Source organism: Bacillus sp. FSL M8-0266 (assembly GCF_038613425.1).
Classification (GTDB): domain Bacteria; phylum Bacillota; class Bacilli; order Bacillales; family Bacillaceae; genus Bacillus; species Bacillus pumilus.
The window spans coordinates 3681258-3738928 of record NZ_CP152015.1 but is presented as its reverse complement, the minus strand read 5'-3'; the positions used below and the strand labels follow the sequence as shown (position 1 = coordinate 3738928).

The 57671-nt window shown below is 40.5% G+C and carries 55 protein-coding genes, 1 pseudogene and 1 riboswitch (2 of these 57 cut by a window edge); of the genes and pseudogenes, 31 read left to right on the top strand and 25 right to left on the bottom strand.

The window, feature by feature from the left end:
- Positions 1-317, top strand: the 3' portion of a protein-coding gene (locus tag MKY83_RS19255; RefSeq protein ID WP_342487605.1) for an LURP-one-related family protein. The gene continues 184 nt to the left of window position 1, outside the view; 317 of the gene's 501 nt are visible here — the last part of the coding sequence; its start codon lies off the left edge, out of view; the stop codon is at positions 315-317.
- Between the two features lie 57 nt (positions 318-374).
- Here MKY83_RS19255 and MKY83_RS19250 read toward each other — a convergent pair whose 3' ends face one another.
- A complete protein-coding gene (locus MKY83_RS19250) occupies positions 375-680 on the bottom strand; it encodes a nucleotide pyrophosphohydrolase (protein ID WP_342487604.1) in 306 nt (101 codons plus the stop codon).
- Positions 681-863: 183 nt separating this feature from the next.
- Here MKY83_RS19250 and MKY83_RS19245 point away from each other — a divergent pair, with 183 nt between their 5' ends.
- From MKY83_RS19245 to MKY83_RS19230, 4 genes are all read left to right on the top strand, one after another.
- Positions 864-1049, top strand: a complete 186-nt coding sequence (locus tag MKY83_RS19245; RefSeq protein ID WP_342487603.1) for a phosphoribosylamine--glycine ligase — start codon at positions 864-866, stop codon at positions 1047-1049.
- Positions 1050-1266: 217 nt separating this feature from the next.
- Positions 1267-1569, top strand: coding sequence for a metalloregulator ArsR/SmtB family transcription factor (locus tag MKY83_RS19240; protein ID WP_045034889.1), 303 nt, complete (start codon positions 1267-1269; stop codon positions 1567-1569).
- A 136-nt stretch (positions 1570-1705) separates the two neighbouring features.
- Positions 1706-2872: an MFS transporter gene (locus MKY83_RS19235; RefSeq protein WP_342487602.1), complete on the top strand. Its 1167-nt coding sequence runs from the start codon at positions 1706-1708 to the stop codon at positions 2870-2872.
- A 72-nt stretch (positions 2873-2944) separates the two neighbouring features.
- Positions 2945-3793, top strand: a complete 849-nt coding sequence (locus tag MKY83_RS19230) for an MBL fold metallo-hydrolase (protein ID WP_342487601.1) — start codon at positions 2945-2947, stop codon at positions 3791-3793.
- 63 nt (positions 3794-3856) lie between these two features.
- Here MKY83_RS19230 and MKY83_RS19225 read toward each other — a convergent pair whose 3' ends face one another.
- Together MKY83_RS19225 and MKY83_RS19220 are read right to left on the bottom strand one after the other, a co-directional pair.
- Positions 3857-4099 carry a hypothetical protein gene (locus tag MKY83_RS19225; protein WP_342487600.1) on the bottom strand — a complete coding sequence of 81 codons (243 nt, stop codon included), beginning with the start codon at positions 4097-4099 and terminating at the stop codon, positions 3857-3859.
- A 17-nt stretch (positions 4100-4116) separates the two neighbouring features.
- Positions 4117-4365 (bottom strand): hypothetical protein, encoded by a 249-nt coding sequence (locus MKY83_RS19220; RefSeq protein WP_044139086.1) that lies wholly within the window; start codon positions 4363-4365, stop codon positions 4117-4119.
- A 149-nt stretch (positions 4366-4514) separates the two neighbouring features.
- Here MKY83_RS19220 and MKY83_RS19215 point away from each other — a divergent pair, with 149 nt between their 5' ends.
- Together MKY83_RS19215 and MKY83_RS19210 are read left to right on the top strand one after the other, a co-directional pair.
- Positions 4515-5021 carry an LURP-one-related family protein gene (locus tag MKY83_RS19215; protein WP_044139087.1) on the top strand — a complete coding sequence of 169 codons (507 nt, stop codon included), beginning with the start codon at positions 4515-4517 and terminating at the stop codon, positions 5019-5021.
- A gap of 8 nt (positions 5022-5029) precedes the next feature.
- Complete coding sequence (locus MKY83_RS19210; protein ID WP_342487599.1) at positions 5030-5902, top strand: LysR family transcriptional regulator; 873 nt, start codon at positions 5030-5032, stop codon at positions 5900-5902.
- Between the two features lie 40 nt (positions 5903-5942).
- Here the strand turns inward: MKY83_RS19210 and MKY83_RS19205 are convergent, their stop codons facing one another.
- Positions 5943-6839, bottom strand: coding sequence for a PhzF family phenazine biosynthesis protein (locus tag MKY83_RS19205; protein WP_265208666.1), 897 nt, complete (start codon positions 6837-6839; stop codon positions 5943-5945).
- Between the two features lie 173 nt (positions 6840-7012).
- Here MKY83_RS19205 and MKY83_RS19200 point away from each other — a divergent pair, with 173 nt between their 5' ends.
- Positions 7013-7603 carry an Imm64 family immunity protein gene (locus tag MKY83_RS19200; RefSeq protein WP_106042848.1) on the top strand — a complete coding sequence of 197 codons (591 nt, stop codon included), beginning with the start codon at positions 7013-7015 and terminating at the stop codon, positions 7601-7603.
- A gap of 46 nt (positions 7604-7649) precedes the next feature.
- Here MKY83_RS19200 and MKY83_RS19195 read toward each other — a convergent pair whose 3' ends face one another.
- Positions 7650-8360 carry a GntR family transcriptional regulator gene (locus tag MKY83_RS19195; protein WP_113767949.1) on the bottom strand — a complete coding sequence of 237 codons (711 nt, stop codon included), beginning with the start codon at positions 8358-8360 and terminating at the stop codon, positions 7650-7652.
- Positions 8361-8513: 153 nt separating this feature from the next.
- Here MKY83_RS19195 and MKY83_RS19190 point away from each other — a divergent pair, with 153 nt between their 5' ends.
- From MKY83_RS19190 to MKY83_RS19180, 3 genes are all read left to right on the top strand, one after another.
- On the top strand, positions 8514-10406 hold the full coding sequence (locus MKY83_RS19190) for a beta-glucoside-specific PTS transporter subunit IIABC (protein ID WP_342487598.1): 1893 nt from the start codon (positions 8514-8516) through the stop codon (positions 10404-10406).
- Between the two features lie 9 nt (positions 10407-10415).
- Positions 10416-11855 carry a 6-phospho-beta-glucosidase BglA gene (bglA, locus tag MKY83_RS19185; RefSeq protein WP_342488698.1) on the top strand — a complete coding sequence of 480 codons (1440 nt, stop codon included), beginning with the start codon at positions 10416-10418 and terminating at the stop codon, positions 11853-11855.
- 154 nt (positions 11856-12009) lie between these two features.
- Positions 12010-12990 (top strand): restriction endonuclease, encoded by a 981-nt coding sequence (locus MKY83_RS19180; protein ID WP_113767947.1) that lies wholly within the window; start codon positions 12010-12012, stop codon positions 12988-12990.
- Between the two features lie 4 nt (positions 12991-12994).
- Here MKY83_RS19180 and MKY83_RS19175 read toward each other — a convergent pair whose 3' ends face one another.
- Positions 12995-13156, bottom strand: a complete 162-nt coding sequence (locus MKY83_RS19175) for a hypothetical protein (RefSeq protein WP_223250661.1) — start codon at positions 13154-13156, stop codon at positions 12995-12997.
- 161 nt (positions 13157-13317) lie between these two features.
- Here MKY83_RS19175 and MKY83_RS19170 point away from each other — a divergent pair, with 161 nt between their 5' ends.
- The 6 genes and pseudogenes from MKY83_RS19170 to MKY83_RS19145 all read left to right on the top strand — a co-directional run bounded on the left by MKY83_RS19170 (position 13318) and on the right by MKY83_RS19145 (position 19293).
- On the top strand, positions 13318-14553 hold the full coding sequence (locus MKY83_RS19170) for a TerD family protein (protein ID WP_065097623.1): 1236 nt from the start codon (positions 13318-13320) through the stop codon (positions 14551-14553).
- Positions 14554-14718: 165 nt separating this feature from the next.
- Complete coding sequence (locus tag MKY83_RS19165) at positions 14719-16440, top strand: T7SS effector LXG polymorphic toxin (protein WP_265208745.1); 1722 nt, start codon at positions 14719-14721, stop codon at positions 16438-16440.
- A gap of 19 nt (positions 16441-16459) precedes the next feature.
- Positions 16460-16786: a hypothetical protein gene (locus MKY83_RS19160; protein WP_003215251.1), complete on the top strand. Its 327-nt coding sequence runs from the start codon at positions 16460-16462 to the stop codon at positions 16784-16786.
- A gap of 51 nt (positions 16787-16837) precedes the next feature.
- Positions 16838-17174 (top strand): annotated as a pseudogene (locus MKY83_RS19155) (tRNA-Val4).
- Positions 17175-17531: 357 nt separating this feature from the next.
- Positions 17532-17783, top strand: coding sequence for a hypothetical protein (locus MKY83_RS19150; protein WP_278177277.1), 252 nt, complete (start codon positions 17532-17534; stop codon positions 17781-17783).
- 316 nt (positions 17784-18099) lie between these two features.
- The gene (locus MKY83_RS19145) at positions 18100-19293 is read left to right on the top strand and encodes an MFS transporter (RefSeq protein WP_113767946.1); all 1194 of its coding nucleotides are present in this window, start codon (positions 18100-18102) and stop codon (positions 19291-19293) included.
- 41 nt (positions 19294-19334) lie between these two features.
- Here MKY83_RS19145 and MKY83_RS19140 read toward each other — a convergent pair whose 3' ends face one another.
- From MKY83_RS19140 to MKY83_RS19130, 3 genes are all read right to left on the bottom strand, one after another.
- Positions 19335-20237, bottom strand: a complete 903-nt coding sequence (locus MKY83_RS19140) for a quinate/shikimate dehydrogenase (RefSeq protein ID WP_342487596.1) — start codon at positions 20235-20237, stop codon at positions 19335-19337.
- Positions 20238-20255: 18 nt separating this feature from the next.
- Positions 20256-21437: an MFS transporter gene (locus tag MKY83_RS19135; protein WP_003215105.1), complete on the bottom strand. Its 1182-nt coding sequence runs from the start codon at positions 21435-21437 to the stop codon at positions 20256-20258.
- A gap of 435 nt (positions 21438-21872) precedes the next feature.
- Positions 21873-22895, bottom strand: a complete 1023-nt coding sequence (locus MKY83_RS19130) for a LacI family DNA-binding transcriptional regulator (protein WP_126741027.1) — start codon at positions 22893-22895, stop codon at positions 21873-21875.
- 263 nt (positions 22896-23158) lie between these two features.
- Positions 23159-23238, top strand: a riboswitch (glycine riboswitch).
- Positions 23239-23400: 162 nt separating this feature from the next.
- Between MKY83_RS19130 and MKY83_RS19125 the strand changes: the two genes are divergently transcribed.
- The gene (locus tag MKY83_RS19125; protein ID WP_342487595.1) at positions 23401-24747 is read left to right on the top strand and encodes an amino acid permease; all 1347 of its coding nucleotides are present in this window, start codon (positions 23401-23403) and stop codon (positions 24745-24747) included.
- Positions 24748-24794: 47 nt separating this feature from the next.
- On the opposite strand, the gene MKY83_RS19120 is transcribed toward MKY83_RS19125, so the two are convergent.
- Positions 24795-25475, bottom strand: a complete 681-nt coding sequence (locus MKY83_RS19120; RefSeq protein WP_113767943.1) for a DUF3169 family protein — start codon at positions 25473-25475, stop codon at positions 24795-24797.
- Complete coding sequence (locus MKY83_RS19115; RefSeq protein ID WP_012011842.1) at positions 25472-25678, bottom strand: helix-turn-helix transcriptional regulator; 207 nt, start codon at positions 25676-25678, stop codon at positions 25472-25474. The genes MKY83_RS19120 and MKY83_RS19115 overlap by 4 nt, the downstream gene beginning before the upstream one ends.
- A gap of 170 nt (positions 25679-25848) precedes the next feature.
- Here MKY83_RS19115 and MKY83_RS19110 point away from each other — a divergent pair, with 170 nt between their 5' ends.
- Positions 25849-26472: a CoA pyrophosphatase gene (locus tag MKY83_RS19110; RefSeq protein WP_003214959.1), complete on the top strand. Its 624-nt coding sequence runs from the start codon at positions 25849-25851 to the stop codon at positions 26470-26472.
- An 11-nt stretch (positions 26473-26483) separates the two neighbouring features.
- On the opposite strand, the gene MKY83_RS19105 is transcribed toward MKY83_RS19110, so the two are convergent.
- Positions 26484-26966 (bottom strand): DUF4188 domain-containing protein, encoded by a 483-nt coding sequence (locus MKY83_RS19105; protein ID WP_106029400.1) that lies wholly within the window; start codon positions 26964-26966, stop codon positions 26484-26486.
- A gap of 4 nt (positions 26967-26970) precedes the next feature.
- Entirely contained in the window at positions 26971-27522 is a 552-nt protein-coding gene (locus MKY83_RS19100; protein WP_113767940.1) for a PadR family transcriptional regulator, read from the bottom strand.
- Positions 27523-27711: 189 nt separating this feature from the next.
- On the opposite strand from MKY83_RS19100, the gene MKY83_RS19095 reads away from it, so the two are divergent.
- The 4 genes from MKY83_RS19095 (at position 27712) to MKY83_RS19080 (ending at position 33126) form a co-directional block, all read left to right on the top strand.
- Positions 27712-28608 carry a hypothetical protein gene (locus tag MKY83_RS19095; RefSeq protein ID WP_065099189.1) on the top strand — a complete coding sequence of 299 codons (897 nt, stop codon included), beginning with the start codon at positions 27712-27714 and terminating at the stop codon, positions 28606-28608.
- Between the two features lie 308 nt (positions 28609-28916).
- Positions 28917-30776, top strand: coding sequence for a beta-glucoside-specific PTS transporter subunit IIABC (locus tag MKY83_RS19090; RefSeq protein WP_342487594.1), 1860 nt, complete (start codon positions 28917-28919; stop codon positions 30774-30776).
- A 4-nt stretch (positions 30777-30780) separates the two neighbouring features.
- Positions 30781-32247 (top strand): glycoside hydrolase family 1 protein, encoded by a 1467-nt coding sequence (locus tag MKY83_RS19085; RefSeq protein ID WP_065099191.1) that lies wholly within the window; start codon positions 30781-30783, stop codon positions 32245-32247.
- A gap of 30 nt (positions 32248-32277) precedes the next feature.
- On the top strand, positions 32278-33126 hold the full coding sequence (locus MKY83_RS19080; protein ID WP_044139114.1) for a PRD domain-containing protein: 849 nt from the start codon (positions 32278-32280) through the stop codon (positions 33124-33126).
- Between the two features lie 100 nt (positions 33127-33226).
- On the opposite strand, the gene MKY83_RS19075 is transcribed toward MKY83_RS19080, so the two are convergent.
- The 5 genes from MKY83_RS19075 to MKY83_RS19055 form a co-directional block, all read right to left on the bottom strand.
- Complete coding sequence (locus MKY83_RS19075; RefSeq protein WP_342487593.1) at positions 33227-34405, bottom strand: Rap family tetratricopeptide repeat protein; 1179 nt, start codon at positions 34403-34405, stop codon at positions 33227-33229.
- A 641-nt stretch (positions 34406-35046) separates the two neighbouring features.
- Positions 35047-35811: an ABC transporter ATP-binding protein gene (locus MKY83_RS19070; RefSeq protein ID WP_342487591.1), complete on the bottom strand. Its 765-nt coding sequence runs from the start codon at positions 35809-35811 to the stop codon at positions 35047-35049.
- A gap of 13 nt (positions 35812-35824) precedes the next feature.
- On the bottom strand, positions 35825-38152 hold the full coding sequence (locus tag MKY83_RS19065) for an FtsX-like permease family protein (protein WP_342487590.1): 2328 nt from the start codon (positions 38150-38152) through the stop codon (positions 35825-35827).
- Positions 38149-39402, bottom strand: coding sequence for an MFS transporter (locus MKY83_RS19060; protein ID WP_342487588.1), 1254 nt, complete (start codon positions 39400-39402; stop codon positions 38149-38151). Before MKY83_RS19060 ends, MKY83_RS19065 begins: the two co-directional genes overlap by 4 nt.
- 68 nt (positions 39403-39470) lie before the next feature.
- Complete coding sequence (locus MKY83_RS19055; protein WP_003215358.1) at positions 39471-40121, bottom strand: TetR/AcrR family transcriptional regulator; 651 nt, start codon at positions 40119-40121, stop codon at positions 39471-39473.
- A 161-nt stretch (positions 40122-40282) separates the two neighbouring features.
- Here MKY83_RS19055 and MKY83_RS19050 point away from each other — a divergent pair, with 161 nt between their 5' ends.
- The 7 genes from MKY83_RS19050 (at position 40283) to MKY83_RS19020 (ending at position 47047) form a co-directional block, all read left to right on the top strand.
- Positions 40283-41395 carry a sugar diacid recognition domain-containing protein gene (locus MKY83_RS19050; protein WP_065099196.1) on the top strand — a complete coding sequence of 371 codons (1113 nt, stop codon included), beginning with the start codon at positions 40283-40285 and terminating at the stop codon, positions 41393-41395.
- Positions 41396-41512: 117 nt separating this feature from the next.
- On the top strand, positions 41513-42784 hold the full coding sequence (locus MKY83_RS19045) for a GntP family permease (protein WP_065099197.1): 1272 nt from the start codon (positions 41513-41515) through the stop codon (positions 42782-42784).
- Positions 42785-42815: 31 nt separating this feature from the next.
- Positions 42816-43955 carry a glycerate kinase gene (locus MKY83_RS19040; RefSeq protein WP_065099198.1) on the top strand — a complete coding sequence of 380 codons (1140 nt, stop codon included), beginning with the start codon at positions 42816-42818 and terminating at the stop codon, positions 43953-43955.
- A 92-nt stretch (positions 43956-44047) separates the two neighbouring features.
- Positions 44048-44386, top strand: a complete 339-nt coding sequence (locus MKY83_RS19035) for a zinc ribbon domain-containing protein YjdM (RefSeq protein ID WP_106065925.1) — start codon at positions 44048-44050, stop codon at positions 44384-44386.
- Between the two features lie 327 nt (positions 44387-44713).
- On the top strand, positions 44714-45643 hold the full coding sequence (locus MKY83_RS19030) for an ABC transporter ATP-binding protein (RefSeq protein WP_080772921.1): 930 nt from the start codon (positions 44714-44716) through the stop codon (positions 45641-45643).
- Positions 45640-46590, top strand: a complete 951-nt coding sequence (locus MKY83_RS19025) for an ABC transporter permease subunit (protein ID WP_319610076.1) — start codon at positions 45640-45642, stop codon at positions 46588-46590. The genes MKY83_RS19030 and MKY83_RS19025 overlap by 4 nt, the downstream gene beginning before the upstream one ends.
- Positions 46591-46615: 25 nt before the next feature.
- Entirely contained in the window at positions 46616-47047 is a 432-nt protein-coding gene (locus MKY83_RS19020) for a DUF4064 domain-containing protein (protein WP_319610077.1), read from the top strand.
- Positions 47048-47092: 45 nt separating this feature from the next.
- Here the strand turns inward: MKY83_RS19020 and MKY83_RS19015 are convergent, their stop codons facing one another.
- The 7 genes from MKY83_RS19015 to MKY83_RS18985 form a co-directional block, all read right to left on the bottom strand.
- Positions 47093-48421, bottom strand: coding sequence for a citrate:proton symporter (locus MKY83_RS19015; protein ID WP_342487579.1), 1329 nt, complete (start codon positions 48419-48421; stop codon positions 47093-47095).
- Positions 48422-48714: 293 nt separating this feature from the next.
- Positions 48715-50781 carry a beta-galactosidase gene (locus MKY83_RS19010; RefSeq protein WP_126741016.1) on the bottom strand — a complete coding sequence of 689 codons (2067 nt, stop codon included), beginning with the start codon at positions 50779-50781 and terminating at the stop codon, positions 48715-48717.
- Between the two features lie 23 nt (positions 50782-50804).
- The gene (locus tag MKY83_RS19005) at positions 50805-52013 is read right to left on the bottom strand and encodes a glycosyl hydrolase 53 family protein (protein ID WP_126741015.1); all 1209 of its coding nucleotides are present in this window, start codon (positions 52011-52013) and stop codon (positions 50805-50807) included.
- Positions 52014-52024: 11 nt separating this feature from the next.
- Positions 52025-52867, bottom strand: coding sequence for a sugar ABC transporter permease (locus MKY83_RS19000; RefSeq protein ID WP_126741014.1), 843 nt, complete (start codon positions 52865-52867; stop codon positions 52025-52027).
- Between the two features lies 1 nt (position 52868).
- On the bottom strand, positions 52869-54107 hold the full coding sequence (locus MKY83_RS18995) for a sugar ABC transporter permease (RefSeq protein ID WP_003214698.1): 1239 nt from the start codon (positions 54105-54107) through the stop codon (positions 52869-52871).
- 137 nt (positions 54108-54244) lie between these two features.
- Positions 54245-55510 carry an extracellular solute-binding protein gene (locus MKY83_RS18990; RefSeq protein ID WP_065099211.1) on the bottom strand — a complete coding sequence of 422 codons (1266 nt, stop codon included), beginning with the start codon at positions 55508-55510 and terminating at the stop codon, positions 54245-54247.
- Positions 55511-55682: 172 nt separating this feature from the next.
- A complete protein-coding gene (locus MKY83_RS18985; RefSeq protein ID WP_342487575.1) occupies positions 55683-56678 on the bottom strand; it encodes a LacI family DNA-binding transcriptional regulator in 996 nt (331 codons plus the stop codon).
- Between the two features lie 172 nt (positions 56679-56850).
- Here MKY83_RS18985 and MKY83_RS18980 point away from each other — a divergent pair, with 172 nt between their 5' ends.
- Positions 56851-57671 carry the 5' portion of a LysR family transcriptional regulator gene (locus MKY83_RS18980; RefSeq protein ID WP_003214942.1) on the top strand. 79 nt of this gene lie beyond the right edge of the window, so only the first 821 of its 900 coding nucleotides appear in the window; it begins with the start codon at positions 56851-56853; its stop codon lies beyond the right edge, outside the window.

Below are 57671 nucleotides of genomic sequence, written 5' to 3'. Positions count from 1 at the left end.
TTTTAGTAGAAGTTGATGGTCAAGAGGTATTGACGATTAAAAAAGAGTTTACGCTTTTTAAAGCAAAATATTCAATTGATGCTGCTGGGGTCGAAGTACAAGGTAACTGGTGGGATATGAATTTCCAGGTGCTCCAGAACGGCGAAGTGATCGGTCAGGTGAAGAAGGGATGGTTTACTTGGGGTGACAGCTATAAGGTTGATATTTTGAAAAAAGAGATGGAGCCTGTGATGATTGCGCTCGTTGTTGCTATTGATTGTTTAGGTCTTCGTCGTCGGCAAATTAGACAAATATGTTCTCAAAGTATAATGAAATGAAGAAGAGTGGTAGGACAATACTCTTCTTCATTAATAAGTAGAACGAATCATGTTTGTTTACTTTTCAATGGGATACTTCTCTCCATTTTTCATTAATTTTGCTTCAATTATCTCTTTCACATTTAGATGAAGGTCTGAGCAAAGCATTAGTGAATATATTAAGATATCGGCTATTTCCTCTTGGATGTTTTCTTCGTTCGCCTCAAGAGCTTCTTCATTACTTTTCCATTGGAAGTCTTCAAGCAGTTTAGCGGCTTCTATCGAAATTGAAATGGCCAAGTCTTTTGGGTTATGATATTGTCTCCAGTTTCGATCATCTCTAAATTGGTTAATTGAATGTATTACATCTTTGATCTCAGTCATATTTACCTCCCTCTTTTATCTCTTGTAATTTCCTTCTCAATTTTTCATCTGCATAAATATAAAGCCAGTGAATGCCTCGCTTCATCAGAAGTGTCTTTTTGTTTTCCTATATTTACGGACAAGATATTTGTATTTGATAGTGAAATTTCGCTTTCTATTTATGATCAAGCATTCTATGAAGATATGAAAGAGTTTGATGAGGAAGCTTTAAATTTTGACACTGGAGAAACGATTGAATATTGGATTGAGCAGTACTGGAAAAGTATGATCCCACTCAAAGATTATTTGAGGAAAAGGCCTTATCCAAAGCCAGAAGTATTAATATTTGAACCTGTACCGAAGGAAATCATTAGTTTTTGTGAAGAGTAATAAGCAATTTCTAATTTAAGTGTAGTTCTAGAGACCTTCCAACATAAAATAATATTTTAAGAACCTTGGTAGAGGTTGGTATCCACCAAGGTTTTTTAATAAACTCATTTAAAGGCACCACGGTGAACTGTACCAGAGGAAGAAGGAAAATAGAAAGTTTTAAGGATCTTAAACAACACATGTTGACATATCGTTATTTATCGATATAATGGTTTGTATGGAGCCAATTGAAGTCTTCAAAGCCTTATCCAATGAATCCAGATTGCAAATTTTACAATGGTTAAAGGAACCTGATCGTCATTTTACCCCCCATGAAGGGATTGATATGAATACTACAGGGGTATGTGTTAGTCAAATAACAGATAAATTGAAAATGACGCAATCAACAGCATCTCAATACCTTTCAATTTTACTACGAGCTGGATTAATTACGACAGAGCGTATAGGTAAATACACGTATTATAAAAGAGATGAAAATGCCATAAAAAAAATTGCTAAGATTCTAGAAAAAAATATTTAATAAATGAACTGAATTCATACATCAGAATTCAGTTCATTTATTAAATACACATCGACTTATCGTAATATGTTTTTTTGTCCATACATATTAACAATTCTAGATATGTAAATGTATTATATATAAGGAGTGATCTACATTGTCAAACACTGTAAAGATTTACATTTTAGCTATTGTAAGTTTTTTAGTTGGTACATCAGAGTATATTATCTCTGGTATTTTGGATAATATTTCTGAATCATTAGGGATTACGATAGCTGCAGCTGGCCAGTTAATTACGATTTTTTCTCTTGTGTATGCCATCTTCACCCCAGTATTAATGGCTTTAACATCGGGAATGAATAAACGCAAGTTAATGTTATTTTCACTTAGCGTTTTTATTCTAGGTAATATTCTTGCATTCGTCCTCCCTGGGTATCAATTATTTATTGTGTCAAGAATAATTATGGCTCTTGGAGCGGGGATGGTCGTAGTTACTGCATTAACAATTGCTGAAAAAATTGCACCAAATGGTAAGCAAGGTACCGCTATTGCTACAGTAGTAATGGGATTTACAGCATCATTGATCATTGGAGTCCCACTGGGCAGAATGACTAGTGATTTCTTTGGTTGGAAAGCTGCATTTGGAGGAATAGCCTTACTCGGATTATTAGCTATGGCTATAATTACTCTTACGATTCCAAAAATCCAAGGGGATAAACCTGTACCTTTAATTCAACAACTCGCTCTTTTTAAAAAACCAAAAGTAGTGTTGGGATTAGCCATCACCTTTTTCTGGCTTGGTGGTTATTCAATTGCCTATACCTATCTATCCCCTTACCTTTTAAATATATCAGGTGTAAGCAGCAAATTGCTGAGTGGAGTTCTCCTTGTATTCGGGATTGCTAGTCTAGTTGGGTCAAAGTTTGGTGGATTTAGTACCGATCGATGGGGTGTGAACTTTACTCTGATTAGTGGAATGACATTACATGTCATCATGCTCATATTGCTCTCACTAGTTACGCATTCTTATGTTGGAGTATTGCTCATTTTAATATTATGGTCATTTGCTGCATGGTCTTCTGGCCCGACTCAACAATATCACTTAGCTAAAATGGAGCCAGAGTCATCAGGTATACTATTAGGTCTCAATCAGTCAATGATGCAATTGGCGATGGCTGCAGGTGCAGCTATTGGAGGTATCTTTGTAGAGAAAGTTTCTCTATCTTCCGTTACTTGGGTAGGGGCTTTAGGCGTTGCAATCGCGATCATTGTAACAATATTGGCTTCGCGTGCTACTTCGAGTAATGAAATTCGATATACTTAATCATAAACAGCAGAACGATGGGAAAAAACGTGATTCAATTTAAAATATAATGACAGAAAGTAGGAAGCACCTATGCACTCAATTAAAAAAATAGGTCAGAGTTTTTGGTACATCACACCAGTATCACTTACCGACCGCCCCATTCTAGGCATGGTCATAGGCAATAACAAAACATTAATGATCGATGCCGGCAACTCGGAAGATCATGCGAACTATTTTATCCAAAAAACTTTAAAACACGAGAATGCCACGCCCGATGTGGTTGTCCTCACACATTGGCATTGGGATCATATTTTTGGTCTGCCAGCGCTGCCTGATGCGGTTTCAATTGCTTCTGCAAAGACCAGAAAGGAAATGGAGAAGCTTGTTCCGTTTTCGTGGTCAGATGAGGCGATTGATGAGCGAGTGAGGGAAGGAACGGAGATTGAGTTCTGCGCGAAGGCCATTAAGGAAGAATATCAGGATCATCGAGATATTAAAGTAGTTTTACCGGATGTCACGTTTGACCATCGGATGGAGATTGATCTTGGCGGGGTCACTTGTGTTGTGCAACATGTTGGAGGCGATCATGCGGCAGATTCAGTGATCGTGTATGTGAAAGAAGAGAAAATCCTGTTTCTTGCTGATTGCATTTATCCGAAAATGTATGCCGAAAAAGTACATTATACGATGAAGGAAACATTGCGTCTTTTAGATGAGTTAGAAGCTTTTGATGCAGATACGTATATTCCTTCACACCAAAGACCGTGGACAAAAGAGGAGTTTCGTCAGGAAGCGGACAAGCTTCGGATGATTGCGAAATACACTGATCTTTATGGTGGAGATCGGCAGAGAATCGTGAGTGAATATCAAGCACATTTGAACAGAGAACTGAAAGAAGATGAAGTAGAAACCATTGTTTACTTTGTAAATGGTTATTAAATACTAACTAAATAAAAAAGTCTCTTTTGAGTGATTTCCCTCAAACGAGACTTTTTTTAATTTCTACGGTAAACCTACAACATCTTCTGCATCACGAACTGTGACAGACATATTTTTAGCATTAATAATAATGACACAATCCCATGTCGGCTTTATTTGCAGTTCATCATTCTCATCAATACGGATAATCCCTTTGAATTCAACCGTTTGTTCTGGAAAGACCATTTTCTTTTCTGTATCATCTTTGACTGCTGTTAAATGTTCAGGATAGTGAACTGTCCAATCATAAAAAGTAGTTTTCTTCATAGTTCCTCCTGCTTTTTTCATTCGTACACTTCTCCGAATACTTCTTCTGTTTGCCGGATTGTTAGAGTTTTGTTGGTTGGATCAATTGTAATGACACAATCCCAAGTAGGTTTGATTTGTAGCTCGTTGTTTTCATCTATCCAGATCACACCGTTTAATTCAATGGATGGCTCTAAAATGACCATCTTCTTTTCATGATGATCTGTTATTGCCGTTAAGTTTGCTTGTAATTGAATGGTCCAATCAAAAAACGTGATTTTTTTCATGAGTTCCCCTCTCAATTTTGTTTATATTTCTATTATAACTTGCATGAGTTCTGACATGTTATTTGATCATTCTATTTTTTGGTATAATTAGATGTAAATAAAGAATAGATAAAAGACTGATAAATTTTTGAACTTAATCGGAGGTACACATGAAGCAACTATATATGAAGCAGAAAGTATTTAGTCTGAGCGGCAGGTTTACGGTAAAGGATCAGCAGGAGAACGATGTGTATGTAGTCGAAGGCAGCTTTATGAAGGTGCCGAAGACGTTCACCATTCTGAATACAGAACGAGAAGAAATTGCTGTGATTACGAAGAAGATGTTTAGCTTTTTACCGAAGTTTTTAGTAGAAGTTGGTGGTCAAGAGGTATTGACGATCAAAAAAGAGTTTACGTTCTTTAAAGCAAAATATTCAATTGATGCTGCGGGTGTAGAAGTGCAGGGTAACTGGTGGGATATGAATTTCCAAGTGCTGCAAAGCGGCGAAGTGATCGGCCAGGTGAAGAAGGAATGGTTTACATGGGGAGATAGTTATAAGGTCGATATTTTGAAAGAAGAAATGGAGCCTGTGATGATTGCGCTCGTTGTTGCGATTGATTGTGTGAAGGCTGATGAAGCAGCGTCTAGGTCTTCGTCGTCGACAACGACGAATTAATAAGTGAGGTGACCAAACTGATCACATTCCAATACAAAGTATTTCTAACAGTCGTCGAATGCGGCAGTTTTACAAAAGCCGGGGAGAAGCTTGGACTAACGCAGTCTGGAGTCAGTCATAATATTGCGAAGCTTGAGTCGGAATTAGGGGTTGTGCTGCTTCGGCGGAATCGAAACGGGCTTTCGTTAACGGACGCAGGTGAGCGGGTGATGCCGCATATTCGGCAAATCGTTCATCATGCGTCATTGCTTGAGCAGGAGGCGGCGTTGATTCAAGGGATGGAAGTGGGGATTATCAAGATCGGGACGTTCTCCAGTTTTTCTTCAAAAATGCTTCCACAGCTGATTCACCGCTTTACAAAAAGGTACCCCAATATCCAAGTAGAGTTATATGAAGGTGGTTATGAGGAGATTGAGAAATGGATTGCGTCTGGCACGGTTGATGTCGGTTTTTTAACGCAGCCATCAAGAGAATTTGAAACTGTTCCACTTTTCCAAGATGAATTGGTGGTGCTCATGCAAGAGGACCATCGCTTCAATACGAAGAAAGTGATAGAAGTTGACTCGTTACATGATGAATCATTCATTATGCCAAAAGCGGGCTGTGATCTGCTCATTAAGAAATTATTAAAAGAAAGAGGCGTGAAGCCTCAAGTTTTGCTTGAAATTGGAGACAACAATGCGCTCATTTCTATGGTTCAAGAAGGGCTCGGAGTGACCATCATTCCGACATTAATTTTGCCGCCGCAGATGTCTCATACGAAAGTCATTCCACTTGAGACAAACGTATATCGTGAGATCAATTTGGCGTTCAAATCATTCAAAGCAGCATCCCCATCGGCTAAAAGATGGATCGAAGCGGTCAAAGATCAATTTAAGTAAAATCAGCTTGAACGAGATGTCTCCCATTCAAGCTGATGGTTTATAAGGTCAACACGCCGCGAATAGTGATAACCGCCGCGCCTGCCACTTTGATCACAGGCTTTGATTCATTCGGAATGACCGTGATACGAAGTATGCCAGGTCTGCCGATAGCATCCCCTTGGGCAATGTTCAGATGAGTGATTTCTTGCTGAGAAATGATACCCTCTAAATAAAGATAGCCAGCCAATGCTCCGTTTGCCGCCCCCGTTACCGGATCTTCGGGTATCCCAATTCCAGGTGCAAAATCTCTCGTGTAAAGATCACATTCTTTTGTGGTATGAAATGTATAAAGGTGAGTCGTCGTGATATTCTGCTCTTTATTCATTTTCCCTAAAGCCGCTAAGTTCGGTGCTGCTTGATCGATGTCTTTCTGGTGCTTCATCGGAACGAGAAGATGCCAGTTTCCGGTGTTTGCTAATTTGATAGGATAAGATGGATCAATGCGGTCACTGCTGATACCAAGCATGTCACTAAGCTCTTCTAAATCGATCATAAAATCTCGCGTTTTCGGCGCCACCTGCGTCATTTCCACATCGATGACTTTGTCATTTTCTTCGTGCCACACAACAGGAACATTGCCAATCTTCGTTTCTAACACGACTCCTGTTTTCTCTTTTGCTAGCCCAAGCTCCGTCGCCAAAAGCCAAGTCAATCCAACAGTCGCATGCCCACAGAAATTGACCTCATCTGTCGGTGTGAAGTATTTGACCCGATAATCTGCTTCTTTATCATGTGCAGGCAGCAAGAAGACAGATTCCGGTAAATTCAACTCTTTGGCGATATTCTGCATCTCATCTTCCGTTAAAAGATCACCATCCAACACGACCCCAGCAGCATTTCCTCCAAATTTCTCAGTTGTAAATGCATCGACATGGTACACTCTAATGTCTCTCATATAATGAATCCTCCTATAGAATCTTGTTACGTTTATCATAAGTTTGATCAATGCATTCGTAAAATGAATCTTTTTGATACTTTAAATCGGAGGTGTTCATGTAAGGGGATGAGTTTTCTCAGAATACAGGTTTGAGTAAAATATAATGAAAGAAAAAATAAAGCGAGGGATGCATGATAGCTATAGGTGGATACATCAATATTGGCATCGTTTTTTATGAGGCCATTCATTTACCAAATACTTTTCGCCAATTGTCTGATTATCTAGCTCAAAAAGAAATGTCTATTACCAAAGTAAAGTTTAGTCAGGACCCTGATGGCGAAATGTGGATTGAACACAGTATAAAAGAGAGTATCATTAAAGACGATGACTTTTCAGGGTATTATATGGAGTTTGAATTATCGGGATCGAAGCTAAATGATATGACGATCAACATACAAAAAGAAGCAGGTTACGTAGGGTTCGTTATCTCTTTAAAGTGGACAGATGTTGTTTCTCATAATGTCATTCGTCTTCAACAGGGGATCATACGCTGTCTTGTGGATCTTTATCATACGCTGACGTTTGAATATGCTTTCATTGGACATGAAATTGAAGTAGAGATTCATCCAGATGAGTTCGAAAAGTGCCTGCAAGAACAGCATGCTTTTCCAGTTGCTCTAATTGGCAAAGGAGGTCACATAGACATTTATTATGGTGATGTGGCGATTGATGGCCTTTCTTCTCAAGAAAGAAGGAGGGAATGTTTAAAGGTTGAAAGGTAAATCGTAAAAAAGCCTCCTGAATGTCTCAGGAGGCTTTTTCCATCCATCACCCATAATAATTATTCGCCTGAATAAAAAACTGGGATTGCATGTAGTTATATGTGATTTTCGAGAAGTCGAAAGGCTGGCCGTTTGTGAGATGAAAGACGGTTTCGACGCGGAGAGCGGGATCGTCTTGGTTAAGGCCGAGGTGTTTTGCTTCGGTTTCATTCAGTTTGCCTACTTGCAAGTACATATCGGAAAAGCCGACTTTGAGTCCAAGGCCTTCACTGATAAATTTAAAAACAGAATCAGCGGCAATTTCTGTGTTTAGATAGGGAATGATGGTTTTTCGGTAATAGGATTCTTCTAGACATAAGGTTTGTCCATTGATGTAACGGATGCGTTTGAGGTAAAAAACATCCTCATCTTGTTCAATATTCAAATTAAGCGCTGCTTCTTCGGGCGGTTTGATGGTGTCTAGCATTAAAACCTCAGAAGTCAGTTGAAATTCCTCTAAATCTTTTTTAAACCCTTGGTTGGATAAAAGGCTGATGTAGCCCTTGCGCCTGTGTCTTCGAACAAAGATGCCGCTGCCCCTCACTTGATAGATAATTCCTTTTCTTTCGAGTAAGTCTAATGATTTGATAATGGTGCTTTTGCTCACTGCAAATTGGCTCATGAGGGTTTCGAGTACAGGGAGTTTGTCCCCTTGCTGCAGCTCATGGGTGACAATATATTTTTCAATATCGCTCGCAATTTGTTGATACTTTAACATAGCCATTCCTCTTTGTTTTCACGATTTATTGTCTTTGATTATAGCACATACCGATTTTTCTTTGATATGTTAAATGAAATTATATATGTATTGATAAATTGTACCGGTATAATTATAATGTACATATACTAGTAGTGATAAAGGGAGGGTTATATGTCAAAAGTGAGGGATTATCAAAAGCTTGCAGAAAACATCTTAGAGGCAGTTGGCGGAGAAGAAAATGTGGTGAGTGCCGCAAGATGCGCCACGCGTCTGCGTTTGGTACTGAAACGTTCGAATCCAAAGGCCAAGGAAGCAGTCAATGCGATGCCTGGCGTCATTACCGTGGTGGAAAACGGCGGTCAATTTCAGGTCGTCATCGGCCAGCATGTTGGTGAGGTATACGAGCATTTTTCAAGCCTTGTTCAGCTTCAAACGTCGGATGATGACCAGCCTAATGAAAACAAAGGAACGATACTGAACCGTGTCATTGCGACCATGTCCGCTGTATTTGCACCTTTTGTGTATATTTTGGCCGCAGCTGGTATTTTGCAAGGTGCACTTATCCTCATTAATTTGTTATTTCCAAGCTTTTCGAAAACGGGAACGTATGAAGTCTTTAGCTTTATTTCCTGGGCGCCGTTTACGTTCTTACCAATCTTTATTGCCATCACAGCAGCCAAGCATTTTAAAACAAATATGTATATCGCCGTAGCGTGTACAGCAGCGCTTGTTAGTCCGGCTTGGACAGAAATTGCTGGACGTGTAGCTTCAGGTGAAGGCGTTACCTTTTTAGGGATTGCGTTATCTGAAACTGTTTATACGTCATCCGTTTTGCCTCCGCTGTTCTTAGTGTGGATTCTTTCATATGTAGAGAGATTTTTAAACAAACGGATTCACGAGGTTGTCAAACCGTTATTTGTGCCATTTCTCTGTATGGTCGTCATGGTTCCGTTAACCATTCTATTAATTGGACCTCTTTCAACAGCAGGTGCAAATGGGATTGCAAACGGATACAATATCTTGGCGGAAAATGTACCGGCTTTAGCAGGCGCCATTATCGGTGGGTTCTGGCAAGTGCTTGTCATTTTCGGCGTTCACTGGGGCATCACGCCAATGGTGCTCGCCAACTTTGAACAGTACGGACGGGACTCCTTCCAGGCATATCAAACCATCGCTGTTATCGCTCAGGTCGGCGCAGTGTTAGGGGTTATTTTAAAAGCAAGAAACCGCGAAACTCGGAAAGTCGGAGTGTCAGCTGGAATTACGGGACTCTTCGGAATTACCGAGCCAGCGATTTACGGTGTTACCTTACGTTTTAAAAAGCCATTTATTTTCGGATGTATTTCTGGAGCAGCCGGTGCCATTGTTGCCAGCTTCTTTACGCCTTATTACTTTGCGTATGCAGGCTTGCCTGGTCCGCTGACAATTGTGAACGGAATTAGTGCAGATTATCCAACATCGATCATCGGTATCTTAATTGGTGTCGCAATTGCGCTGATTTTACCAGTTGTGCTCATTCAAATGTTTGGTTATGGGGAAGATACAGTAGAACAGACGGCAAGTACAACACCAGTCAAAGATGAAGAAAATAAGAATGCTTCGATGAACAATGAAGAAACAATCACTGCACCACTTGCTGGAAAAGTACTCGCATTATCTGAAGTACCAGATGCCGTATTTAGCTCTGGGGCGATGGGCAAAGGGTTTGCGATTGAACCGACAGATAATAAGCTGTATGCACCGTTTGACGGCAGCGTCGTCATGCTTGCACCAACAAAGCATGCCATTGGACTTCGTTCAGAATTTGGTGTGGAGTTACTTGTTCATGTAGGAATTGATACGGTTTCTCTAGATGGCTCAGCGTTTACACTCAAGATCAAAGAAGGTGACAAGGTGAAGAAGGGTGACTTGTTGATGACATTTGATCAAGAAGCCATTGAAAGCAAAGGATTAAAAACAGTCACACCGGTCATCATCACCAATACACAAGCGTACGAAGATGTGATCGTAGAACAACTATCGACATGTCAGCCAACGGACGTCATGATCACAATTGTGAAATAGGAGGAATATATAATGACATTACCAAAAGATTTTCTATGGGGCGGAGCATTAGCTGCACATCAATTCGAAGGTGGATGGAATGAAGCAGGAAAAGGCCCAAGTGTTGTGGATGTAATGACAGCTGGTGCCCACGGAGTACCGAGACAAATTACGGAGACGATAGAAGACAGCAAATTTTATCCGAACCATGAAGCAATCGATTTCTACCATCGTTACAAGGAAGATATCGCGATGTTTGCCGAAATGGGGTTAAAATGCCTGCGTACATCGATCGGCTGGACCCGAATTTTTCCAAAGGGAGATGAAGCAGAACCGAATGAAGCTGGTTTACAATTCTATGATGATGTATTTGATGAACTGCTCAAGCATGGCATCGAGCCTGTGATTACACTGTCTCACTTTGAGATGCCGCTTCATTTGGCAAGAGAATATGGCGGATTCAGAAGCCGAAAAGTCGCTGAATACTTCGCAAAATTCGCTGAAGTGTGCTTCAATCGTTACAAGGACAAAGTCACATACTGGATGACATTTAATGAAATCAATAACAAAATGGATGTCAACAACCCGCTGTTCCTATGGACAAACTCAGGGGTATCAGTCAAAGAAGGCGAAAATGCCAAAGAAATCATGTATCAAGCAGGACATCATGAATTACTAGCAAGTGCATGGGCAGTAGCAAAAGGCAAAGAAATCAATCCTGCTTTTCAAATTGGTGCAATGGTATCTCACGTACCAATCTATCCGTATTCCTCAAATCCAGAGGATGTCATGCTTGCTGAAGAATATATGAGACAACGCTATTTCTTCCCAGATGTACAAGTTCGGGGCTACTATCCGAGCTATGCACTGAAAGAATTCGAACGCGAGGGCTATCATATTCCGTTTGAAGAAGGCGATGAAGAAAGCTTAAGAAAAGGCAAAGTAGATTATCTTGGCTTTAGCTACTACATGTCGACAACAGTTAAAAGTGATGCAGTGTCTGATAACGACGGAGACATTGTCAACGGAGCCCTTCCGCATGGTGTAGACAATCCTTATATCAAATCAAGTGACTGGGGCTGGTCCATTGACCCGACAGGCTTAAGATATACGTTGAATCGTTTTTACGATCGTTATCAAATCCCCCTCTTCATTGTAGAGAATGGATTTGGTGCCATTGATCAAGTGGAGGAAGACGGTTCCATTCATGACCCAGAACGAATCCAATATCTCGCTTCTCATATCGAAGCACTGAAAAAAGCCATCGAATACGACGGTGTTGACCTTATTGGCTACACACCTTGGGGGATCATTGACATCGTGTCATTCACAACAGGTGAAATGAAAAAACGCTACGGCATGATCTATGTTGACCGCGACAACGAAGGCAACGGCTCAATGAAGAGACTCAAAAAAGATTCGTTTTCTTGGTACCAAAACGTCATTGCCACGAATGGTGAAGAAGTGTAATAAAGAAAAAATAGAAGCCCGGATGAGCGTGGTATATGCTTGTTCGGGTTTTTGCACTCTTTCGGAAAAATTGGTGTGTATATCCTTTTGTTCACTAGATATAAGTCTTATAATTTAGTAAGAAAGAAGAAGAGTGGAATGGGAGAGATCGTAAATGACGAAATGGTGGATGGTTCGTGCAGGCGACCAGAATGATTTAATTCCGATGTGGGAAGAGAAAGGGTTAGCATCAATCGGTTGGCCGAAATTAGGTAATCCAAAACAATATCAAACAAAGCAAGAGATGAATGCTCGAGCTGATGTCATATACGCCGAAAATAAACCTTTTACGAGAAGAAGCTGGGTTAGTCAGGTATGGAGGTTTAGTAGAGAAATTCAAAAGGGAGATCGAATTATTACATACATAAAAGAAAGCCGTGAATATCGAGTTGGTACGGTGACTGCTCCACATTTTTTTGATGAAGCAGCAGGGGATAAAATGTATCCAAATCATATTCAAGTCAACTGGGAACCAATTGCAGTGAAACGAGATTCTCTCAGCCAATCAGCTAAAAACAGCCTCGGTTCTATATCAACTGTTTTTCGTGTAGATGATTGGGGGAAAGAAATTGAACACCTACTTAAAAACCCTACTTCTATACCAGCACCCGAAGATGAAACCGAAGAAGATGAAATTATTGAAGATTTAGTCAGCAAAGCAACTGTGATGATTGCAGATAAGGTGGATAAATTGGATCCGTGGAAGATGCAAGACTTAGTCGGGGGCTTACTGCAAGCTATGTCATACAATGTTCGTGTGAGTCCAAAAGGTCCTGACGGCGGTGTAGATGTATTAGCTTATAAAGATGCATTTGGATTTGAAAAGCCTATTATTAAAGTACAAGTCAAGCATCGAAAAAATTCAGCCAGTGCACCAGAAGTGCAGCAATTATTAGGAGCCAACCCGATGAATGCAAATAGTTTATTTGTTTCTACTGGCGGATTTACCTCTCATGCAAAAGCTGTTGCGAAGCATAATGAAGTTCATCTATTGGACTTAGAAGAACTCGTCAATCTGATTGTACATTGGTATGAGAATATGCCCACAGAGACAAGATCTTTATTACCTTTGAAAAAAGTGTATGTGCCTGAGTGATTTTTTATCGTTTAAGTTTTATTAATGCCTGAATACAAAGAAAAAAGAGGGTAATGGCGACAAAATAGTTCATTGGGTTGTGAAAGATCTTCATGTTCAAGGATATTTGAAGAAGAATCCAAAGGCCGAATATCACCATAACAGCAGGAATGATTCTTTTATACACATTGATTCTCCTTTCGAGAGTGATTTGTTTTTAGGTAGCATTGTCTCATATCGCAGCAGAGGTTGAAAAGAGATAAAGATATGAATAGGTTTCATTACATGATTTGGTATAATTGATCTATAAAAACGTTAAATGGTAGATGAAGAATAGGAGTTGTTGAAATGAATCACACTCTGCAAATGGGAGCCAATACCGTACTAAACTCTCCAAAGGGGCAGGTATCCATCAGCTATGAAGTATCATCTGCAATTGATATTTCTTTAACGGCGTTTCTTTTAACAGATTCAGATATGGTTCAAGGAGATCATGGCATTATTTTTTACAATCAACCAGAGAGTGCCACGGGTGTCGCGACACTTTTACCAGCAGAGGTATCAGGTCAGTTGAAAAGGCATCAATTAAATTTTGATATGAGCAAAGTGCCTGCTGGAATCACAAAGATGGCTATTACACTAACAGAAGATCAAGGATCGGGCTTTTCTCAAGTGAAGCATTTACAAGCAGAAATTCGAACAGGTGACGAGGTGCTTTATCTAACACCAGTAAGCTTTACAAATGAAAAGGGCATTGTCGTAGTAGAGCTATATATAAGAAATGGTGACACGAAAGCACGCTCAATCTGGCGTGGCTTCGATTCTGGACTGGAAGGGCTATGCAAGCTTTATGGTGTGGAGGTTGAACCTGATGAACAGGATATTTCTACACCTCAAATGGCTCCTGAAAAACAACCAATTGAAGACCCTGCTCAAACGAAGACAACGGCTAAAGAGAAAGTCGCTGCACCTATCAGTTTAGAGAAAGTTCAAGGTAAAATTAGTCTAGATAAAGGTCATAAACCGATCATAATCGAGAAAACGCCTGAGATCACAGCTACAGTATCTTGGGAGTCTGGCACCGATTATGATATTTATGCATTGGTCTACACAAAGTCAGGAAAGCAAGTAGATGTGGCTATGTTTGGTGCGAAAGAAATTCCTGCTCTCAAAAGTTACGACAACGGAGCTGTTGAGCATATGGGAGATGTCGGTAGAGACCATGAATCAATGAAAACAGAAGTTATTAAACTACGGTTAAATGACGATATCCTTGCTGTCGTTCCGGTTGTTTATTCTGCTCAATCAAACGGAACAGGTTCTTTTTATAGATATAGAGTATCTATGAGTATCGATAATCATCAAGGAACGTCTGTGACGATTCATGCCAAACATGCCAATGACAATGATCGTATTTATTCTTGTGTGCCAGGTATGCTTCAAAATACAAATGATGGTGTGATTATCCGCCCACTTGAGCTTTACAGCAAACCAAACTCTGAGCGGAGACCTAAATTAAAAATGAAGTCTTCTAATGAAATTGAGGTATTGATGGATAAAGGACCTGTCAATGATTATAAATAAAACGGATGTATGGCTAGACAGAGCAAAGTGCTTTGTTTAGCTTATTTTATTTAGCCCGTTAAATAGAGAGTCTATTCCGTTTTTTATGTCAATTAACCTATTTTTCCGTTTTGGTGGACACGGTAAAATAGACTTTATGATCAATAATGGAAGGAGTGACTTCTTCTGGGGAAGATACTTGATGCAAAAGCACTAACAAGTGCCATGGATGCAAGGGCAAAACACTACCAGGAACTCCGCGAACAATTGGTAGATTTAAAAAAAGCATTACAAGGTGTTTCTAATCTTGGTGACGACTTCACTGGAAAAGGTGCCGATAACATTAAAAGCTTCTATAAAGAACTGGCTGGAAATGTAGATATGTTTATCAGTTTCATTGATAAGCAAAAAGCCTTTCATGAAGGTGTTTCTGGGACACTAGATGATACAAACTTTGGCGGCGACACCTTTGTAGAAGAACACTTTTTAGACAACGCTGTACATATGGGCATCAAAAATGCCAAAAGCATTGTGAAGGATCAAAAAAAGGCGCTTAAAACGATTTTTCAAGACATCGACGACCTCATTTCTCTAGAAGTATTTGATAGTCAAACCTTTGATGAAAAAATTGCAGATACGGAAGACGAGCGAAAAAAGACAGTGAAAGACCTAAGAGAGCTTGATCAAAATTTAAAAGATGAATATGCTTTGTCAGAAACGGAGCAGCAAGCTACAATGGCATTGTACGCTGAAATGATCAATGCTACAAATGACGGAAAAGCAATTTCTCCGATGAATTTTGACAAGAAAGCGTATCAAAATAGCGAAATCTACAAGGCAAAAAGCGATATTGAGAAGCAAACTTCCGAATATCTCAACATTAAAAAAGAACAACAGAAAGCCCGCGAGATCGCAAAGGAACAAGAAGCACTCGCCAACCGCCCTTGGTATGAAAAAGCACTCGATTATGGCGGAAATATCGTCAATGAATTGACAGGCGTGAACGATGCAAAACGTGCAGCTACAGGTGTTGACCCGATCACAGGTGAAGAACTTACCGCAGGACAGCGCGTCGCCGCAGGCGGCATGGCAGCGGCAGGCTACATCCCTATCGTCGGCTGGGCAGGACGCATTTTCAAAGGCGGAAAAGCTGTTTATAAAACAACTCAAGCCACCTCAGCCGCAGTCAGAGCAGTCGACATCTACAAGACTTCGCAAAAATCCTTTGACGCCTTAAAAACATCTCAAAAAGGCTTATATGGCCTCACCGCCACAAACGGCTTCAGCGAAGCGATTACGGGGCGTGATATGTTTGGGAATAAGATCTCAAAAGAACAGCAGGAAGCGAGTATGAATGCGGCACTTGGAATGCTTTTGCCGTTTAGTAAAAAGAGCATCAATGGTAGTCTGAGGATCGGAGAACAAAAAGTTGCTGAGAAAATAATAGCAGAAAGAACCAAAGGATTAGATTTAAGGAAGCACCCTATACAAAGAAAGCAGTTAAGCACTAAGAAGATGAAAGAGCTGAAAGACAAATTTGAGAATAGGACGATTACGAAATTAGAATATGAAAATTATAAATGGAATAAAAAGTTTGCCAAACATAGAAACACTGGTGTGAATGAGTTTTGGTATCAGGAACGTCAAAGGATTTTGAATAAAGAGGATCCAACCAGAAACTGGGATAAGCAGCAATTAAATGATATTCTAAATGGTAAGAAGCCTAAAGTAGATGGAAAAACTGTGCAAGGTCACCATTCTTACAGTGCATCACAATATCCACATTTAGCGAACAAAGGCGAAATTATATATCCAGCTACACCAAATGAACATTTTAATGGTTGGCATGGAGGTAATTGGAAGAATAGTCTACCTGGAGAAAGAATTAAACCTATTGACGATTTCTAATCTATGGAGGAGAAACTAAATGCCTAAAATGAAAATGCGAATAGAGAAAGATGATGATCAAATCAAATATATCTCGATTCTAAGAAAACATACAGATAAAAGTATTTCTGAAATAAAAGAAGCAATAAATAAAAATGATTTTATTTTATCATATAATTTATTAGATATTGATGAATTGAAAGAGATGAAAAACATTATAAGTTTACTAGAAAAAGCTGGAGCTAAAATGCATATTTATGAAGATAGTCGAGAGGTTAGTGTTGAATTTTTAGATAATCTTATTGAATCTTATTTAGATACAGAAAGGTATCTAGAAGAAGTGGATGAGCAAATAAATGAAGATTAATTTTTGTGGCTTTGAAACAGATGACAAGTTGGACTGTATAAATTAGTCACTATAAACCCTTCATATGAATTTAAGGAAGATCAATTTGGTGACTGACTTAGCAATAATACTCCCAGAAGAAATAAGTATTTTCTCAGATTTTATCCAAGATATTTCAACAGAAGAAGTGGATGAGTATATAGGATATATTCAAAATGTTATAGATGGAGTTTATGAAAACTTTGAAATTACATTGAATGCTACCAGTGCAAGTATCAAAAGAGAAGAGACAATCGTTGAACATCATTATAGAATTGAAGAACCTCATGAAAATAAAATTGAAACAAAAGAATTCATAAGGCTGTTGTTAATTTGGAAAGAGAAAATACCAGAAATATCCGAAGATTAAATATCATATTGACGATTAGAATAATGATTCAGGCACTTGATTAGTCCTTTAGGCTACAAGTGCTTTTGTTTAATTAGAGATCTTAAGATGTTTGAATACAAAAAGTAAGGTAACCCTAAAATGGTGATCTCTATGAATAACAACAGAAACTCCAAAATCGAAACCTTAAAAAGAAAAAGCAGAAGAAAGCATTTAATAAACGAGTTAAGCTATATGACACTTCCAGAAAATACATTTTTAGATATCGAAGAAAATCAATTGTTTTGTTAAAAGGTTTTTACTTTCCTTCAATCAAGAGAAGAGAAAGTTCAAATACATGGAAACCACTACCGAGAGCATATTGAGAAGTCTGAACAAATGTTAAAGGAAATGGTTAAAAAGGTAAAAATAACACCTACACAAGGCAGATTACTATTTTTTCGAGATCATGAAATTGAAGCCCTTTTAGTGAATGTGGGTGAAGTGTTTAGTCATTTAAATCAGCTTCTTGAGCAGACCAAATTTTCAACTGGATATGGTGATTTTCTTTTAGTCGCAGAGGATTTTCGTTTTGGTTTATGCATAGAGCGAACGGAATATTATTATGAGCTAAGTATTTGGGGGTTATAATAATTAACGATGAATAGAGTTGACACATCTTTTAGGGAGTGGAATTAGCCACTCTTTTTTTCTAACGATGGAGTCATACGCTTGATCGATGATTTTCTCTCAAATTTAAGCAATTCACTATCATTACCTTTCACATTCATATAAAATAAGAGCAGTGAAAAATTGAAGAAATGCTTGATACATGAAGGGCATGTAAGCGGTGAGCTGCATGACATGATGAGATGTATGAACGTGAAGGCTGCAAAGCTGTTCTTTCTCACATATGAGATCTTATAAGCGATCACTTCATTGCGATGGTGTTGAGGGGTGTGTCAGGATGAGGAATCCGTATGTGAGAACGGCTTCTAGTCTATATATTAATTACTTTTTATTAGGTATGGTCAATATAATTTTGGCTTCCAATATGCCATTTTTAATCAAACAGTTAGATACCAATAGTGCAGGAATTAGTTATATGATTTCGGCGCTTGGCATTGGCAGGGTGCTTACGTATGGTCTATCGGGCGTGCTGTCAGATCGTTTTGGGCGTAAGCCGGTCATTTTGGTTTCGGGTGTGCTGATGGCAGTGTTCCTGATCGGAATTCCGTTGTCTCCAAATTATCAAATCGCGTTTGCGTTTGCGATTTTGGCAGGGGTCGCAAATTCGGCAATGGATGCAGGAACGTATCCTGCATTAATGGAGGCTTTTCCGCAAAACTCGGGATCTGCGAATGTGATGGTGAAGGCCTTTATCTCGATTGGGGCAACCATTTTGCCACTGGCGATTTTCTTTTTAGCAGAGCATGATTTGTTTTATGGAATGGCATTTTTTGTTCCTGCTCTGATCTATCTTGTGAATGTCTTGATGCTGTGGACCTTGCCATTTCCGAATCATCGCAAGGTGGAGCAAGTCCAGGTAACGGAGCATGACGGACTTCCGCGCTTCTCGACAGAGCCTACATTTTGGAGAGAAGGGATCGCACTCATTGTGATCAGCTTTACGTCAAATGGGCTGTACGCCTTGCCGCAAATTTGGCTTCCGACGTATGGTGAGGCCATATTGGGGATGACATCGGGCAGTGCTGTGAAACTGCTCAGTTACTATAGCATGGGCGGGCTGCTGTCTGTCGTGATGCTCGCATTTCTGTTGCGCCGTTTTGTCCGTCCGGTCACTGTGCTGCTGATCTATCCAATCATTACACTAGTTTCTATTTGTGTACTCTTGGTCGTGAAATCCCCAGTCATAGGAACCGTCAATGCTTTTGTATTGGGATTTTCAACAGCAGGAGTCTTTCAGCTGACGTTAACTGTGATGGCTGAATTCTTCTGGAAAAACAAAGGGACGATGACAGGAATTATTTCCACAGCGGGCGGCGTTTCGGCTATCGTCATCCCGGTCGTAACAGGCTTAATTCAGAGTCACTCGTCCATTTTACAAATCTTTATGTTCGATGCAGTGGTGGCTGTTGCGGCCATTATCGGCGCACTGTATATCCTGTATCGATACCGCCAAATCATGGTACATGATTAAAAAAAAGACGACCTCCGCTTAGGAAGTCGTCTTTCTTTTGTTTAGAAACGGTCGTTTTCAAAAAGAATCTGTTTCACTTGATCAACTGGCATATCTTCACCAGTAAAGAGTTTGTAAGCAAGGGCACCTTGCCATAGCATCATGCCAAGACCGTTAATCGTTTTGGCACCAGCTGCTTCTGCTTGCGCAAGAAGTTTTGTTTTTTGCGGGTTGTAGACGACATCTGTCACGATTAAGTCTTTGCGTAATACATCAAGTGTATCGTCAATAATGCTGAGCTCATCTAATGGTTTCATGCCAAGGCTTGTCCCGTTTGCTAAGATCGCACTTTCAGCTACTTCACGACGGAACGCGTCTTTGTCTTCAAGTGGGAAAATGTTCGCTTTGACACCAAATGATTTCATTTCTTCGTTGATGTACGTCACATTTTCTTCAGCTTGAACAAAATATTGATCATTGCGAGCGAAAATACTAATTTCACGAATACCAGATTGTGCAAGCTGAATCGCAATCGGAGTAGCGGCACCGCCAGAGCCAACGAGTGTGACCTTTTGTCCAGCTAATTCAACGCCATGCTCAATCAAGTTTCTCACGTAGCCAAGACCATCTGTGTTGTAGCCAATCAGCTTGCCATCCTTGTTCACAACGGTGTTGCTTGCACGTGTGTATCTTGCAGAATCGTCTAGTTCATCTAAGTAATCTAATACTTTCATTTTGTTCGGCATAGAGACGTTAAATCCAGCAGCACCCATTGCTTTCATACCGTATACGGCTGCTTCTAGTTCATCATTCCCTACTTCAAATGCGAGGTAAGCATAGTTGATCCCTGTTAGTGTATAGCCAAGGTTATGCATCCGTGGTGAAAGGCTGTGCCCGATTGGTGTAGCAAGAAGACCGACTAATTTTGTTTTCCCATCAATATTTCGTTCATGTATGTTTGTCATGATTGACATCTCCTTTAATTATCTAAATAATTTTTTCATGCGTCCAAGAACAAAGACCGCTAGCAATACGCTCATAACCGCAATGATCATATCGAAAAATAACGTCATTTTAATATCGTACGTGCTGACCAACCCACTTGTAATGAGCGGCACGAGAATAAACGCGGAGCTTGCCGCAATGTTGACGTAGGATGAAGCCGTTGCTTTGTTTGTCGGGAATAGTTTCATCATGATACTCATCGCCAGCTGGAAGATTCCCGCTGTAAATAGCCCTAAGAAAAAGGTGCTGACAATCACAATGCTGTATGTTTCGATTTGAAATAATGAAAGCATCGCAAGGAATGCTCCAATCGGATAAATAATTGCCACCATAATAGGTGAAATGAATTTATCTAAGACGATCGACAGCAAGAGAACAGACACCAGTGCACCGATACTAAAATAAGATAGAAGCTGTGTGGCTTGTTCTGTGCCAAGTCCGATTAATTTTAACCCGAGCTGCGGAAGCCATGTCTGCCATACGACAAACAATGCAGTCGACGTGAACCCCATGAGTACAACAGCTAAGCCTTCACCAAGCATTTTAGGTTCTTCCTTCATTTGTTCCTGTACTGGAAGGTCACCTTGTGAAGAGACTTGCTTATGGTTCGGGAACGGCATAAAGATTAAGTAAATCCCAACAAGTAAATAAAGAAGCCCTAGTCCAAAGAACGCCCAGCCCCAGAAGATGTCATGTGCAATAAGGAATGCCAGGATAAATGGAAGAACAGTCGCTCCAATTGAAACGGACGCCTTGACTAAAACAGAAGCTGAACTTGCCTTTTTAGGAAACGATTCTGTCAAAGCAGGATATGTTCCCGAATCAAGTAACGAGTTTGCAATCCCAGCAGAAATCGCAAAGATAAATGCTAGTGTATAACTCGTTGTCGTTGGAATACCGATTAAGAATAATAAGTAAAGAAAGTTTCCTGTAATAATGACAGGCTTACGTCCCCAGCGGTCGGCTAACCGGCCTGAGAAAAAGAGAGCAACCAGTTTACCAATTCCGATCGCCGATACAAGCAAGCTGATTTTCGGAATATCCACATGGTAGCGTTCAGATAAGCTGTCCATGTTGGAAGCTACAATAATATTGATCATGCCGAGCATGAAGTAGTTTAAATACATGCCAACAGACGATTTAATATAAGGATTTTTCATGTTCCCACTCCTATATTTGAAACCCCTTTAGGGTCAAATTCTTTGTATAATCTTGATTATTTCCTTACATGTACATAAGTCCATCACAACACCCCTTGTGTGATTGATGAGTAAATTAATGAATATTCATCTCTTCTTCAATCAAGTACATCGTTCTACTAAAATGTAAAAAATTTTAACAGTCTTGATTAGAAAGTGAAACTTCATGATTTGATCAGAATCATAAAAAACCAATTTCAACTGTTTTTTGATAGAAATAACGATATGAAGAAATAGGTATAACGATATACTAAAAGAAGCAACGAGATAAATATACTCCTGTGTTTTAAATGTGTCAAGTTTATGACTTTGTGATTTAAAAAAAGAAAAATGAAACAAAGAAATAGTTGACTTGATCAATAAAAAAAGAGAATTGCTGTACGCAATTCTCCCTTTTCATGATGATGAAGAGGTTTCTCTAATATGAAGTTGAGGCTTTAAGATCAATCGTTGCAGCTCTTCATCCTGTTCGTTCATTTTATGATATAAAAGGTTCGCTGCTTTGACCCCGATGGATCGGGGGAAGGAGGAAACTGTGGTGAGCGGCGGATGGTACATCTCCGCTTCAGGAACATTATCGAATCCAACCACATCGATATCTTCACCAGGCTTAATGTCCCGTGCTGACAGTTCTTGAATGACCCCAAATGCGACCAAGTCACTAAAACAAAAAATAGCAGTAGGGGGATCGGTCTGGTCGATGACTTGGGTAAGGGCTTCTTTCCCGCCTTCACGAGTAGGTACCATATCAATAATAAGAGATTCATCAATTGTTAGGTTTGCCTCATCATGGGCTTTTTTGAAACCTTTCATCCGCTCAATCCAAGTCGATGAGGTCTTGATGCCGCCTAAGAAGGCGATACGCCGATGCCCCTTTTGAAGAAGATGATGAACCGCCATCCAAGCACCTTGTTCATAATCAACACCGACATAGTCACATTGCACATCTGATAATTCACGATTTGCCAGTACTTTTGGGGTGCGAATTTGATTTAATTGTTTGACCGTTCGTGCAGAGCTTTTTGAAGCTGGGTTTAAAATAATCCCGCCCACTCGGTGCTCTACCATTGTGGAAATGAGCCGCTCCTGTTTATCGACACTGTCAAAGGTCGTACCAAGTAAAACAGTATAGCCTAGTGATTCAAGCGTGGTTTGCACGCCAATTAAAAACTCAGAAATAAAGGTGTTAGAAATATCCGTGACAATCACACCAACGATATTTGAGCTTTTTGACCGCATGTTGGCAGCAACGCGGTCGTATACGTATCCTAAGTCCTCCATGGATTGCAGTACTTTTTTTCGAGTGGCTTCAGAGATTCTAGGATTATTTCGAACAACAAGTGATGCCGTTGAAGTCGAAACACCGGCATGCTTGGCGACTTCCTGTAATGTGACACGCTGTTTGTTCATTTTTTTCATTTGTTTTCACCAACTTCCATGGATTGCCTAACTTTGTTCTTGATAAGAGGGATTTCTCCATCAAACGGGGCGAACATCTTTTGATTTATTATACATGAATCAAGGGGGATTGATGAAGTGAAGTTATATGACTGCCACCGTCAATCATAAAAGATTTCCATTGACAGCTTTCTTTTAGAGGCGTAAAATATGAAATTATTCAGAAATAGCAACATTTTAATTAAATAATGAAGGCTATGATTGCTGTGGGTCACACTATGGCAGGAGCAGCTTCTGGAGAGACCGCATGTATGTGCGGCGCCGAAGGGTTCACAATCTCAGGCAAAAGGACAGAAGAGTACGAAATATTGTATTTGTAATGCATGGATGATGCCGTGTATTGCTTTTCTCTATTTTGCTATTCTTTTATGACCGTGAGATTGGAGCGCATCCAATCTCTTTTTTTATGGACTTTTTGAGAGTTCATTATTTCAGTATAAGATCGTGTCGTAGGAGGGCGTTAGCATTGGAACAACAAGAATTGAAACGAGATTTATCAAACCGCCATGTTCAGTTGATTGCAATTGGCGGAACCATTGGAACTGGGCTGTTTTTAGGCTCTGGAAAGGCCATTCAATTGGCAGGTCCATCGATCATTTTTGCTTATTTAATTGTCGGAATGGCGATCTTTTTTGTCATGAGGGCACTTGGTGAATTGCTCTTATCGAAGACAGGCTATCAGTCATTAACCGATATTGCAGAGGATTACCTTGGTCCGTGGGCATCCTTTGTGACAGGGTGGACGTATTGGTTTTGCTGGATTATGACCGCGATGGCGGATGTTATTGCTGTCGGAGTGTATGTGCAGTATTGGTTTGACATCCCGCAATGGATTCCTGCTATCATTTGTTTGTTGATTTTACTAGGGTTTAATTTATTAACGGTGAAGCTTTTCGGAGAAATGGAATTCTGGTTTGCACTTATTAAAGTGATTACGATTCTATTATTGATCGGCGTTGGAATTGTCCTTTTAATCATTGGTTTTCAAACAGATACAGGACCGGTGACGGTAACGAATCTTTGGTCACACGGCGGACTATTCCCGCATGGTGTCGCAGGCTTCTTACTGTCATTCCAAATGGTCATCTTTGCGTATGTGGGAGTGGAACTGGTCGGTGTGTCCGCAGCAGAAACAGCCAATCCACAAAAAAACATCCCGTCTGCGATTAATAAAATTCCATTAAGAATTCTATTTTTCTATGTGGGCGCCATTTTTGTCTTACTATGTATCAACCCATGGACTGAGCTCAGTGCATCAGAAAGTCCTTTTGTGAAAACCTTTGGGCTGATTGGAATTCCAGTAGCAGCGGGACTCATTAATTTTGTTGTCTTGACGTCTGCGGCTTCTGCTTGTAATAGCGGTATGTTCTCGACGAGCCGAATTTTGTATAATCTCAGTCATCAAAAACAGGGCCCATCTTCCTTTGGCCGCCTGAACAAGCACGCTGTTCCAAGTAATGCACTATTCGTTTCAACGATTGTGGTATCGGTCGGTGCTCTCTTAAGCAAGCTGATTCCGGAACAAGCCTTTGGTATTGTCACAACCATCAGTGCCATTTGTTTCATTTGGGTATGGAGTATTATTTTAATTTGCCATTTGAAATATAAAAAAACAAAGCCTGAACTGCATGCAGTATCTACCTTTAAAGCGCCGTTCACACCTTTTGTGAACATTTGTGTTCTTGTCCTTTTTGCTGCCATTCTTGTGATCATGCTGTTTGCGGATGCAACACGTCCGGCGCTCTTGTTAACACCGATTTGGTTTGGATTCTTATTATTGATTTATGCCCGAAAGAAACGCCGTGCGTCATAATGGACAGAAAAAGCACAGCCTTTCCAGTAGGCTGTGCTTTTGTTCATTTAACGATTTCTAATCCTGAACATATAATTTGCATTCAAAATGATTAAAACAAGTCCAATCACTATGATTGAGAAGAGCTGAGAGTGATTGGCGCCAAGGGAATACACAATCAGAATAAACATGGCACCGATCAATAGGGTATTCATCAATTGATACGTATGAAACAGTCCGCCAAGCATCACATGTTTTTCACCTTCGTCCGAAATAGCGAGCAGCTTTTTACCATAATCTTTGTCAGAAGGGCTTGGTAGGTTGCGATTAGGGTAGACAAGCTTTAGAACGGATATAGCTACGTAAGAACTGATAATGGTGACGATAAATAAAGCAACATTGACGAGAATCAGCCAAATAGGCTGCTCGATGACGATGGCCATACCGATGGCAATAATGGACAAAATGGTACTCACCGTATTGGCTAAAGTCAAATCAGTAAAGGTGCGATACTGTTTTGCTTCGAGTTCATCCTCTTCATCTCCAGATACCGAAAGTGATACTCTTTTCTTCATACGTGAAATCCCTGAAAAACAATAAACAATCAATACAATCGTCAAGCCACTGATGACAAGAGTCGCTTCAAATGCAATATCAAGAAGGGTCATTTCAAATTCGGCAGCCAGCAGACAGTAAGCGCCGAGAAAGCCAAGGAGAGCACCTAAAAGCATTTTGTATATAGTTTTCATGATAGTTCATCCTCCTCGAATAGAAAAATACGTTCAATGGGTTCCTGAAAAATTCGTGAAAGCTTAACAGCGAGCAAGAGAGACGGCATTAATTCATCGCGTTCCATTAAGCTGATGGTCTGACGAGAAACTTTTGCACGATTGGCAAGCTCAGTTTGGTTCAAACCATCACGCGCACGAAGCTCTTTTAATCGATTTTTCATTCTGTCACCTCAATTTTGATCTGAATCTTTCTTTGATTGTAAAGCATATTATTCAATTTGACAAATAAAGTTGTCAAATTGATAAAAATAATTGTCAGAAAGATCATCTTTCTTCAAAAGATGAACCATGATACGCTAAAAGAAAGAGAAACAGAAAATAGGTGATGCCCGTGTTCATTGACCAATTAAAAAATGACTTACATCAATCTCAACCGTTATTTATTGGAGAAGAAACAGCGTTCAAAGCTGCAGTCCTTGTCCCTTTGGTGCAAGTAAACGGAGAATGGCATATTTTATTTGAGGTGCGATCGCTCATCATGAGAAAACAGCCGGGTGATATTAGCTTCCCTGGTGGCAAACTCGACGGCAGCGAAACAGCACAGGAAGCTGCATTGCGAGAAACACATGAAGAGCTGGGGATTCCGCCAGAATCGGTGGAGATTCTTGGACAGCTTAGTCCTTACATTGCGTCTCCATCCTTCGTGGTCTATCCATATGTCGGGATCATTGATGAACAAAAAGTGAAACACTCCTTCAATCAAGAAGAAGTAGAAGAGACCTTTACCGTGCCTCTATCATGGCTAAGTCAATATGAGCCGTACTTACATCATGTATCCGTTCAGCCAACACCTGCTGAGGATTTCCCTTATGAAAAAATCATGAATGGTGAGAAGTACCGCTGGGGGAGTCGTTCGATAGAGGAATGGTTTTATGATTATGAAAACTACACCATTTGGGGATTAACAGCCCGCATATTAAAACATTTTGTGACCGTTGCAAAAAGAAATTCCTAGAGATTCGCTCTCTAGGAATTTGTTGTTTTCAGCCGTTCTTTCGCTGTTTGTTTTCCTTTACCAATTGGAATAGGCGCTCTCGCTTGGCTCAGTCCATAGGAAGGCATATTCACATAGACGGATTCATACGAGCCGGCTTGAATTTGATACGTTTCATGATAAATACCCACTGCGTCATTGTTCTGAGCCCTCTGATGGAAGTTCTTCCACGCAGCCAAATGTTTTTCCATCTTCGCATAAGCCAGAAGGTCATCTGTTGATTTCCAATATTGGATCATCGCTGTCGTACGTAAGCCAAAGTAATTCTCTGTCCCGAGGAAACCAAGCTCATCTTGATGGGTATACAGCTCTCTGATCATGCCAGGCATCGCCATGAACACAGGCATCCATTGATGAACCGCCCAGCGTTTGTTGATCCGCATGCCGATAATAAACACAACAATCGAGTCAGAATTCTCTGTTGTAAACCTGCCAGCACGTATGTCTTTTTTCATTCATTTACCCTTCCTTCTTCATCAATTGGGATGTTTCCACGCACCAATCAATTCCTGCTTGAGCCACTCTTTTTCCGTAATCTAAAGTAAACAGCCAATACTTCGCATCTGCTTCATCTGGATAAAGCTCTTGAATGTTTTCTTCAATCGAAACATAGGTCTCATAACGGATACGAAGCTGTCTTTCATAATCCTGTAGAAGCACCAGTTTTTTCTCAATCGAAAGATATTGACCGAAGAATAACTTTAATAACACTTCATTTCGTTCTGTTGGTAACTGATCGAGAGGCTTTGCCAGCCACTCTCTTAACGTCTCCAGCCCTTTTTCAGTCAGATGATATTCCCGCTTGTCGGAGCGGCCTGACGAAGAAGCAGGTGAAACCTCAGCAAGCCCTTCCTCGACTATTAACTTTAAAGCTGGATAAATTTGTCCATAACTAATTTTCCAAAAATGATGCAAGCTCTTATCAATTAATTGCTTCACTTCGTAACCAGACTTACAATCTGTCGTTAAAATACCTAAAATCGCATACGTCGTATCATTGTATTTTTTCATATCAGCACACCTATCTAAAAGATATATCAATTAGATATATAATAAATTTGAAATGAATAAAAAGCAAGAAAATAATAATTGATAGATTTATATTTTTGAAATACAGGAGATAAATCATAAATATGGTAATATATACTTGATGTGTAACGTGCTTGCGCATCTATTCATAAAAGAATGGAGGGTGTACAAATGAAGTTGAGGAACATAGGAATATTGTTCATGATTGTTACACTATTGATTGGTGTTGGAAGTTTTGGAGGAAACAAAGCATCTGCTAAAAAAGAATCACTGAATCAATCTTATGCATATGCCTATAAAACAAAGGACAATGTCAGTTGGCTAAAGGTGACTGAAAAGAAAGGCAAGGTCACGGGTTACCTAAACGGTAAGGGTGTTAAGGTTGATCCAATTGAACCTTTTATGGTGAAAACAAAATACAAACTAACGGGGAAAACCACCAAAAAAGGATACAAACTTAAAGTCCAACAAAAGAAGAAAACAATCGTATATGACATCTATTTTTCTGGAAAAGATCTCATGGTCAAAAAGCAAGGAGCAAAGAAAAGTAAACGCTATCAAGCTGTTGATGAGAAGAAATTGAAGGAATACAACAAAGCCATTGATAAGCGCTATGATGAGTACGTGGATACAGCAGAAGACCGTTACTATGAGATCATAGGGAAATACACAGATAATTTAAATAAAGCCTACGGCTATCTGTATACTGCAAAAAACAATTCATATCAAATTTTCCTTGATATCGAAGAAGCCGTTTTTGAAGGGGATTTTTCAGGGGCTATTACAATCTCCAAAGCCACAGGGAAGAAAAGTAAGCCATTGAAAAAAGAAAAATATCAAGCAGTTGGAACCACAGGTTTTAAAAACTTTTGGGTATATCCCACACCAAAAATAAAGTGTGGCTTGTCTAAGATGATAGGGTCATCTGATGTAGAGGCTTCCTATATAGAGTTACCGATTTGGAAAAACAATGAAAAAATGAAACTGAAAGCTGTGAATAAGAAACAATATCAAAAGCAAGAAGAAGCATTTAAAAATGCCGCAAAGAAAAAAGCAAAGAAAAAATAAGATAATAATCAAATCAGATAGGACATTGAGACTATCTGACTTTTTCGATTTAAATGTCCTCTAAAGTAAAATGAGACCGTTTTGATGACATTAGACTTGTAAAAAAATATTTTTTAAATTCAAAAATATATGTTGACGCTTACATTAACTCGATATATACTAAAATCAAATCCAATATTGATAAATTAGACATGTGACTGGTCATGCAGGCAGGATCTAAAAACGATGAATTTCTTTAATTTGTCGTTTTAGGTCCTTTTTTTGTTGCTGAAATATAGGTCTCATGTATGAGAAAAGGGGGAGAAAAAATGGATTACACACAGGTTGCCAAAGACGTTTTACAGCATGTAGGTGGCAAAGAAAACATTGCGCACCTTGAGCACTGTTCAACAAGACTTCGCTTCACACTAATTGATCAGAAAAAAGCAGATGTACCAGCACTAGAAAAAACACCAGGTGTCATAGCTGTCAGAATGTCAGGACAATGCCAAGTGGTCATTGGGAATGACGTCATTGAAGTGTATCAAAAGGTAACAAAATTAATGGGCGGCAGCTCGCCTGGACAAGACGTGCCATCCAATCAGCCAAAAGAAAAAAGAAAAATAGGCACAGTTCTGTTAGATTTCATTGTAGGTGTCTTCCAACCGCTTGTTCCAGCTATCGCAGGCGGAGGGATTTTAAAATCATTTCTTCTCCTTTTCTCTCTATTAGGCTGGATGGATGCAAAGGGTCAAACCTATCAAATATTGAACATGGTAGGGGACGCACCGCTTTACTTCCTGCCTTTACTAGTCGCTGTAACGACGGCGAATAAACTAAAGGTGAACCCACTGGTCGCATTATCAGCAGTCGGTGCGCTTCTTCTTCCGAACATGACGGCTATGCTTACTGAAGGTGCGCAATTGCTGTCATTCGACGTGAAAAATATAGCTTATGCGTATCAAGTGTTCCCAGCAATCCTTTCTGTATTGCTTTACGCTCAAATGGAAAAATTCTTCACACGATTTTCACCAAAACCAATTCGGATTTTCTTTGTTCCAATGATGTCATTAGTCATTACTGTACCAGTTACATTACTTCTATTAGGACCGATTGGTTTTACAGCAGGACAAGGTTTTTCATCCATCATTCTTGCAATGTTTAATACAGTAGGCTGGGTAGCTGTCGCGATTTTAGCAGCAGTCCTCCCATTCATGGTCGCATCAGGTATGCACAAAGCAATGGTCCCTTATGCAGTCACAACGATGGGAACCCTTGGGAAAGAAGCACTTTATTTGCCAGCATCACTTGCACATAATATTGCGGAAAGTGGAGCGTGTTTCGCTGTAGCACTACGCACAAAAGACAAGGTACTCAGATCAACAGCCATTTCGGCAGGGATTTCAGCATTTTTTGGTATCACAGAGCCTGCTTTGTATGGTGTGACACTTCAAAATAAGCGAGTCCTTGGAAGTGTCATGATTGGTTCGTTTGTTGGCGGGATCTTCATTGGATTAGTTGGTATACAAGCCTTTGTACTTGTTGGCCCTGGATTAGCAAGTATGTCGATGTTTATATCAGATGAGCTCCCACGAAATCTAATGTTTGCTGTCATTGGAGCAGTCATTTCCTTTATTGTCGCTTTCATTGCTGCTTTTGTGTTAGGTAAGGATAAAACAGAAGAAGAAAAGACAAATGATCAAGCTGCATTTGCTGAACAAATTGGAGCAGGTGAAACATTCAAAAGTCCTGTGATTGGTCAAATGATCTCTCTATCTGAAGTAAAAGATGATATTTTCTCTTCAAAGGTCATGGGAGACGGAATTGCGATTGTCCCTTCAGAAGGAGCGCTTTATGCACCAGTAGATGGTGAAGTGACCATGCTGTTCGAAACAAATCATGCACTTGGTATGAAAACGGACCAAGGCGTTGAAGTATTATTCCATATCGGCATTGATACCGTGCAATTGGAAGGACAGAATTTTCACCCAAAAGTTCAGGCAGGAGAACGTGTTCAAGCAGGAGATTTACTGATTGAATTTGATGTAGAAAAAATCATAGCAGCAGGTTATGATCCAGTTACACTTGCTGTAATCACAAATACAGATCAATATGATATAAAGGTACAGCCATTACAAGAGGTCAATCGTCAAGATACATTGATGGTGGTCACACAATTAGGAGGCTAAATATATGACAACAATTAAAGGTTTTCCAAAAGGGTTTTTATGGGGTGGCGCCATTGCCGCCAACCAGGCAGAAGGCGCCTGGAATATAGATGGAAAGGGACCATCAGTTGCAGATATTGCAATGTATCGTTCCAATTTAAGTGTAGAAGATTATGAAGGACACCTTGCTGTGACTTCTGAAAATATAGATCGTGCAATAAAAGATCCAGACGATAAAAAGTACCCTAAACGCAGAGGTGTTGATTTCTATCATCACTATAAAGAGGATTTGGCTCTATTTGCTGAAATGGGCTTTAAAACACTTCGCATTTCTATTGCATGGAGTCGGATCTTCCCTACTGGAGAAGAAGCTGAACCAAATGAAAAAGGGCTGCAATTTTATGATCGTGTATTTGCCGAAATGAAAAAACTCAATATAGAACCGATTGTGACACTCTCTCATTATGAAATGCCTTTAGCCCTTAGTGTGAAATATAACGGCTGGGTGGAAAGAAAAGTGGTCGATCTCTTTGTGAAGTTCGCCAATGTTTGTTTCGAACGTTATCAACATGCTGTGAAATATTGGCTGACCTTTAATGAAATTGATAGTATTCACCGCCACTCATTTATTACAGCAGGAATTATTCCCGATCGTTGCCCAGAAGGTAAAGTAGAAGAGACCGTGTATCAAGCGCTTCATCATCAATTTGTTGCATCTGCTCTTGTAACAGCTGATTGCCATCGTATTATCCCAGGTAGCCAGGTTGGGTGTATGCTGACAAAATTGACAACGTATCCGCATACGTGTCATCCGAATGATGTGGAACAAGCCTTAAAACAAAACTTAGAAAACTATTTCTATGCAGATGTTCAGGTGTTTGGCGAATATCCACCACTGATTACACGGATGCTTGAGAGAAAAAATATTCATATTCAAATGGAAGCAGATGATCTCAACATTCTAAAAGAAAATACAGTCGATTTCATCTCATTTAGCTACTATATGTCTTTAACTGAATCCGCCCAAGAAGGGTTAGAACAGACAGAAGGGAATACGATTCGTGGAGTCAAAAACCCTTATCTGCCTTCAACTGACTGGGGCTGGCAAATTGATCCGGTTGGTCTGAAAATTTCTTTAATCGAACTGTATGATCGCTATCAAAAACCTCTTATCATTGTCGAAAATGGAATGGGTGCAAAGGATGTAGTTGAAAGTGATGGCTCTATCCATGACGACTATCGGATTAACTATTTTAAAGAGCATTTCCGTCAGATGAGAGAAGCGATTGAAGAAGGCGTCGATCTCTTTGGATATACGAGCTGGGGCTCAATTGATATTATTAGTGCAGGTACATCACAAATGTCAAAACGCTATGGCTTCATTCACGTAGATCAAGATGATGATGGGAACGGAACATTAAAACGATCTCGAAAAGACTCTTTTTATTGGTACCAAAAAGTCATTGAGACAAATGGTGAATCGCTTGATTGAACACCACAATCATGAAAACAGGTGATGACGATGTTTAAAATCAAAAAAGTTTTAAACTCGAGTGTGGTCCTGGCTGAAGATCAGAACCAACAGGAGATGGTTTTGTTTGGCCGTGGGATTGGCTATGGACAGAAACCGGGTCAAATGATAGAAGAGAAAAATGCGGATCAAGTCTTTATGTCAGTCGATAACATGAGAGCAAAAGAATTTCTTCAATTGTTAGATTCAATGCCTCAAGAGTTTATCGATTTAACTCAGCGCATCGTCCAATATGCAGAAAAACGGTTAAATTCAAATCTAAATACAGGTGTTTATTTTACCTTAATGGATCATTTGAATTTTGCTGTTGAACGACATAAAAAGAATATTAATATTACGAATCGCGTGTACTGGGAAATCAAAAATTACTATACTGAAGAATTTGAAGTAGGGAAGTACGCTCTTGAGTTAGTCAATGATACAATGGGCATACAATTACCAAAAGAAGAAGCTGCCAATATCGCCTTTCACTTAATCAATGCATTAGGTGAAGAATCCGATTCAAAAGATAGCATGAAATATGCCAAAATGATCGGGAGCATTGTCAATCTTGTGCGCTATACATTGAATAGGAAAATGGACCAAGAGAATATTCATTACAGTCGGTTCATTACACATGTGAAGTTCTTTGTAGAGAGGTTTTATGCAAATAAATTACTGTCGGATCAAGAAAATGAGTTGTTTGAACAAATTGCACACTTGTATCCTCAGGCGATGGATGTTGCTTTTAAAATCAAAGATTATATAAAACAGGTGCATAGTATCGTCATTCCTAATGATGAGCTTACTTATCTTGCGGTACATATACACCGCCTCATATCTTATCAGCAATTAAAATAATGGTGGAACCACTTGCCTTGTGATCAGGCAAGTGGTTCTTTGCTGTGATCAATTTTTATATTAAGTTCCGATAGGTCGTTCTGTTGTGCCAGGATTCGTCTCATTTAACGAATTGAAAGACACTGTTTGTCCGAAAACAACGATGGTTAAAGCGAGGATCAATAAACTCATTTTTTTCATTAGAATTCCTCCATTCAAATATAGGATGGTTCATGTGATAGGCTTCCTTCAAAAAGAGATAGGCTTTATGAATGGCACCTAAATCTTCAAAGTGTTTTGCAGCTAGTGCACTTAATTCACAGGCACCTTCAGCATCCTTTAATTCTTTTAGAATGCTGATTTCCTCGAAACAGGCTTGAGCTTTTTGAGACATATCCTCAGTAAAATATAGATGGTAAAGCAAATTCATTTTTGCTGTATAGATGGGGCATTTCTCTGATTCGTGTTTTTGGTTGACCAATTCGAAGTAATAGAGAGCTTGTGTTCTTTCATCAATAGAGAGCAGCTCTTTGACTAACATAAACATGGTGTGATGGAAATAGCACGATGAGAGGTAGTGTTCATCACTTAGAGCCTTTTCTAGGGCATCGATACATTTTTTCGATTCTCCAGCTTCGGCATACAGAATACTGATATTATGAAAAAGTTGTGAAGTTAGAAAATGATCATTTAGATTGTCAGCGATGTGTAATGCTTTTTTGTAGTAGTTTTCTGCTCTTGTGAAGTCGCCAATATCCATATAATTAGCAGCGGCGATGACAATGGCTGTCGCTAGTCTTCTTTCATATCCTTCATGACTTTTGAAAATATCTATAGCATTCTGAATATAGTGAAGAGAAATTAGGCTTTGACGAAGTAGCATATATAAGTTTGCGATTTTCGTATGGAATTCAGCTACTTCTATTTCATCCGGAATGTTTTGCAGTTTTTTCTCGGCAATTTTAAACAGTCCAATGGCTGATGCATAGTCTCTGTTATATGAAGCGTAAAGGGCTTTGTATAGGTAAAAATAGTATTCAATTAAGTCGTTTGTTTTAGAGGGGCAATCTAGCTCTGTCTGTTCATTCAGTTTTTTACCTCTTCGTTCATATATCATGAGTTTATACTTGCCTTCTAGCAATGAATAATAAGTCAATACCTCCTGATTCTCTTCCATTTCTTGAAGCAATTGCTTTAATTCTGTGTACATTGCGTTAGCACTTTGTACATCATGTTTGCGAATCGCAATTCGCCAATCATTTAAACGGTTCCCCACCTGTTCAGCAGAAATGATAGCCATGAAATTTCACCTCTTTAAGATCCTTTCACCTGTTTCACTAAAAAACGATATCACAATTTTTGGAAGAATATAATCATTTCTGTGAGGTGATTGCCAAGAGGTAATAAAAAGGACCTATGGTCATGTGATGTACGAAATTGTAATGGTGATTGAATGTTTTTACAAATGATTAAAATCTTTTTTTAATCGTCTAAAAAAGGAATATATACAATGGGTTTTATGATTATGATCAAAAATATCACTGGTATATTACAAATAAAGAGATTTTAGTTAATCGGTGGGTAAGTTGGAAGGTCGATCTATTAAAGAAAATCAGTTATGATGATGCTAGATCAAATTTGGAATAGACACGGATAGAAGCAGACAAAAATTAGTCTGTTGGAAAGGATGTTGATATGAAAAAAAGATTTAAAATCTTAAATTGGCAAATCACAGTGATTATGGCGACGCTGTTACTTGTTTTAGTGACTCTGTATATGTCAAAGAGATACTTTTATAGCAAAGAAATCGAATTGCTGACAGAATCTTGTCAACAAGTAGGCGGCAAAATCATACTAGAGACTAATAGTTTGTCTATGGATTATTCATTTGAGTGCCAGGAAAAGTAAAACAGGCAGAAAGGCTGCCTGTTTTATTCCAACTTAAAACCCTAAATCTTGAAGCCATTGATTTAATCTGGTCTCCCGTTTCTCGGCAGTTGACTCATCATCATATCTCCCTAAATGTAAGCTAGCCGTTATTTCTCCGTCATTCATAAACATGATTCTTTCAGAACGAAGAGCAACCTTTGGGTCATGTGTGACAAGCAGTAGTGTCGCTCCTTCAGAATGGATTTTCGAAAATATATTCATCACTTCCTTCGTTGTATTGGAGTTAAGAGCACCTGTTGGTTCATCAGCGAAAAGAATGTCTGGTTCATTCATAAGCGCTCGACAGATAGAGACTCGTTGAAGCTGACCTCCTGATACTTCTGACAAATATCTATCTGCTAAATGATCAATATCGAGTTTCGCCATTAAATATCTAGCTCGCTCATTCACTTCTTTTCTTGGCTTTTTCTTTGTTAAGTAAGCTGCAACAATGATGTTATCAAATAGATTAAGATTTTTTAGTAAGTGGCTGTGTTGAAAGACAAATCCCATATCTGTTAAACGCAGAGCAGTTAACTGTTTATCTGTCATTTCTGATAATAAACTGCCTTTATATTTGATCTCTCCTGTTGAGGCTGATTCTATCCCGCTAAGCTGATAAAGCAAGGAGGTTTTCCCGCATCCGGAAGGTCCCATAATGGTCACAAATTCCCCAGGATTTATCGATAAATGGATATCTTTAAGAATGATTTGTTTCTGTCCTTTTAAAGAATCAATTTGCAAAGACAATCGCTTTGTTTCAATCAAGTGTTCCATGTGAAACATCTCCTTATGAAAGTGTATGACGTGTAGTTTGACTAGTAAATAACGTCTTCAATAACGAAGCAGTTAAAGCTAAGCTGATAATCAATAGTGTGATTGGGTACACAATTGACACCCATTGTGGTGCCAGCCACTGGAGGCTTGATGCCCCTAAGGATGCTCCACCTACACTCATTAAAGCTGGTCCAATCGAGTGGACAGCGATCGTGCCAATAAATGTGCCCAAAAAGATAACGACGATAAAACTTGTGATATATTGTACTGTTACATCTTTTTTAGAAAATCCAATCGTTCGTAATAAATGGTTTCGGCTTGAATCTTTTGCTTTTAACATGTGCAGAAACATGAATAACATCAAACTGGCGGTTCCAAAAGCAGCTAATGTAGACAAAAATGCAACGACTTTTACTAAAGATGCTGTGCTGCCGATTGTTTGATGAACGTATTCTTTCATATCTGTCACTTTTGCAGGAGATATCTCTTTTTCAAATACTGTCTTTTTCTCCGCAATTTCTACTCCTTGGTTTAGTTGGATTTGAATGGTTTTCCAAAGAGCTGTTTGAGGAAATGGCTGTGATATTGCTTTTGCTGTTTTCCCGCCGTTGGTGACATCCTGATAAATGCCAGTCACAGTTTTTTGAATTTCCTGCCCGTTTGTTACGAGAGTAATTTTTTCTCCAACCTTTTTTTGGAGTGAATCTGAGCTGAGCACTGATAAGGCAATTTCTTTCTTCTTTAAAGGCTGTCTCCCTTGTAAATAGGTGAGAGGAAATGCTGAGAGATTACCTGCTTCTAAATAGAGTGTTTCTAATGAATTCTCCTTTGATTTTGCCTGAAGAGAAGTTGTTTCATATATGGCTGATGCTTGAATGTCTCGATCATCACGAATCATTGATTCTATTTTATTAGTATTTTCCTTTAGATGATTTCCTTGTCGTATATCAATTCGAAGGTCACTTTGACCAGAGCCAAGATATGTGATGAAATCCGGCGATTGTAAGGTGTACCATAGCTGAATAGGCAGCAGCATCAAAAATGTACAAAGGGCCATAATACAAGTAATCGTTGTGTACAACTTCTTTCGTGATAACAGATCTTTTAAACCAAGCCAAATATTGACTGATATGAACCTGTTTTTTTTGAGATGCAAGGGTATTTGTTTTTTATCATTCGTTGAAATGACGCTGCCTTGAAGTGCTTGAGCAGCTGATACACGACCAAACTTTCTTAGGACAGTATAGCTGAAAGAAATGATGATCATTGCCATCACAACAGAAACACAAAGCGGGATGAACCAAGAAGTGAAAGAAGGCTGATTCCCCATGTATCGCTGAATATTGGCTGTAAACATATCACCAAATATAAACGTTAACCCATATCCTGCTATACACCCTATACCAGCAAGCAAGGCATACTTTCCAACGTATAATTGCTTGATTCTTGATAAAGGAATCCCAAGCACCTTCAATATTCCAATTTCACGTTCGTCCTCTTCTATAGAAGCCGTCATAGCAAGGTGGAGAGAGAGAAGGGCTATACCGATGAGCAGCATACAAGAAAGCAGCAGAATGGCGATCACCATTCCATCTGTCAATGCGTTCAGCATACGCAGCAAAGGTAATGTGACAGCAGGACCTTGTTGTGGAAGCTGTGATGACTGGTAGATTGCTTGAAAGGCATCTGCCTGCGCGGCATCATGCAATAAAAATTCAATTAAATATTCCTTTTTATGAAACACTTGATTCATTGCGTCCCAATCCTTGTGATGAAGAAGGAATCTTTTCGAACTAACGAGACTGGGGTTCATTTGTGCATCTCGCAAGAATGCTTTGATGCGGAAAGAGAATTGATTAGACCCTTTTCCAATCAGTAACGTTTCTCCTATTTTGAGATGATATCTTTGCTGAAAATAGATAGGGACAGCCACTTCACCTTTACTGACAGTGAGCTTTTCATTTTGTTCATTTAAAAGAAAATCAAAATAACGATTTTGTTTCACAAATAAATGATCCATCACACCTGCTTTGGCGGGTTCGTTTCCGAACTTGATATTTGCATGTTCAATTGGAATCATTGGGACGATTTGATGTGCTTTTACCATGGACTGCTTGCTTGAAAATGCCTCAATATCTTTTTCCTTTAGGCTGCCGTCATGCATTTGGACAAAGTCTGGTGCCTTGGCTGAATGGAGCAGATTAGAAATGGAACCATTCAGTTGTACTGTCATTTGAGCGGCGCTTGTTGCTAGAAATGATGTCATCATAATGCATATGGTTAAACCGGTGGAAATGAGACGGTGGCGGGTTAAGTCCTTCTTTATAAACGTCAGTCTCATGAGGCTGATTCTCCTTCATGTTGAAGCATATTTTTTGTTAAGTAGGCAAGGGCAAACATGAAAGTACTGACTATTAATACTGTCACATACATGTTTGCTGAAAACGTATTGAACAAGAACCCATACATCATTTGACCAAGCGGGGCAGCACATTGAGAAACCATTGTCAGATTTGCCATCACTTTTCCTAATTGACTATTTGGCGTTTTCTTTTGAACATGTGAAATCACAACGATTGAGATCATTGTAAGAAGCATAGCAATAGGAAGACATCCTGCTAGAAAGAGAAAATAAGCTGGATAAGTGCCAAATTGAAGAGCTGTGTTGGATGTAGAGAATGCGACAGGTAGCAAGATGATTGCGATGACGATCAGCCAGCGATATAAAGTAGGGATGCGCCAATGCTTTGCTACAAGTCCAACTAGCAGAGCTCCTGCGATGACGGCGAACTCAATCAAGCCCATGCCTACACCATACATGATGTCACCACTTTTCATTGTGACCCTTAAAATGATTGGACCACCTACGATAAAAAATGGCGTGAGGATGAAATTTAACATTGCAGCAAGCAACATGGCTCTTTTTAAAAATGGCTGACTGCCAATATAGGAAAATCCCTGTTTCATATCTTTTACGAGCACTTTGCCCATAGTTTCTGTAAGCGGGCTAGGTGAGAAGGATATGTTTAATCGTAAAAGCATGCATGCTGATAGAAAAAACACGATGGCACTTGCACCTATAATGGATTGACTTCCAATCAGTCCGTACAGAACCCCGCCGATAATAGGAGCGAGAACACCTGAAAGTGCCTGCACGCCATTGACGATCCCGTTTGCTTGTTCTAATTGTTCCTGTTTTACTAACTGTGGAATGCTGGACATCACAGCGGGAGCATAGAACGTACTCATCACACCAAGAAGCACCATGACCGCTCCGATCATAAAGAGTGAATCATTGCCTGAGAATAACCAAAAATAAAAAGCCAGAATCATGATGCCGGTGAGAACATCAAATAAAATCATTAAATTCCTTCTGTTAAACCGGTCAGCGATTGCGCCTGCTAAGGGGGAAAGAAGGAGCGGTACATTGGATAAAGCGAATAGTAAGGCATATAAGTCAACACGCTGAGTCATATCCAGCACGTGTAAAGATAGAACAAACCGAATTAAGGAAGACCCAAAAACAGAAATAATCTGTCCGAGCACGAGGTAAATAAAGTGGGATGAACCTCTTTTGGATAATAAAGACATGGTATCACTCTCCTTTTAGACCGACCGTCAGTCTATAATGTATGCAGGATTGGTATTGAAGTGACCAATCACTGATTATGTTCATCAAGTTCTCCAGTTAAACGTTTCAGAAGAAAGGAGAAGCTCCCCTTTTCTGCATGTAATGAGGATTCGAGGATATCGATAAAAGCTAGCGCGCGCTGCATACTCTCTTCGGCTGTCCATTGAAAAAGGCCCTCATCAAATATGACCTGTGCAGAAGCAAGAAGGAATTCCACCGTTTCTTGCGGGTACTTTGTTTTGAATGTCCCTTCTCCCACCCCTTGCTGAATGACATCAGCTAAAACGGGTGATAGTTCTTTAATCGCTTTGATTAAGCTTTTTTGGTGCATCTCCGCATTAGAAGGCTGATGAAATTGTTCAATCATGCCCTGTTTATTGCTTCCTTGCTGAGGCGATTGCGCCATGATAATACGAAATAGTTTGTCGACGACTGGAAGGTCTGGCTCAGCCGCAATACGTTTTGCCACGATGATATCTGCTTTGATGATCCTGTCAATAATGGCATCCATCACTTCTTCTTTGGATGAAAAGTAATAATAAAAAGTGCCTTTTGCAATGCCAACAGCTTTCAGAATGTCGATAATCGTTGTTTGCTGATAGCCTTTGGTAGAAAAAAGCTCTTCGGCTGCGTTTAAGATGTCATTTTTACGTTCTTCAGGATGTTTAACGGTTCTCATAAAGCCATCCTTTCTTTTGACTAGACTGTCGGTCGGTCTCTTGATTTGATTAAACACTTTTCAATGTACCTTTGTCAATGCCCCATTTTTAAACACTTTGCATTTATTGTGCAATGACACTATGATACATTGAATGAAAATACCTTCAGGAGAGATGCCTAATGCAATTTTTAACCACTGAATTGGCACAAGAAATGGTTGAACGTACGATGCGTATTTTAGATAAAAATATCAATGTGATGAATGCGGATGGTGTCATCATTGGTTCTGGTGAACGAAACAGGATTGGTCAGAAACATGATGGTGCACGACTTGTGCTAACAAGCGGGAACAGTATGGAAATTGACCACGATGCGTCCTTGCACTTAGAAGGAGTGAGACCAGGAATCAATTTGCCCATTTGCTTTCGTGAACAAGTAATTGGTGTGATTGGCATTACTGGTGAGCCAGAGGATATTCGGCATCATGCCGAGCTGGTGAAAATGGCGGCTGAGCTGGTGTTAGAGCAGTCTTTTCTGCTTGAACGAGTTCAGTGGCGGCAGCGAATAGAGAGTGAAATTGTCAATCAGTTAATTTCTGATTCGGACGTTGGTGATCATCAGCTAAAGAACCGAGCGGAATGGCTGGGAATGGATTTAGATAAGCACCGAATGGCCATCGTTTTTCAGCCAGTTCCATCCTCAGAAGACGCTGTGCATAAAATGATTCATGCGATTCAATACGATAAGAATGCGGATGATTTGCTTGGCATGACCTTTCGTCATGAATTGGTTCTTTTAAGGCAGCCGATTTCTGATCATTTTTTAAAGCATGCGGTTGGGCAGCTGCAAAGAACAATGGAAAAAGCAGTAGGAGGCCAGGTGCTGGTGGGGATAGGGACTGTCGCCGCCGACATAAGCCAGCTGTCATTGTCCTTTGAGCACGCAAGAGATTCCTTGAGGTTGGGGAAGGCTCTTGATCCTGAGGAAAGTATTTATTTTTTTGAATCTTATCAGCTGGAAAGGCTATTGATTACTGCAGGAGCTGTTGAAGAAAACAGTAGTTGGGTTGACTTTTACAAGCCATTAACACAAGAAGCTGAGCTTGCCCACACATTAAGAATTTACATTGAAGAGGGCGGTGATTTACAAAGAATTGTTGATCGGTTATTTATTCACCGGAATACATTGCGATATCGTTTAGATAAAATACAAGCTTTGACCGGAAAAGATCCCCGTCATGTGAAACAGTTGATGGAGCTTTATATGGTGCAGTTGATGAGTCAACTATCTTGATTGTGCATATGCACAATGAATTGAAGAGATAAATTAAAAAAGTTCATCTAGATTCACAACCTGATTCCCATTAGTAAACGCTTACAATTGAAGAAAGACATTTTGGGGGGATCGAGGATGAGTGGAGATGTGACAGTAAGTACACTAGGGGCCATGACGGCACTTGTGGTTGCGATTGTTCTTATTCTAAAAAAAGTATCACCTGCATATGGCATGCTGGCAGGTGCTTTCATAGGCGGCTTGGTAGGCGGTGTAGATATTGTTCAGACCGTCAACGTCATGATGGAAGGCGCTAAGGATATGATTCCAGCTGTCCTCAGAATTATGGCGGCAGGTGTACTGGCTGGCGTTTTAATTGAGTCGGGTGCAGCTTTATCTATCGCCGAGGCGATCGTGAAGAAGCTTGGAGAGGCGAGGGCGTTATTAGCACTTGCACTGGCAACCATGATTTTAACAACAGTGGGTGTTTTTGTAGATGTAGCCGTTATCACGGTAGCGCCTATCGCACTTGCCATTGCGAAACGGGCAAAGCTGTCAAAAACGGGGATTTTACTCGCCATGATTGGAGGCGGGAAGGCAGGGAATATCATGTCACCGAATCCAAATGCCATTGCCGCTTCTGATGCTTTTGGTGTACCGCTTACTTCAATGATGGCTGCGGGTGTCATTCCGGCTGTGTTTGGATTGGCTGTTACATATGTGTTAGCTAAAAAGCTTGCAAAAAAAGGGACACCTGTTCTTGAAGAGGAAACCGCGTTAAGCAAAGTTGAAGTGCCAGCTTTTTTTCAAGCACTTGCGGGTCCGCTTGTTACCATTTTATTGTTGGCTTTAAGACCGCTTTTTCAAATCAATATAGACCCAATGATCGCCTTACCGATCGGAGGCATTATAGGCGCTCTTTTCATGAAAAAAGGGAAGTTTCTCAATGATTATGCGATGTCGGGGCTTCATAAAATGTCGGGTGTGGCAATTATGTTATTAGGGACAGGCACACTAGCAGGAATTGTATCGAATTCTTCCTTAAAAGATGTGTTTATCCAAGCGCTCGATGCTTCGGAATTACCTCCGTATTTACTTGCACCAGCTTCAGGGATTTTTATGTCAGCCGCCACTGCTTCGACAACAGCAGGAACGGCGGTAGCGAGTGGCGTATTTAGCGGTACACTCATTGGGCTTGGTGTATCGGCTCTTTCAGGAGCAGCCATGATTCATGCTGGTGCAACTGTGCTTGATCATATGCCGCACGGGAGCTTTTTCCATGCAACAGCAGGAAGTGTTCAAATGGACATCAAAGAGCGGTTGAAACTCATGCCTTTTGAATCATTAATTGGTTTGACATTAACTGTCGTATCGACCATTATTTTTGGCGTTTTCCAGTTGTTTGGATGATGACATTTGATAAGAAACGAGGGGCTTTAGGATGAAAATTGTGATTGCACCAGATTCATTTAAAGAAAGTTTATCTGCATATGAGACAGCATGTGCCATTGAACGAGGATTTCATGCGATTTTGCCAGACGCTGAATATATTAAACTTCCCATGGCAGATGGAGGAGAGGGAACTGTTCAATCACTCGTTGATGCGACGGGCGGGTACATGATCAATCAAGTAGTCACAGGCCCGCTTGGTGAACCCGTCGATGCCTTTTTTGGCATGTTAGGAGACGGTGAGACGGCCGTTATAGAGATGGCCGCAGCCTCTGGGTTACACCTTGTTCCGCAAGAAAAACGCAATCCGTTACTCACGACATCCAGAGGAACTGGGGAATTAATGCTTGCGGCACTAGATCAAGGAGCGAAGCATGTCATCATTGGGCTTGGCGGAAGTGCAACAAATGATGGTGGCGTTGGGATGATGCAAGGATTAGGTGCGGCTTTTCTTGATCAAGCAGGACAGGAGCTGTCGCCAGGCGGTGGAACCCTTCATCAATTAGCTTCTATTGATCTATCTGGACTTGACCCAAGACTGCAATCCGTTCGGCTGGAGGCAGCCTGTGATGTGGATAATCCTTTAACGGGTGAGAGAGGAGCGTCTGCTATATTTGGTCCTCAAAAAGGTGCAAATGAAGAAATGGTTCAAGTGTTAGACAAGAATTTAGCTCATTTTGCTCACATAGCAGAAAAGCAGTTTAATGTATCCTTTGAAGATGCAGCGGGGGCAGGAGCGGCAGGAGGACTTGGTGCGAGTTTATTAGGCTTTTTACACGCCGATTTGCAGCGAGGAATTGATATTGTGCTGAAAGCTGTTCAGTTTGATGATGTCATCAAGGAGGCAGACCTAGTCATTACTGGGGAAGGCCGAATTGACCAGCAGACCATTTATGGAAAAACCCCAATCGGTGTAGCCAAAGCAGCAAAGCAGTATCATCTGCCTGTGATTGCTATCGCGGGCTCCCTCTCAAAAGACAGTGCTGTCGTACATGAGCATGGCATTGATGCACTTTTTAGTATCGTTCCAGGTGTAACTTCTCTTTCTGAGGCGATGAGAGATGGGGCTATTCATGTAGAGAGAACCGCTCGAAATATTGCGGCTGCTATATCGATTGGAAGAAATAAGTAAACGATGAAAAATGTTTCCTTTTCTATCACATTCTTTCTATAGAAATGTGGTAAAATTGTATGAAATGAAATAGAAAGTTGGAGGAAACACAAATGTCTAATCTACCAAATTGTCCTTCATGCAGTTCAACGTATACTTATGAGGATGGCAGTCTGCTCATTTGTCCTGAATGTGCGCATGAATGGTCACTTGAACAAGAACAAGCCGCAGAGGAGCAGCTTGTTGTCAAAGATGCGAATGGAAATCTATTGAGTGATGGGGATACGGTCTCTGTCATTAAAGATTTAAAAGTAAAAGGTTCTTCTTCCGTTTTAAAAATAGGGACGAAGGTCAAAGGCATTCGTTTAGTGGAAGGCGATCATAACATTGATTGTAAAATTCCTAGCTTTGGTGCAATGAAGTTAAAATCAGAGTTTGTGAAAAAGGTATAATAATGAAAGGAGGCTGTCAGTAAGAGGCCTCTTTTTCATTTCTTTATTTATAGGTGAAAGGAATAATCTTAAACAAAATTCCATACATATATACCTGTTGAAAAAAGGTTCATTTTTAAAAAATCAAGCCTCTTTTCACATAAAAAATTGTTGTTTTCTTAACCCTACCTTAAAAAAGGCAGATGATTCACTAAATTTTGGCTCATCCCCTTCACAACTTTTGGGCATTGCTGTACCATATGGAAGTGTTCTTCTATTTTTAACGGATCATGGTGTTTATCAGGAAATAGATGATAGATGATACTTAGACAAAGAAGGAGAGGTAACGTGACGAACGTTTTAGAACTGCATAATGTATCTAGGCATATTCACGGGAAAAAGATCGTTCAAGACTTGAGCTTTTCTGTCCAAGCGGGCGAAGTCTTTGGCTTCTTAGGACCAAATGGCGCAGGGAAAACAACAACCATTCGTATGATGGTCGGTCTTTCTCCTATTACATCTGGCGACATTCTGATTAATGGTCATAGTATTCAATCCTCATATCAGCATGCTATCCAAGATGTTGGTGCCATTATTGAAAACCCAGAAATGTATAATCACTTAACAGCAAGACAAAATCTTGTTCACTTTGCCAGAATGAATGGGAAAGTGGATGAAGGGCGAATTGATGAGCTGCTAGAGTTGGTCAGCTTACAGCACGTGAAACATAAGCGTGTTCGAACGTTTTCATTAGGAATGAAGCAGCGTTTAGGTATTGCGCAAGCACTTATACATAGACCGAAACTGCTGATATTAGATGAGCCGACCAATGGACTTGATCCAGAGGGAATTCGCATGATACGAGATTACTTGAGAAGGCTTGCAAAGGAAGAAGGGCTAGCTGTCATTGTTTCAAGTCACCTCATGTCAGAAATGGAATTGATGTGTGATCGTTTTGCGATTATCCAAAAAGGCAAGCTGATTGCGATTGAGGATCAGCGTGCAGAGACGAATCAAGACGAATTGGTCAATTATCGAATGAAGGTCGCATCTGGTGAGCTGGAAGAAGCGCAGAAGCTCATTGGTATATTTGAGGAAGGCACGACTGTAAGAGAAGAGGAGCAGTATTTATTCTTCTCCTTGGCAGAAGAGAAAATGCCGGAATTGATTCGTCATTTGAGCGGCGCGTCCATTCATTTGTACGAAATCAAAATAGAAAAACAAACCTTAGAAGATAAGTTCTTAAGCTTAACAGGTAAAAAGGAGGCAGACGTATGATTCGCCTCATTCAAAACGAGTGGATGAAGATCAGTTATCGTATTGGAACTTGGATTATGGTTGGACTTCTTGTTTTAGGTATGATTGCCACGCTGATCTTTGCACTTAAAACAAATGACGAAGATCAAGCATCAGGTGATTGGAAGACTGAGCTGCAATCGATCAATAAAGCAAAGAAGCAAGAACTGAAAGAGGATAATTTAGGATTTTATAAGAGATCCCTTGAAAAGGATATAGCGATTAATGAGTATCGAATCAAGCATGATTTGCCTCCTGCGGATCAATTCGGTAAAAATGCATGGGCTTATGTGAAGATCAATGCTGATTTGCTGCAGCTGGTCGGTGTGTTTGTGATTATCATTGCAGCCACCATTGTCTCGGCTGAATATAAGCATGGTACAATTAAACTATTGTTAATTCGTCCACCATCAAGAATGAAGATTCTCTTATCTAAATACTTTACTGTTCAACTTTATTCTCTATTTCTTATCGCGGTTTTATTTATCCTATCATTTATCTTAGGTGCGATATTCTTTGGACTAAATCATGACTATGTGCATTTGGCTTATCAAAATGGTGAAGTCATTGAGCGATCTCAGTTTGCAAATATGGTCTCTTATTATTTGGCACATTGTGCTATGTTTGTTGTATTAGGGACACTTTCTTTTGCCATCTCAACGGTATTTAGAAGTGAGGCCATTTCTATCGCGATCAGTGTGTTAGCGTATATTGTTGGAGCATCCATCACAAGCATTTTGATGTTCTTCTTTGATTGGGCGAAATACTTATTGTTTGCCAATGATCCTGCACAATATTTTGCAGACACACCTACTTTTATCGAAGACATATCTCTAGGATTCTCATTAACAGTCCTAGTTATCTATTGGGCTATCTTCTTGGCGATTGCTTTAATTGTCTTTCAAAAGCGTGAAGTAAAAACAGGCTAATTTAAATTTTTTAGGAGGTTTACACATGATTAGACGTAAAGGTGAAAAAATTATGGGGATTATTAGTATTGTCCTCAATGTCATTGGTGTTGGAATTGGAGCATTATTCCTCTCCATAGGTCCATCAGTTTATGATCAAATCAATGAAGTGTTACAAGAGGAAGGAGAAACATTGCCGATTGAAACGCTTCAGGCTTCGGTTCATGCATTTGGTACTCAGTACATGGTTGTTTCCGCAATTGCGGCTGTGCTATCGATTGTCGGTGTGGTTCTTTTGAAAACAGACCGCCGTGCCGTGATTTCAGGTATTCTTTTCTTGGTTTCTGCTGTGACTCTTTTGATTGGAACAGTTGGCCTTGCATTTGCTCCAATGATTCTATTGTTTATCATTGGATTGATGTCTCTTATTAGAAAGCCGAAAACAGAAGACATTCACACAAATGAATATCCTTCATAATACAAAGAAAAAGACATGCGTCGTTGTACGCATGTCTTTCTTTTTTTAAATGATACCGATCAGCATCGCCACGAACAGAAGGATAATACTGAATCCCCACATCCAAAAGAAGGAGTAGCGGATATGTTTCCCCATATCGACTCCTGCAAGGCCTACAGCGAGCCAAACAGCAGGTGCAAGCGGACTGACAAATGTTCCGATGATATTCCCAATCATCATGGCATAAGCCGCTGAAGTACCAGGTACACCAACCTCAGATGTAATGGATTCAACAATTGGCAAAAGGGCGTAATAATAAGCGTCTGTACTAGTCAGCATATCGAGCGGCACCCCAAGCATTCCGACAATAATATGTAAAAATGGCAGTAAGAAAGCTGGTAAAATATGAATACTGTCGACCGCAATGGCTTTCAGCATCTCTGTACCTTCAAGAATTCCTAAAAATGAACCTGCGGAGAAAATAACAGCCGCCATCATCAGTGCACTAGGTGCGTGCGCCTTGATTCTTTCCATCTGTAAATTCACATTCGGAAAGTTAATCAACAGTGCTAGTGACAGGCCAATCATAAACATATAACTAGCAGGAATCACGTTTAACACGAGAAGTACCACAACACAGACAAATAGAATAAGGTTTACCCAGATGAGATGATAACGCTTTAAAGAAGCGTCTCCTGTTTCGCTAATAGACTGAATGGCACGATCCCAATCGGCGCCTTCTAGTTGAACAGCAGCTACTTCGTTTGCAGCAATTTTCACCCGAATTCGTTTCTCTTCCCTCTTTCCTAAAAAGAACGCCATTCCTAACACGAGCACCACCCCAATGAGCTGGATAGGAATAAGCGGCACCCAGAGTTCAGATGGATCCATATTCAAGACGCTTGCTGCCCGTCCAGTCGGACCAGCCCAAGGAATCATATTGGTTAATCCGGCACTCGTCCCAATTAATAACAGCAGCAAGTAAGGACTCATATGTAATTTTTTATAAAGCGGCAGCAGTGCAGGTACAGTTAATAAAAAGGTTGTAGCCCCTGCTCCATCTAAGTGAGCAATGATCCCAATTAAAGCAGTTCCCATTGCAACTGTGACAACATTTCCTTTTGTCAGCTTGATTAATGCTTTAATTACAGGTTCAAAGAACCCTGTATCTTGTAAAATGCCGAAAAATAAAATGGCGAAGATAAACATGGTCGCCACCGGCAATACTTTGATAATTCCTTCTTCAAAAAAGGTTTGAATGTCATTTATCCCAAATCCCGCAATCAGTGCTCCTATTAAAGGCACCATGACCATAGCGACAATTGGACTTGCTTTCCCCCAAATCAGCAATACAACAATCGTTAAAATAATCAACAATCCAACAAGCGTTAACATAAGACCCTCCCCTACAATAAACCGTTTACATTTGTTAGCTCTTTTTATCACAATGCAGTCCCACAGCTGCATTGAAAAAAAGAGTATCAAAAATATGAGCATTAGGCAACCGCTTTCATACCTATACAATGGTAAAAAAGGATGGTGAATCCATTCACGGCGCGGTATCAAACATGTCAAAAAATTTAGATAAAATATAACGCTTCAAATACATTTCTACTAATAAATATATTTATATAGGTATTTATTATCATTAAAAAAGAAGTGTCCATTGAATGAACACTTCTTTTAAATTATTTTTTCAAGATGACGTACTCGTAAGGGTCAAGCTGAAACTTCTCTGGCACCTGCTCGTCAGTCAGCATATTTTCATAGCTTTCCGCTGAATCTAGTGATATGTTCTGCTGCTCTTCTGTAAAATTCATCATAAACACATATTCCTGAGTGCCATCTGTTCGTTTTTGTACACTGACTCCCTCTGGAATCACCGCTGATAGGACGGGCTGTATATCCATTTCTGCGATGAGTTCCTCGTAAAACTCATCATAAAAAATCTGCTCATTTTCGGAAGCCATATAGTATGCTTTTCCATCTCCAAAAGGATGGACAGTCAGGGCTGGCTGTCCTTCGTAGCAGCCGTTCTCAAAATGTCCTAACACAGAGGCCGTTTCAGGATGTATGGATTCGCAATATTGCCCGACATGGTAGGTGCGTCCATTTCCTGTGGTCATTAATACATGTTCATCTGGCATCAATGTGTTGATTTCCTCAGCCCAAATGCCAAGTACATGGCGGAGAGGACCGGGGAAACCGCCGAGGAAACAGAGGTCGTTTTCATCGACCATGCCGCTCCAGTACGTTGCCACAAAAATGCCGCCCTCTTTGACAAATGCTTCGATCTTTTCTGCCACGCCTGGTTTGATCATGTAGAGCATTGGACCAACGAGCACACGATAGGATGAGAAATCCTTTTCCATGCCTACAATGTCAACAGGAATGCCTTTTTTCCAAAAGCTTCGATAGTGAGTTTGACAAGCTTCTACATAGCGTTTGTTTGTATTATTTAAGCCTTGTGCATCATCAATGGCCCAGTGGTTTTCCCAATCGTATATGATGGCGACTTCTGGTTGAACGGATGTGCCCGCAACCGGCTGCAGCTGCTTTAGTTGTTTCCCTAGATCAGCCACTTCTTGAAATACACGTGTATGTTCATGTCCTGAATGATCCACAACTGCGCCGTGGAATTTCTCAGAGGCACCTCGACCCTGTCTCCACTGGAAATAAAGCACTGAGTCTGATCCGTGGGCAATCGCCTGCATAGCAGACAGATGAGCCATTCCTTGATGTTTGACTTTATTCACATCATGCCAATTCACGAGGCTAGGCGTGCTTTCCATCACGAGAAATGGCTGACCGTCCTTTAATGAACGATATAAGTCGTGAACGAAGGCAACGTTTGACGCTAATTCAGCGGTTGTTTCCCTGCCGCTATGCCATGCTGGATAGCTATCCCATGAAATTACGTCGACCTCTTTTGCAAATTGATGATAATCCAGCCCAAGGAATGGACGCATATGCGGGTAGTCGCCCATAAAGTTGGTGGTCACTGGAATATGAGGTGTCAATTCTCGCAGCGGTTCAATTTCATTTTGATAAAAATTGATCGTTTGCGCGGTGACAAAGCGCTTCCAGTCTAGGTTCATTCCGTGGATCATGTGCTCCCCGTGCGGTGCAGGTGACTCGATTTGTGACCAATCACTATACGTGTGGCTCCAAAACCCCGTCCACCATGCTTGATTCAAAGCTTCAAGGTCATGATTGTACTTGTCTTTCAAATAGCCTTGAAATGCTTCCTGGCAGAGATCACAATGACATTCGCCGCCGTACTCATTCGAAATGTGCCACATGATCAGTGCTGGGTGATCCTTGTAGCGTTCAGCGAGCAAACGATTGAGTGTATTCGTTTTTTCTCGATAAACTGGTGAGGTGAAGCAATGATTATGGCGCAGTCCATGTAAATTACGCTGACGGTTCGCTTCGACGCGCAATACCTCAGGATATGTTTGCGAGAGCCATGCAGGCCTTGCCCCGCTTGGCGTGGCAAGAATGGCGTGTGCCCCCTGCGCTGCCAAACGGTCCATGATGTCATCCAGCCATGTAAAATCATACTGACCTTCTTTTGGCTCTAGCTTACTCCATGCGAAAATGTTGATGGAGAATGTTTGACAGTGTGCAAGCTTCATTAATCGAAAATCTTCGTCAATGATCTCCGGCATATGAAGCCATTGATCTGGATTATAATCGCCACCATGCAAAAAGCCTTTCACATTGGGGTGAACGAGTGGGTAACGCTTTCCCATTTTGTCACGTCCTATCCTATTAATTACGGTGTCATTTGTTTAAATACGTCTAGAGAAGGCAGTGCTTTTCCGTTGAAATCAAACATCGCTTGATTTTCCCAAGCATTTCCGACTGTACCGGTTGTTTGGATATAAGCCAGCCCGTATTGACTAGACCACGGAGCGCCTTTCGCTGGAATCCAAAGTGGCTCCCAATAAAAGAACCCTTTCCCGCGATTGTTTTTCACTTGTGAAATTTTTTCTGATAGATCTCGTATAAAAGATGCCTGACCTTGAGGTGAAGCGGGATAACCGGCAGTTTTGACTGAGTCTTGGTTAAATGAGTTTTCTAGGTTGTCGCCATTTGCTGTTGTAAAACCGTATGCGGTTTCTACCACGATGACGTCTTTGTGATAGCGAGCGCTAATGTCATTCATATTGTTAGTAAGACCGCTAAATCCGCCATCCCAATACGGGTAGTAAGATAAACCGATCGTATCGAACGAGACACCTCGTTTGGTGATTTCATCAAACCACCAGCGGGATGCACCATTGTCCCCACCATGGGCAAGGTGAAGCATGATGTTGATATTCGAATCGACAGAGCGAACAGCATTTGTGCCCGCCTTTAGCAAAGCGGCAAGCCGGTCAAATTCACCGCCGCCTTCACCCCAGCTTTTGCCGTTCGGCCACAGCATGCCTGAGTTCAATTCGTTTCCGACCTGTACCATGTTCGGCAAAGCATTTTGTGCTCTCATCGCTTTGAGTACATCCCCTGTGTAAGTGCCAACCGCTTTTACTAAATCGTTTTGTGAAAGAGATGCCCAAGCTTTCGGTTTGAACTGTTTACCAGGATCGGTCCAGAAATCACTGTAGTGAAAATCAAGCAGCACTTTCATATTTTGTGCTTTTGCGCGTTTCGATAAAGCGATGGCTGTATTGAGATCGTTTGTCCCGCCATTATAGGCACGGCCTTGGTTGTCGTATGGGTGGTTCCACAGTCTAATGCGCACATAGTTGACGCCTTTTTCCTTTAATAGCTTGAGCGGGTCCACCTGTTTTCCATTTTGGTCGAAGTATCTGCCGCCGCTTCTCTCCACTTCCGCAAGCATGGAGATATCGGCTCCTTTAATGAAATCACCTTGCAGTCCATTGATCGGCTGAACTGAAATCGCATCCGCTTTTGCTTCAGGTAAAATCCCTAATCCCATCAAAAAGAAAACGACAACCGTGACGAGCATCCATTTCTTCATCAAATCTCCCCTTATCCTTTTGTCCCGCCTTGTGTGAGGCCGGACACAAATTGTCTTTGTAACACAAGAAACAATAAAGCGACTGGAATCGCAATGAGTAAAGCTCCGGCTGCAAAAGTCGTGTAGCTGGCCCCCATTTTGTCTGACACAAGATTGTACAGACCGATCGGGAGTGTATACATTTCGGGTGAGCGGACAATGACACTGGAGATGATGAAATCACCCAGTGGTCCTGTAAATGAGTTGATGGCGACAACCGCTAAAATGGGCTTAGCAAGCGGCATAATAATTTGGATGAAAATCCGGAAATGCCCTGCGCCGTCCATTCTGGCTGATTCGTCGAGATCCTTCGGAATCGCATCAAGATAGCCTTTCATTAAATACGTATTCATCGGAATTTGTCCGCCTGCATAAATCAAAATCAGTGCAAGATGGCTGTTAATCAATCCAAGCATTTGAGCCAAAACGAAAATCGCAATCAGCGCTGAAAATTGAGGAATCATTTGCAGCAGTAAAAAGAGCATCAGCCCATTTTTCCGTCCTTTGAAACGGAATCTAGAAAAAGCATAGCCTGTAAAACTAACAAGAATCAGCGTTAACAACATTGTGGCAATACTGATCTTCATGGAGTTCCAATACCATTTTGCATAAAGTGCTCCTTGACCGAAGAAGAGCTCGGTAAAGTGACTGAACGTTGGATTCTTCGGAAACATACTTGTACTCATGAGGCTGTTTCCAGGATTAAAGGAAGCACCGATTGTCCAAAGCAGTGGATATAGAATACAAATGGAGGCTATGAAAAGGATAAAATAAGTAATGCTCAGGCGAATGAGCTTGTTTTGTTTTGATCCCATATCACATCATGTCCTCCTCTTTGAATGAATTCGTTCTCTTAAACTGCCAGAGTGCAATGGCGATGACAAAGATTGAAAGTAAAATCGTGACAGCCGCAGCGAGTGCATATTGAGAGGACTGCATCGTGAGTTTATAAATCCAAGACACCAAGATGTCCGTTCCCCCAGCGGTTGACCCCGCAACAGGCGGTCCTCCGCCATTAAATAAGTAGATGATATTAAAGTTGTTAAAGTTAAACGTATATTGTGTGATGAGGATGGGTGCAATGGAATAGAGAACAAGCGGTAACGTGATGGACCGGAATTTCTGAAAAAAATTGGCTCCATCAATGGTCGCAGCCTCATATAAATCCTCGGGAATCGCCTGCAAAACGCCTGTTGTCATAATGAAAACGAAAGGAAATCCAAGCCAAGTCTGCATCGCAATGAGGGCAATTTTGCTCCAAAATGGATCTGTTAGCCATGGTTTTGGATCAATCCCTATCGATGCAAAAAGTGTATTGTTAATGGCCCCAAATGTATCATTGAACAGTCCAGCAAACACCAAAATGGTCACAAAGCCCGGAACAGCCCAAGGGAGAATCAAAATGGTTCTAAAAAACCGTTTTCCCTTTAAATCCTTCTGATTGAGCAGAACCGCTAAAAAGATGCCGAGGGCACATTGAAGAGTCGACGCAGCCAAAGTCCATACGACGGTCCAGCCAAGTACATCAATGAAGGTGTCTCTCCAAATATCAATGGAAAAGATATTTTGAAAGTTCTTGATTCCTACCCAGTCGATCAGATTGGCAGGAGGCGAGTGATATAAATCATAGTTCGTAAAGGCAAGCGCAAAGCTGAACATAATAGGAAAGACAACAGAAAATAGAAGTAAAAAGAAAGCAGGAGTGCTCATTAAGTAAGGGAAGCCTTGATCGATGAGCTGATGATATTGAGCACGGATGGAATGAAGTGGAACCCCTTGATCCCGTTTCTTTCCATTCATAAAAGCATCACGCATCATGAGTACATAAAAGCCGATACCAAAACCAGCTGTTAACAGCGCAATAATCCCCTTTGCTAAAAGAAAAACAGAGTTGTCACGAGGCAGCATCGTCCCAAGTGTGAACAGTCCCCAGAAGCCAATATTGAATAAATCATAAAATACAATCAAAAAAGAGACGCCGAACAGGAAAAAAAGTGCCCCTTTGCCGTACTGTTTGTTGTATATCTGCCCCATCCCGGGTATAAAGGAGAACATTAGCGCCCGTCTCCGGTGTGTCTTTGATTCCACTGTGTGTGTGCGGTCTAGTTCAAGGTTACCCGTCACGTCTAACACCTACTTCATATAAAATAGATCAACTACAGGCAGTTTGATAGACTACCCGCATTTGATGGTTATTTGGAGTGATTTGCTTTAATTTGAGAGTCGATTTGATTGACCGCATCATCAAATGCCTTTTTCACATCTGTACGACCAGTTGCAATCAGTCCTAATGCACTATCAATCGGCTTCCACACCTCTTCCATTTCAGGATTGTTCGGTGTCAGTGTGGCGTATTTCGTTTGTTTAGAAACAGCATCCGCATTTGCGTTTTCCGTAATGATTGGATCTTTCATCAGTTTTTTCACTGGTGGAATTTCCTCTGTTAATTCAAAGCGCTTCTTTGAATTTTTTTCGTTCGTGATAAATTCAACAAATTTCTCAGCAAGTTCTTTATTTTTAGAATAAGAGGAGACGTTGTAGCCTTTTACACCTAAGAATGAGCTCATATGTTTTCCGTTAGGGAGTGTTGGCAGCTCGGCCACACCATAGTCAATACCCGCCTCTTTATATGGACCAAATGACCAAGGACCAGAAATGACAGCTGCTGCTTTTTTCTCTGTAAATAAGGAGTTGAGGACATTGATTCCTTGTTCACCAATGATGCCTTTCGGGAAAAGACCTTCGCTAAAGAATTTTTGAATGTATTCTCCGCCTTGGATGGCGCCATCGTTGTTCAAACCAATGTCATTAACATCATAAGAGCTATCGCTTTTCTGCTTGAAAATATAGCCCCCAGATCCCCCTAAAACACTTTGCGCATAGTAAATTTCATCCCATTTCGCAACAAAACCGTACTTTCCGTCTTTTGTCAGCTTTTTCGAAAGATCATACCAGCCATCAAGTGTCGTTGGTGCCTTTTTGACAAGATCTTTGTTATAAAAAAGGACAGTGGTTTCAACGGATTTTGGCAGACCATACAGCTTGCCATCTACCGTTTGTGATTGAATCGATTCGTCTGTGAAGGAGTCGATCACTTTTTGATCTGGCTTGATTTCTTGTAATAGCCCCTCAGTGACAGCTGATCCAATTTGATTGTGAGGCATCGTGATGACGTCTGGACCTGTCCCAGCTGCTCCATCTAAACGGAGAGCTTCGATTTGGTCGGCATAAGCTTTTTCGACCACTTTGATTTTCACATCATGTTGTTTTTCGAATTCTTTTACAGCGTCTTGAATCCCCTCAGTTTTTTTGACATCCTCCCACACTAGTAAGGTCTTTGTACCTGTAGATGCTGGCTGTGTTCCGCTTGAATTGTCATCTCCCGGTCCGCAAGCTGAAAGCAGAAGCACAGCAGTCCCAACGACTGCTGATAATGTCGCCCATTTTCCCTTTTTCATTAGTAATCCCCTCTCGTTCTTTTTTCACAGATGATAAGAAAACGCTTTCTTAATGTGAGAATATCAACTTGAGTAAAAAAAGTAAACATATTTTATTAAATTTATTAAGTAAAATTTTTTACTGATGTAGAGAGAAAAGAAGCCCTCCACATTGGACGGGGCTTCTGGTTGTTTATATCGTACTTTTTCGAAAGACAGGTTCTGAGGCAATCAGCACAGTTTTCGGTAATGTTCTGCCGTCCACAAGTCTTTCTAACAGTAAATCAACTGCTGTTTCACAAAGTAAAGACGTGTGGATATGATACGTGGTGAGCGGTGGTGACACATATTGAGACACATGAATATCGTTGATACTAAAGACGCTCACGCGGTTCGGCAGAGAAAATCCGCGCTCATTTAATGCTTGTAAACAGCCGATGGCAAGAGGATCACTAGCGACACAAAAAGCGGTGGGCAGGTCATCACCAAGCTCATCAATCGCCTTCATCATCAGCGCATAACCATCATCTACTGAGAAATGGTGACCGACATAGACCAATTGCTCATCAAGGACATTGCGAGCCATCATATATTCACGGAAAGTCGTTTCGCGAATATCTGGAATATGCACATTCGTATTCAGATCAATGTCTGTGCCGCCAACGAATCCAATGGATGTGTGTTCTTTTTCAATAAAAGAATCGATGATCCTTTCAACAATTCGTTTCAGGTTTGGCTTTACTGAATCAAAACGGTCTTCATCTGGTGACGTATCAATAAAAACGATATGTTGGGTGATCGCATATAATTGGTCAAGCTCTGACGTTTTAAATCGGCCGATGGCGATGATCCCTTCTGTAGAAGGATCAATGGAGTGAAGCCCACCAGATGGATTGTAAGCGGTGACATTTAAACTCCGAGTATTCGTAAGTTCCTCAATGCCTAGACGAATGGATTTAAAATAAATATCTTCAAGCTCTTCCTTTTCGGTCATCCAATAGAGAAAGGCGATTTTTTTTAATGAATGTTTGAAAGTTTTCTTTTGATAGGACAAAGCTTCAGCGGCGGCGTATACTTTTTCACGTGTTTGATCCGTGACAGATAGGTTGGGATCTTGGTTCAGTACGCGAGATACAGTCGCAATGGATAATCCAGCTTTTTCAGCAATGTCCTTTATTTTAGCTGCCAAATCAGCACCTCCTATAGAAAATATCTCCTTCTAGTATAGAGTCTTTAAAAAAATTAGTAAATATTTTTATTAAAGTGTTTTCAGTTAAGCGCTTCTTTACGCACTGGGAAGGAATTAGTAAGATATATATATGAAAGGTTTTGGATTAAGATTTCTGATAGGAGAGGGACCGATGTATTACGATGCACTGAAGACATTTGTGACAGTTGTGGAAGAGAAAAACTTTACAAAGGCAGCCCAAAAGCTGCGGATTTCTCAGCCAAGTGTCAGTCTTCATATTAAGAACTTGGAGCAGGAATTCCAGACCGTTCTGCTGAATCGTTCGCCAAAGCAACTAACTGTTACACCAACTGGGGATATGCTGTACCATCGATCAAAACAAATCATTCGTTTATATGAACAGGCGAAGCAGGATATTTATGAGCATCATCATCTGGCAAGAGGTAAGCTGACAATCGGGGCGAGTTTTACCATTGGAGAGTACGTGCTGCCGCAAATATTGGCAGAGTTTCATCAGCTCTATCCGCATGTGGACATTGAGGTGGTCATTGATAACACAGAGGCGATCGCCAGTCATGTCCGCTTATTCCATGTCGACATCGGTTTGATCGAAGGACAGACGAATGACAAAGAACTGACAGTAGAAACTTTTCTAGAAGACGAGCTCTATATCGTCGCGCCATTAGATCACCCCTTTGCTAAGAAAAAGGATGTCACGATTGATCAACTGCAAAACGAAACATGGATCACAAGAGAAGAGGGATCAGGTACCGGGGAATACTTACAGCACGTCCTGAAATCAAATGGACTGAAAGCACGGACATTTGTGACGTTTAGCAGCAATCAAGCGATTAAAGAGGCTGTGATTCATGGAATGGGGCTTTCTGTTTTATCTAAATATGTCCTCCAACGAGGCAGCATTGGCGGTGAATTGGCTGTCATTTCTGTGAGAGGAATGGATTTTAAACGAAAATTTTCCTATGTCGAGTCACC

Excerpts from the sequence above, each read along its gene's own strand:
- MKY83_RS19225 (WP_342487600.1), bottom strand. The coding sequence starts at position 4,099 with ATGAAGAAAACTACTTTTTATGATTGGACAGTTCACTATCCTGAACAT.
- MKY83_RS19240 (WP_045034889.1), top strand. The coding sequence starts at position 1,267 with ATGGAGCCAATTGAAGTCTTCAAAGCCTTATCCAATGAATCCAGATTG.
- MKY83_RS19045 (WP_065099197.1), top strand. The coding sequence starts at position 41,513 with ATGAGTGGAGATGTGACAGTAAGTACACTAGGGGCCATGACGGCACTT.
- MKY83_RS19040 (WP_065099198.1), top strand. The coding sequence starts at position 42,816 with ATGAAAATTGTGATTGCACCAGATTCATTTAAAGAAAGTTTATCTGCA.
- MKY83_RS19245 (WP_342487603.1), top strand. The coding sequence starts at position 864 with ATGAAAGAGTTTGATGAGGAAGCTTTAAATTTTGACACTGGAGAAACG.
- MKY83_RS19100 (WP_113767940.1), bottom strand. The coding sequence starts at position 27,522 with ATGAAAAAATACAATGATACGACGTATGCGATTTTAGGTATTTTAACG.
- MKY83_RS19075 (WP_342487593.1), bottom strand. The coding sequence starts at position 34,405 with ATGGCTATCATTTCTGCTGAACAGGTGGGGAACCGTTTAAATGATTGG.
- MKY83_RS19145 (WP_113767946.1), top strand. The coding sequence starts at position 18,100 with ATGAGGAATCCGTATGTGAGAACGGCTTCTAGTCTATATATTAATTAC.
- MKY83_RS19150 (WP_278177277.1), top strand. The coding sequence starts at position 17,532 with ATGTTAAAGGAAATGGTTAAAAAGGTAAAAATAACACCTACACAAGGC.
- MKY83_RS19015 (WP_342487579.1), bottom strand. The coding sequence starts at position 48,421 with ATGTTAACGCTTGTTGGATTGTTGATTATTTTAACGATTGTTGTATTG.
- MKY83_RS19230 (WP_342487601.1), top strand. The coding sequence starts at position 2,945 with ATGCACTCAATTAAAAAAATAGGTCAGAGTTTTTGGTACATCACACCA.
- MKY83_RS19060 (WP_342487588.1), bottom strand. The coding sequence starts at position 39,402 with ATGTCTTTATTATCCAAAAGAGGTTCATCCCACTTTATTTACCTCGTG.
- MKY83_RS19080 (WP_044139114.1), top strand. The coding sequence starts at position 32,278 with ATGTTTAAAATCAAAAAAGTTTTAAACTCGAGTGTGGTCCTGGCTGAA.
- MKY83_RS19025 (WP_319610076.1), top strand. The coding sequence starts at position 45,640 with ATGATTCGCCTCATTCAAAACGAGTGGATGAAGATCAGTTATCGTATT.
- MKY83_RS19195 (WP_113767949.1), bottom strand. The coding sequence starts at position 8,360 with ATGTTAAAGTATCAACAAATTGCGAGCGATATTGAAAAATATATTGTC.
- MKY83_RS19065 (WP_342487590.1), bottom strand. The coding sequence starts at position 38,152 with ATGAGACTGACGTTTATAAAGAAGGACTTAACCCGCCACCGTCTCATT.
- MKY83_RS18995 (WP_003214698.1), bottom strand. The coding sequence starts at position 54,107 with ATGTTCTCCTTTATACCCGGGATGGGGCAGATATACAACAAACAGTAC.
- MKY83_RS19055 (WP_003215358.1), bottom strand. The coding sequence starts at position 40,121 with ATGAGAACCGTTAAACATCCTGAAGAACGTAAAAATGACATCTTAAAC.
- MKY83_RS19205 (WP_265208666.1), bottom strand. The coding sequence starts at position 6,839 with ATGAGAGACATTAGAGTGTACCATGTCGATGCATTTACAACTGAGAAA.
- MKY83_RS19130 (WP_126741027.1), bottom strand. The coding sequence starts at position 22,895 with ATGAAAAAAATGAACAAACAGCGTGTCACATTACAGGAAGTCGCCAAG.
- MKY83_RS19000 (WP_126741014.1), bottom strand. The coding sequence starts at position 52,867 with ATGGGATCAAAACAAAACAAGCTCATTCGCCTGAGCATTACTTATTTT.
- MKY83_RS19215 (WP_044139087.1), top strand. The coding sequence starts at position 4,515 with ATGAAGCAACTATATATGAAGCAGAAAGTATTTAGTCTGAGCGGCAGG.
- MKY83_RS19200 (WP_106042848.1), top strand. The coding sequence starts at position 7,013 with ATGATAGCTATAGGTGGATACATCAATATTGGCATCGTTTTTTATGAG.
- MKY83_RS19160 (WP_003215251.1), top strand. The coding sequence starts at position 16,460 with ATGCCTAAAATGAAAATGCGAATAGAGAAAGATGATGATCAAATCAAA.
- MKY83_RS19180 (WP_113767947.1), top strand. The coding sequence starts at position 12,010 with ATGACGAAATGGTGGATGGTTCGTGCAGGCGACCAGAATGATTTAATT.
- MKY83_RS19070 (WP_342487591.1), bottom strand. The coding sequence starts at position 35,811 with ATGGAACACTTGATTGAAACAAAGCGATTGTCTTTGCAAATTGATTCT.
- MKY83_RS19005 (WP_126741015.1), bottom strand. The coding sequence starts at position 52,013 with ATGAAGAAATGGATGCTCGTCACGGTTGTCGTTTTCTTTTTGATGGGA.
- MKY83_RS19190 (WP_342487598.1), top strand. The coding sequence starts at position 8,514 with ATGTCAAAAGTGAGGGATTATCAAAAGCTTGCAGAAAACATCTTAGAG.
- MKY83_RS19135 (WP_003215105.1), bottom strand. The coding sequence starts at position 21,437 with ATGAAAAATCCTTATATTAAATCGTCTGTTGGCATGTATTTAAACTAC.
- MKY83_RS19220 (WP_044139086.1), bottom strand. The coding sequence starts at position 4,365 with ATGAAAAAAATCACGTTTTTTGATTGGACCATTCAATTACAAGCAAAC.
- MKY83_RS19090 (WP_342487594.1), top strand. The coding sequence starts at position 28,917 with ATGGATTACACACAGGTTGCCAAAGACGTTTTACAGCATGTAGGTGGC.
- MKY83_RS19140 (WP_342487596.1), bottom strand. The coding sequence starts at position 20,237 with ATGACAAACATACATGAACGAAATATTGATGGGAAAACAAAATTAGTC.
- MKY83_RS19035 (WP_106065925.1), top strand. The coding sequence starts at position 44,048 with ATGTCTAATCTACCAAATTGTCCTTCATGCAGTTCAACGTATACTTAT.
- MKY83_RS19105 (WP_106029400.1), bottom strand. The coding sequence starts at position 26,966 with ATGAAAAAAGACATACGTGCTGGCAGGTTTACAACAGAGAATTCTGAC.
- MKY83_RS19010 (WP_126741016.1), bottom strand. The coding sequence starts at position 50,781 with ATGGGAAAGCGTTACCCACTCGTTCACCCCAATGTGAAAGGCTTTTTG.
- MKY83_RS19170 (WP_065097623.1), top strand. The coding sequence starts at position 13,318 with ATGAATCACACTCTGCAAATGGGAGCCAATACCGTACTAAACTCTCCA.
- MKY83_RS19120 (WP_113767943.1), bottom strand. The coding sequence starts at position 25,475 with ATGAAAACTATATACAAAATGCTTTTAGGTGCTCTCCTTGGCTTTCTC.
- MKY83_RS19085 (WP_065099191.1), top strand. The coding sequence starts at position 30,781 with ATGACAACAATTAAAGGTTTTCCAAAAGGGTTTTTATGGGGTGGCGCC.
- MKY83_RS18990 (WP_065099211.1), bottom strand. The coding sequence starts at position 55,510 with ATGAAAAAGGGAAAATGGGCGACATTATCAGCAGTCGTTGGGACTGCT.
- MKY83_RS19250 (WP_342487604.1), bottom strand. The coding sequence starts at position 680 with ATGACTGAGATCAAAGATGTAATACATTCAATTAACCAATTTAGAGAT.
- MKY83_RS19115 (WP_012011842.1), bottom strand. The coding sequence starts at position 25,678 with ATGAAAAATCGATTAAAAGAGCTTCGTGCGCGTGATGGTTTGAACCAA.
- MKY83_RS19050 (WP_065099196.1), top strand. The coding sequence starts at position 40,283 with ATGCAATTTTTAACCACTGAATTGGCACAAGAAATGGTTGAACGTACG.
- MKY83_RS19095 (WP_065099189.1), top strand. The coding sequence starts at position 27,712 with ATGAAGTTGAGGAACATAGGAATATTGTTCATGATTGTTACACTATTG.
- MKY83_RS19020 (WP_319610077.1), top strand. The coding sequence starts at position 46,616 with ATGATTAGACGTAAAGGTGAAAAAATTATGGGGATTATTAGTATTGTC.